This is a genomic window from Bradyrhizobium iriomotense (genome assembly GCF_018129405.1).
In the GTDB taxonomy this organism is placed as follows: domain Bacteria; phylum Pseudomonadota; class Alphaproteobacteria; order Rhizobiales; family Xanthobacteraceae; genus Bradyrhizobium; species Bradyrhizobium iriomotense_B.
This window is the reverse complement of record NZ_JAFCLP010000032.1, coordinates 1-57,671: the sequence shown is the minus strand read 5'-3', so window position 1 is coordinate 57,671 and position 57,671 is coordinate 1. Positions and strand designations below refer to the sequence as shown.

The following is a 57,671-nucleotide window of genomic DNA, read 5'->3' as shown; positions in this document are numbered from 1 at the left end:
CGACGCGCTCGATCTTCAAGCGATCCACGCTTGCTTCCTTTCGTAACGCGGTGCGGCCCGATTACAGCCCGACCTTCTTCCATCCCGCATCGACGGCGGCGAAGACCGCGGCGTCGCCGGGATACAGGGTGTGGGCACCCTGCCGGGTCCGCGCCGCGAACGCCTTCATCGTCATGTTCGGCGTCGGCCCGAAACCGGTGAGCGAATGGTACCACACCTGGCCGATCTTGGCCCAGCTGTATCCGCCGAGCGTGGTGCAGGCCGTGTAGAAGGCGAGGTTCGGCGGGCCGCTGGCGTAATGCGGGTCCATGCCCGGCGTGATTTGCGAATATTTGGTCGGTTGCGGCGCCAGGCAGTGCTTGGCTGCGGGATTGGCCATGTCGCGCAAGCAGGCGAACCCCTTCTTCTTGGCGCCCGGCCCCATGATGTCTTTGCCGATCAGCCAGTCGGCCTTCTTGACATCCTGCTTGGCCTCCCACTGCCGGAACATCGAGCCGAAACAGTCGGAGACGCTCTCGTTGAGGCCGCCGGCATCGCCGCTATAGGCGAGCTGGAGGCTGTGCTGGGTGACGCCATGGGTGAGCTCGTGGCCGATGACGTCGTTGCCTTTGGTGAAGTCGACGAAGATGCTGCCGTCGCCGTCGCCATAGATCATCTGCGAGCCGTTCCACATCGCGTTGTTGTACTTCTCGCCGAAATGGACCGACGACATCATGGTCATGCCGTGATCGTCGATCGAATTGCGGTTGAAGACCTGCTGGTAGAACTTTGCGACCTTGGTGGTCTGGTTGAAGGTGCGCTTGACGGAGCCGTCCGAGGACGTCTTCGGCTTCGGCACCGGCGTTCCCGGTAGCGTCTGCGTGTGCTTGCAGTCGTAGACGGTGACGGACGGCGCCGCGGCCAGCGTGACGAGTCCCGCGGCACGCGCTGCGGTTACGCTGGTCAATTTCGCGGCCTGGTTCCGCAATTCGCGCAGTTCATGGCTGATCTGGACCGTGTCGACCAATTGCTTGCGCAGCGGGGCGGACAGCTTCTTGTCCTGGGACAGCCTGGTGAGAACGTCGTTCGGGATGATGCAACACGTGCAGGGCATAAATGATCTCCATTGCACTTTTTCCGAAAATGGACAGATGAAATGATCTTAAAGATGATTGCTGCCGGCGAGCGGCAGGCGTCGGCGCCGGCCCGGCGTCACGCATGCGGGATTATCGCAGGCGCAGGCGCCGTTGCGTGTGAGCTTGCACACACTTCCGGGTTGCGTGATGTCGGATGGGGTCCGCCGATACAAAGTCGCCGGAGCGACTCGTTTACCGCTCCGGGCTGGCGCGCTCGAACTGGCGCAGCAGCTTGTTGCCGCGCTCGACGGCGGAATCGAGGGCCTTTTGCGCGCTCTTCTGGCCGGCAAAGGCCTGCTCCAGCTCGTCCTCGATCACACCGCGAATCAGGACGAAGGAGCCGAGCCGGATGCCCTTCGAATTCTCCGTCGGCGGATGCAGCGTGATCTCCTCGAACGAGATCGCCGAGCCAGGATTGCGCTCGTAGAAGCCTTGCGCCCGCGTCAGCTCGAAGGCGGCGCGGGTAACCGGCAGATATCCGGTGTTCTGGTGCCAGGCGGCCTGCACGCCGGGCTGCGACAGATAGGCGAAGAAGCGCGCCACGCCCTTGTATTCTTCGCGCGGCCGGTCGCGCAGCACCCACAGCGTGGCGCCGCCGATGATCGAGTTCTGCGGCGCATCCTTCACGTCCGGCCAGTACGGCATCATGCCGTAGCCGATCTCGAATTTCGAATTCGCCTTGATGTCGGCCCGCGTCGCCGAGGAGCCGATGAAGATGCCGCATTCGCCGTTCTGGAAACGCGGCTCGGCCGCTTGTCCGCGGCCGCCATAGTCGAACAGCTTGGTCTTCTGCCATTCGCTGAGCGCTGCGATGTGATGCACGAGCGGCGGATTGTTGATGGTCAATTCCGCATCCAGCCCGGCAAAGCCGTTCGCCCGCGTCGCCACGGGCAGATTGTGGAAGGCGGAAAAATTCTCGACGTGGATCCACGACGGCCAGGACGTGGTGAAGCCGCACGCCGCCCCGCGGTCGCGCAGGCGCTTCGCAGCGGCACCGAGCTCCGGCCAGGTCTTCGGCGGCGCCTCCGGATCGAGGCCGGCGTCGCGGAACATGGTCTTGTTGTAATAGAGGATCGGCGTCGAGGAATTGAACGGGAACGACAGCAGATTGCCGGCCGCATCGGTGTAATAGCCGGAGACCGCGGGAAGGTAGTCGTTGAGCGAGAACGGCTCGCCCTGGTCACGCATCAGGCTGAACACCGGGTAGATCGCGCCCTTGGCCGCGGTCATGGTCGCGGTGGCGACCTCGTTGACCTGGACGATCGCGGGCTGGCTGCGCGAGCGGAAGGCGAAGATCGCCGCCGTCACCGTCTCGGTGTAGCTGCCCTTGTAGGTCGGGACGATGCGGTAATCCGGTTGCGAGGCGTTGAAGTCGGCGGCGAGTTTGTCCAGTTGCCGGCCGAGTTCGCCGGACATGGCGTGCCACAGCGCGATGTCGGTGGCGGCGCGCGCCGGGGAGGCCAATGCGAGAGCCGCAAGGACGGAGACGATCTGCAGAAGGCGCGATGCTGACGTCACGATGGCTCTTCCCGTCTCAAAGGCGACTGTCCCTGCTTAAGGCGGGGCATTGGCGGTTTCAACCGGGAATAAGGTCCAGCCGCGCCGCACAATCAGCCCGCGGGCCGGGCGCGGGATGGCCTTCCCTTAACCATCTGCTAGAGCCCCGTTCCGGTCGGAACGGGGCTCTAGATTCTTAATTTGACGCGTTTTCTTTACGCGAACCGGTATCCACTTCGCTTGAAAACGCTTTAGATTGCGTTGAACCTTTTGCTCCCGCCATAGACTCCACCACTAAGGGGCTGAGTGTGCCAGTGTTGAGCCGTGCCGAACTCTCGCGGACCGGGGTGGTTTTCGTCGCGCTTTTGCTCGCGCTCTGCGCGACGGACGCCGTTGCGCGCGAATTCCGCGCCGCCGACACCCAGACCGAGGATTACCCGACCGTGCAGGCGCTGCGCTACATGGGCGCCCTGATCGCCGAGCGCACCGGCGGCCGGCACGAGGTCAAGGTGTTCCACTCCCGCCAGCTCGGCGAGGAGAAGGAGACCATCGAGCAAACCCGGGCCGGCGCAATCGACCTCAACCGGACCAATGTCGCCCTGATCGGCAATTTCGTTCCGGCGATGAACGTGCTCGCCATGCCGTTCCTGTTCCGGTCCATCGAGCACATGCAGAAGGTGCTGGACGGGCCGATCGGCGGCGAGATCCTGAACAGTTTCGAGCCCTACGGCTTCGTCGGGCTCTGCTTCTACGATTCCGGGGCGCGGTCGATCTACAACGGCGTCCGCCCTATCAGGAGCATCGAAGACCTCCGGGGCCTGCGGATCCGAGTGCAGCAGTCGGAGTTGATGAGCCAGATGATCCGCTCGCTGGGCGCAGAACCGGTCGAGATGCCCTATGGGCAGGTGCTCACCGGGCTTGCAAACCACCTGATCGACGGCGCCGAAAACAACTGGCCATCTTTCGTGACGACCGACCATTACAAGCATGCCGGGCACTACACGCTGACCGAGCACACGATGAGCCCCGAGGTGCTGGTGATCTCGCTGAAGGCCTGGCAGAGCCTTTCGGCGGAGGACCAGACCCTCTTCAGGGAGGCTGCGCAGCGCTCCAGCCGGTTCATGCGCGAGAAGTGGCGCGACCTCGAGGAGCAGTCGCAGCTTAAGGCGCGGGCGGCCGGCGTCAGCATCGTCAGGGATATCGACCGCAAGCCGTTCGAGGACGCCATGGCCGCGATCTACACCAAGGCCGCCCAGGACCCCGCCGCAGCGGCACTGATCGAACGCATTCGCAAGGTGGAGTGAGCCCAGTTGCCTGCGCTTGGACACAGCGAGCACGCAGACAGGCCGCCCGGCCCGATCGGGCGGGTGCGCGCGCGCCTCGTCGGCGCGCTCCGGGCCGTGCCGATCCGCTGGCGCATCCTGTCGATCGCGGCGCTGAACTCCGCGGTCGTGGTGGTGCTGGTGGCGCTGATCTGGAACGGCTCGCAGGTGCTGGGCTCGGCCTGGGACGACGTGCGCCAGGTGCGCGAATCGGACCGCATCCTGGCGCTGCTCGAGAGCGAGACCGGGCGGCTGCACAATCTGATCCACCGCTACATCAACCAGCCGAGCCCGGACCTGTTCGCCGAGATCCTCCTGCTGCGCGAGGCGGTGCTGGGCACGCTGAGCAACCGCGCCGCCAAGGACCCGATGCTGTCGGGCTCGGTCGAGGAGCTGGAGCGCACCACCGAGCGCTTCCTCAACGGCTTTGGCGAGCTGCGCAGCGTGCAGGCGACGATCGCGAAGACCTATGAGGAGCAGGTGCAGGGGCCGGCCAGGGACATGGCCGGCCTCTATTCCATCATCGAGGGCGCCACCGGCCATCGCGACGCGCTGATCTGGCCCTCGCTCGGAAAATCCCGCGAGGCCTTCACCGCGATGCTGGTCGCGGCCAATTCCTACTATCTGTCGCAGTCATCGGGCGCCGCCGACGATGCGCGCCGCCACACCGAGACGATCGAGAAGACCATTCCGGTCATGATCGATCTCGCCGACAACGACCTCCAGCGCATGGCGCTGCAACGGCTCGCGGCCCGCACCGCCGCGCTACGCGAGGGCTTCGCAAAACTCTCGGAGCAGCTGACGAGCCGCACCGAGCTGCTGCGCAACTCCATCGACGCCAGCCAGGCCGAGGCGATCGGCGCCATCGACGATCTCTCCACCAAGATGCGCCAGCGCGAGCAGAAGGCGCAGGAGACCTTCGACCGCACGCTGGCGGATATCTCGCGGCGGGTGCTGTCGATCGCGGTGATCTTCCTCGGCATCATCCTTACCGCCGGCGTGCTGATCGCGCTGTCGATCCGCCTGCCGCTGCAGCAGATCATGGCCGCGATGCGCGCGATCACGCTCGGCAACCTCGACCGCGAGGTGCAGGGCACCAAGGCACGCGACGAGGTCGGCGCCATGGCGCGCGCGGTGGAAGTGTTCCGCGAGAACGCCATCGCGAAGCGCGAGACCGAGGACGAGCTGCGCGCCTCGAAGGAGAAGGCCGAGAGCGCGCTGCTCGAGCTCAATACCGCACAGCAGAATCTGATCGATGCCGAGCGGCTCGCAGCGCTCGGCGGTCTCGTCGCCGGCGTTGCCCACGAGGTCAACAACCCCATCGGCATCAGCCTTACCGTGGCGTCGAGCTTTGCCCGGCGTACCGAGATCTTCGAGGCCCAGCTCAAGGGCGACGGCGGCCTGCGCCGCTCGCAGCTGGAGGAGTTCGTGCAGTCCTCGCGCGACGCCTCGCAGCAGCTCGTCGCCAACCTCACCCGCGCCGGCGAGCTGATCCAGTCGTTCAAGCAGGTCGCGGTCGACCGCTCCCATGCCGAGCGGCGGCAGTTCTCACTCAGCGAAGCCACCGACCAGATCATCGCGAGCCTCAGGCCCGTGCTGAAGCGCTCCCCGATCACGCTCGAGGTCGACGTGCCCGAGGGGCTGCTGCTGGACGGCTATCCCGGCTCCTACGGCCAGATCCTGACCAACCTCTTCCTCAACGCCGCCAACCACGCCTTCGCCGACGGGCGCGCCGGCACCATCACGATCTCGGCGCGGCCGCGCGGGGCCGACGACATCGAGATCATCTTCACCGACGACGGGGCCGGCATGACCCCGGACGTGCAGCGCCAGGCCTTTGACCCATTCTTTACCACAAGGCGCAATGAAGGTGGCACGGGACTCGGGCTGCATATCGTCTATAACCTTGTCACCCAGCAGCTCGGCGGTCGCATGATGCTGGAATCCAAGCTGGGACAAGGCACCACTTTTCGCATTATCATGCCCCGGGTCGCCAAGGGCGGCGCGCAAAGCACAGAGACTGACGGGACTTCTCAATGGCCGAACAGGACGATGTCCTCCACCTGATCGACGACACCGGTACCGCGTCGGAGGACCAGAACGCACGGAAATGGAAGATCGCCGTCATCGACGACGATCCGGCCGTGCATGACGGCACCCGCTTCGCGCTGTCCGACTACAGCCTCAACGGCCAGAGCCTGGAGATTCTCTCCGCCTATTCCGCGGCGGAAGGGCGCAAGCTGATGGCCGCGCACAGCGACATCGCCGCGGTGCTGCTCGACGTCATCATGGAGACGGATGTGGCCGGCCTCGAGCTGGTCGAGTTCATCCGCAACGAGATCAGGAACGAGACGGTGCGCATCATCCTGCGCACCGGCCAGCCCGGCCAGGCGCCCGAACGGCGCGTGATCGTGCAGTACGACATCAACGACTACAAGGCCAAGACCGAGCTCACGGCCGACAAGCTGTTCACCTCGCTGACCGCGGCGCTGCGCTCCTATCAGCAGCTCGAGCGCATGGTGCAGACACGGCGCGGGCTCGAGATCATCATCGACGCGGCCTCGACGCTGTACGACTTCAAGTCGATGCAGCGCCTTGCCGAGGGCGTGCTGACCCAGCTCGCCTCGCTCCTCAATGTCGACTGCGCCGGTATACTGGTCCTGCGCGACAACGGCGGCGGCGACCCCGAGCTTTCGGTGCTCGCTGGCAGCGGCTGCTACAGCCGCTTCATCGGCACCACATCGTCGAAGGCGCTCGACCCCGAACTGCGCGAGATGGTGGAAGCCGCGTTCCAGCGCCGCAAGAACGAATTCGCCGACCACCGCAGCGTGATCTACTTGCGCACCGGGTCCGGCCGCGAGGTGGTGGTGCTGCTGCAGGCCGAGCGCGAGCTGTCGGAGACCGACCGCTCGCTGGTCGAGATATTCTCCAGCCGGCTCTCGATCGCGTTCGACAACGTCATCCTCTACCAGCAGCTCCAGGACGCCAACACCCAGCTGGAAGACCGCGTCGCCCAGCGCACCCGCGCCCTGATGCAGGCCAACCGCCGCCTGTCAGCGCAATGGCTACGGCTGCAGCGCGCCAACGGCTTCAAGAACGAGATTTTGGGCACCGTCGCGCACGATCTGAAGAATCCGCTCGGCGTCATCCTCGGCCGCACGGAGATGTTGAAGGAGCTGATCTCGACCGGCGCGTCGGCAAGCGGCGTCGTCTCGCAGGTCGATCACATCCGTGATGCGACGAAGCGCCTGACCACGATGGTCGACCATCTGATCTCGGACGCGATGGCCGATGCCTTCGACATCACCATCCGCCGCGAGCCGGTCGACGTCGCCGCGCTGGTCAAGGAGGTCGCCGAGGCCAACCAGCCGCTCGCCGTCAACAAGCAGCAGGCGATCAGCGTCACCGCGCCGCCCAACATCGTCACCATGTGCGACACCGACCGCATCCGCGAGGCGATCGACAACCTCATCAGCAACGCCATCAAATACTCGCCGATCGGCGGCAAGATCGGCGTCGCCGTCATCCACGAGGGCAGCGAAACCATCGTCCGCGTCAGCGACGAGGGCGCCGGCCTGTCGCCGGAGGATCTCGGCCGCTTGTTCGGCCGGTTCCAGCGGCTGTCCGCCAAACCGACCGCCGGCGAGAGCTCGACGGGGCTTGGGTTATCCATTGTGAAGCGTATCATCGACATGCACGGCGGCGAGGTGACCGCCGACAGCGACGGCCCCGGCAAGGGCTCGACCTTCACCATCACCCTCCCAGCGACCGAGATGCCGATCTAGAGACCATGACCCAAAGCCAGCACATCATGATCGTCGACGACGAAGCTCCAGCCCGGGAGATGGTCGGCGATTACCTCAAGATGCACGGCTTCACCGTGACGCTGTGCGACGGCGGCAAGAGCTTGCGCGCCGCGATCGAGGGCGGCTTGCCCGATCTCGTCGTGCTCGACCTCAACATGCCCGAGGAAGACGGGCTCTCGATCATCCGCGACCTCAAGAGCCGCAACAACGTGCCCGTGATCATGCTGACGGCGACCGCGAGCCCGATCGACCGCGTCGTCGGCCTCGAGCTCGGCGCCGACGATTACGTGGCAAAACCCTGCGAGCTGCGCGAGCTGATGGCGCGCATCCGTTCGGTGCTGCGGCGGAGCACGCCGGCGAAGGCGGCGGACAGACCGGCTGCGAAATCGGACAAGGAGCAATTGGTGCGCTTCGGCACCAAATGGCTCGACCTCGAAGCGCAGGCGCTGCGCGATGACGAGGGCAACGAGCATCCGCTCACCGCATCCGAATTCGGTTTGCTGAAGGTGTTCGCGGCCAATCCGAAGCGCGTGCTGTCGCGCGAGCGCCTGCTCGAACTCGCCAATGCGCGCGACGCCGAAGCCTTTGACCGCGCGGTTGACCTCCGCATCATGCGCATCCGCCGCAAGATCGAGCCCGATCCGGCCAAGCCCGCCGTGATTCGCACCATCCGCGGCGGCGGCTATCTGTTCTCGCCCGGTGGCGATAAGGCGTAAGGGCCTCCATTGTCGTCCTGGCGAAAGCCAGGACCCATTACCCCGAGCGGTGGTTATGGCACGAGGCTGGTAACCCCGAGTCTTTGCCTCATATCTTCCTGGGGTAATGGGTCCTGGATCGGCGCTCGCTCTGCTCGCTTGTCCAGGACGACGGGGTTTGGGTTGAAGCAACACCGAACGCCAAACCCCGAAATACGTTCCCGGCGCCGCCATCCGCGTCAAAATCCCCACCCCCGTATTTTCCGTACATTGAATTTCCACGACTTTTTGCCCCGAATGTTTCGTCGCGCCCGGTTCGACGAAACAATTTGGCGGCGCACGAAACCATTTTCCGCTTTTCGCGCAGACGTCCCGAAACGGTGGCTGATTAACACTTTGGTCCAAGGAAACGCCGCTCGGTTGCGGCGCTACGGGGAGCCAAGTCCATGCCGAACGTCATCGCCATCAACGCCCAGGCCAGCCAGAGCATCATTGCCGCTCAGGCGACTTCGGACGACATGCTTCTCGAAAGCATTGCCGACGGCAACCGGACGGCCATGCACATCCTTTATTGCCGGCACAATGTGCGGGTCTACCGTTTCATCCTGCGCATCGTGCGTGACGCCACCACGGCGGAAGATCTGGTCAGCCAGGTGTTCCTCGACGTGTGGCGCACCGCCAGCCAATTCCAGGGCCGCTCGCAGGTCTCGACCTGGCTGCTCTCGATCGCTCGCTTCAAGGCGCTGACCGCGATGCGCCAGCGCCGCTTCGAGGACATCGACCAGGAAGACGTGCGCCAGATCCCCGATGATTGCGACACGCCGGAGACCTCGCTCGACCGCAGCGACACCAGCGCCATCCTGCGCGCCTGCGTGGCAAAACTGTCGCCCGCGCATCGCGAGATCATCAACCTCATCTACTACCACGAGAAGTCGGTGGAGGAGGTCGGGCAGATCATCGGCATCCCCCAGAGCACGGTGAAGACCCGGATGTTCTATGCCCGCAAGCAACTGGCCGATTTGCTTAAGGGCGCCGGCGTCGACCGTTTCGCCGCGTAAGGACAACGATTTCAATGGGATAGGACCGAAATTGCGGCCCTATCCCCGGACACGGAAGCGTTACCAGTGATGAAACAATTGAAACAAACGACAACATCAGGCGGAAAAACTTCCCCCCTATAAAGCTCCCATACGGTTTCGTTAAACCTCCCAAGACTTCCAACGACCCGGACGATGCCCCCGTCCGGGTCGTTTTGTATTTTGGGGGTGGTGAAGGTGCTCGGCCTTGTGTTCGAGACGCCCGCGGCCACGGCCCACGGCGACCCGCCCCGTCACGAAGCCGTGACGTCGCGTAACGCCTGACGCATCCAGTTCGAACTGCCCTCGTGACCGCCATCACGAGTGCGCCATGCTCGAACTTCTTTTCGCCGTCCTTGCCGGCATCCTCACGATCGCCGCGCCCTGCACGCTGCCGATGCTGCCGATCCTGCTTGGCGCCTCGATCGGGCGCGCGGGGCACTTGCGCCCCGCGATGATCGCGCTCGGCTTCGTCGTCTCCTTTTCCGCTGTTGCGCTGCTGCTCGGCGCGCTCACGCGGGCATTCGATTTCGATCCGAACGTGCTGCGCGAGGCCGCGTCCATCCTGCTGCTAGGCTTCGGCCTGTTGATGCTGTGGCCGGCGCCGTTCGAGTGGCTGTCGATCCGGCTCAATGGCTGGCTTGATCTCGGCAACGCCGGCACCACACAGCGCGAGGGCGCGCTTGGCGGGCTCGTGCTGGGCACCACGCTGGGCCTGGTCTGGACGCCCTGCGCAGGGCCGGTGCTCGGCTCGATCCTGACGCTGGTGGCAACCTCGAAGAACCTTGCCTGGGCCGGGACGCTGCTGGTCGCCTACGCCATCGGCGCGGCGATGCCCATGCTGGCGATCGCCTATGGCGGGCAGGCCGCGACCACGCGCGTGCGCAGCCTCGCGCGCATCTCGCCGCGGCTGCAGCAGGGCTTTGGCGTCGTCGTGATCGCCTTCGCCGTCGCCGCCTATTTCCAATACGACACGCTGATCGTGGCGTGGCTCACCGGATTCTATCCCACCGGCCAGATCGGCCTGTGATCATCCCCAAACTTCACCGGAGGACGCTTCCATGACTTTCAAACTGCTCGCCGTCTCCGCCGCACTGATCGGCATCACTGTCACCGGCGCCGTCATCCCCGGCATCTGCGACGAGGCCGCGCGCGCCACGCCCATCGTCACCGCTGCCGCTAATCAGCAGACCGCGCCCGACTTCACCGGCATCACCAACTGGTTCAACTCGAAACCGCTCAGCATCGCCGATCTCCGCGGCAAGGTCGTGCTGGTCGACTTCTGGACCTATGGCTGCGTCAACTGCGTCAACACGCTGCCGCACGTCACCGACCTCTACGCCAAGTACAAGGACCGGGGTCTCGTCGTGGTCGGCGTGCACACGCCGGAATTCCCGTTCGAGCGTTCGGCCTCGAACGTGCAGGCCGCGCTGAAGCGCCACGGCATCACCTATCCGGTGGCGCAGGACAATGATTCCAGGACCTGGAACGCCTACAGCAACCAATATTGGCCGGCGCAATACATCATCGACCAGACCGGCAAGATCGTGTTCCAGCACGCCGGCGAAGGCCGCTACGACGAGATCGACCGCACGGTGGCAAAGCTGCTGAACGTGAGCAGCTAGTATCTGGCGAGCACCACGCGGCTGGTTTCGCCTAACACCCTTGTTGCTTGACTCCACGGACCCGTCCGTGGAGTTTCGCGGGCGACGCAATCAGCCGCCCGCAATGGACGCGAACACCAGCACCGACATCCGCCTTCGTGAAGGTTCCTCGATCGCACAACGGCTGGTCGTGGCCGGCTCCGCGGCCGCCGTTGCGCTCTGCTTCACGCCGGGCCTGTTTACGCACGACACCCTGGAAATCATCATATCGGTGGTAGCGCTGCTGGTGGGAGCCGGGTTCGTCGTCGGGATCATGATGGCGCCGGCGGTGGTGTGGATCATCACGCCTGATGAGATCCTGATCGGGCACCAGCGGCCGTTCGGGAAACTGCAGACGCGGATCGTCACGAAGGACGAGATCAGCGGACTGCAAGTTCCCGGCAGCAAGAGGGTGAAGGCCCGCTTTCAACTCGTCTTCACACTCGTCTCGGGAGAGCGCCTGACGTCGCCACCGATCTCCGACGTCACCCATGTTCGTGACACCGTGGCGTGGATCGCCACGCATTTCGACGTTCCCAATGTCGAGACACCGACCAACCCGCTCGATGCCAGCAATCCCGAGATGCATCTCGGCGAGCCGCTCGAGGCGTTTTCCGCAAGGGACATCCGCATCGTTGCGCTGATCGCCGTGGCGCTGTCCGCCGTTCCCTACGCCTACAAGCTCTGGCGTGGCCTCTCCCCCAGCCATGTCGATATCCTGCTGCTGCCGCTAGGCGCGATCGCCGCCTTCGCCGTCTATCGCTACGCCAACCTCGCGACCGGCGCGTTCTGGATCATCAGGCAAGGAGATATTCGCGTGGAGCGCCTGTGGGGCGACGGCAGCCTGCGCGCCGACCATATCGAGGGGCGCGACGTGAAATCGATCACGGTCGAGCGCCGCGGCCGGTCCGAGGACGAGCACTGCATCGTCGTGATCCGGCTGCATTCGGGACGACGGTTTCGCAGTCCCCGAATCGGCTCGCGGCCCGAGGCCCGTGCCGTGGGCACCGAGATCGTGCGGCGGCTCGGGATCGCGCCGGAGAGCAACAAGATCTGAAACGGCGGGGAAGGGCGCGCACCACCACCGCGGTACCGGTCTAAGCTTTTCGCGCCATCCCCTGTTTGTGGCATTGCCCCCGCCCCGTCAAAAAACCAAAGCATTCTCGTGACATATCAGGGCAGCGCGCCATCAACTTGCCATGAACTTGCCCCTGAGATTTGATGGCTTTGAATGATTTGCGCTGTGGCAGCGGGGAGAGCTTGAAATGACGGATTATCGTCGCCTGACGGGGGCGTTCATCACGGCCCTGAGCCTGGTTCTGACCAGCTCATACGCCTCCGCCCAGCAGCCTGACCGCGGCGACGAGCCGGGCCTGATCGCCGACGACGCCTATCAACTCGATCCGGAATGGCAGAAGCAGGTCGTCTACTTCCGCACCACGGAAGCGCCGGGCACGATCATCGTCTCGACCGCCGAGCGGCACCTCTACCTGGTGCAGCCCGGCGGGCGCGCGATCCGCTACGGCATCGGTGTGGGGCGCGACGGATTTCAGTGGCAGGGGCTGGTGACCATCACCAATAAGAAGGAATGGCCGGACTGGACGCCGCCGCCGGAGATGATCCAGCGCCAGCCCTACCTGCCGCGCTTCATGGCCGGCGGCCCCGGCAATCCGCTGGGGGCCCGCGCGATGTATCTGGGCACCACCGTCTACCGCATCCACGGCACCAACAGGCCCGACACCATCGGCACCAAGGTGTCCTCGGGCTGCTTCCGTCTCGTCAACAACGACGTCGCCGATCTCTACGATCGCGTCCCTGTCGGGACCAAGGTGGTCATCCGGCAGAAGCCCGAACTCTAAGGGCTATGGTTCGAGCATGATCGCACCGATCATGCTCTGCCCCCTCCCCCCATTTCCTTTTCCCGATTTTTTCGAGAGAGAGACATCATGCGCAGTTTTCGAGGCGGCCTGCTGATCGGGCTCGCGGTCGCCGTGCTGGTCGGCGTTCTCGCCGTCATCTACGAGTTCTACGACACCCGCACCCTGAAGCGCACGGTTCGCCGCGGCGAGGTGCTGTGCGGCGTCAACAAGGGCCTGCCGGGCTTCTCGATCCCCGACGACAAGGGCAACTGGACCGGCTTCGACGTCGATTTCTGCCGTGCGGTGGCGGCGGCGATCTTCAACGACCCGGGCAAGGCGAAGTTCGTTCCGCTCGACGCCAGCGAGCGCTTCAGGGAATTGCAGAGCCGGAAGGTCGACATCCTCTCGCGCAACTCGACCTGGAGCATGGCGCGCGAGCTCGACTACGACCTCTATTTCCCCGCGGTCGCCTATTACGACGGCGCAGGCTTCATGCTGCCGCGTTCGCGCAACAAGGAGACCTCGCTGGACCTGACCGGCAGCAAGGTCTGCGTGCAGGCCGGCACCACCACGGCGCTCAACGTCTCCGACTACTTCCGTGCCAACAACATGAAGTATGAAGAGGTGAAGTTCGACAAGCTCGACGACGTGGTGAAGGCCTATGACACGGGCAAGTGCGACACGCTTTCCGCCGACGTCTCGCAGCTCTATGCGCTGAGGCTGAACCTGTCGAAGCCCGGCGACCACATGATCCTGCCGGACATGATCTCCAAGGAGCCGCTCGCCCCCGTGGTGCGCCAGCGCGACGACGACTGGATGATGATCGTGAAGTGGACGCTCTACGCCATGATCAACGCCGAAGAACTCGGCGTCTCCTCGGAGAATATCGACGAGGCCCTGAAGTCGAAGAAGCCGGAAGTGATGCGCCTCGTCGGCACCGAGGGCAATTACGGCGAGCAGCTCGGCCTCACCAAGGACTGGGTCGTCCGCATCATCCGCAGCGTCGGCAATTACGGCGAGATGTACGAGCGCAACATCGGCGAGAAGTCCAAGCTGAAGATCCCGCGCGGCATGAACCAGCTGTGGAATGCGGGCGGTGTGCAGTACGCGCCGCCGATGCGGTAGGACGGTCTGACCGCCGTCATTGCGAGCGAAGCGAAGCAATCCAGAATCTTTCCACGGCGACAGTCTGGATTGCTTCGTCGCAAGCGCTCCTCGCAATGACGAGCTTGGGGCTGGCGCTTTCCACACTCTCAACTGCCGTAGCCCGGATGGAGCGTAGCGCAATCCGGGGCGGTCTCATCACGCGGACAGAACCCGGATTTCGCTACGCTCCATCCGGGCTACAGGATCCATCAATACCCCCGCGCCCGCGCCAGCTGTTCGGTGTGGTAGTTCGCATCGCCGAACAATTCCTCGCACACCCGGGCGCGCTTCATGAAGAAGCCGATGTCGAACTGGTCGGTCATGCCCATGCCGCCGTGCATCTGCACGCCTTCCTGCACCGCGCGCGTGGCGGTGGTGCCGGCGCGCGCCTTGGCCACCGCGACGGCTGAGGCGGCCTTGGCGACGTCCGCATCCAGCGCCTGCAGCGCCTTCATGGTGGCGGCGCGGGTGATCTCGATGTCGACATAGAGCTGCGCGGCGCGGTGCTGCAGCGCCTGGAATTCACCGATCAGCTTGCCGAACTGTTTTCTGTTCTTGAGATACTCGACGGTGCGGCCAAACACCTCGTCGCTAAGGCCGACCATTTCGGCAGCGACCGCTCCGCGGCCGATATCGAGCACGCCGTCGAGCAGTGCGGCGCCCTGATCGACCTCGCCGAGCACGCTGTCGGCGGTGACCTCGACATTGGCGAAATCGATCCGCGCCGCGTTATGCGCATCGACCATGATGGTGCGCTCGATCGCAACGCCCTTGGCCGCAGGGTTCACCAGGAACAGCGTCAGCCCTTCGCGCTCACCGGCGGCGCCCGCCGTGCGCGCCGCGACGATGAAGAGATCGGCGACGTGACCATCGACGACGAGCGCCTTGGCGCCGGAAAGTTTAAAACCGTTGCCGGCGCGCACGGCCTGCAGACTGGTTTGCAGCGGGCGATGCTTGGCGCCCTCGTCGATGGCGAGCGTTGCGAGCAGCGAGCCACTCGCAATCTTTGGCAGATATTCCGACTTCTGCGCGGCATTGCCGCCGCGGTTGAGCGCGGAGGCCGCGATCACACTGGTGGCGAGGAAGGGCGACGGCATCAAGGTGCGGCCGATCTCCTCCATGACGACACCGGCCTCCATGAATCCGAGGCCGCTGCCGCCGAACTCTTCCGGCACCAAGAGGCCGGCAAAGCCCATCTCGGCGAAGGATTGCCACAGCTCCTTGGAGAAGCCGGTGGGATCCTTGGAGTCGCGCAAATGGCGCAGGTGCGACACCGGCGCCTTGTCGCTGATCAGCCCGCGCGCTGAGTCGCGGAGCATCGATTGTTCTTCGGTGAGGACGAGGGCCATGTGGTTAAGTCTCTAAGTCTTGCAAATCTGTTGGTGTCATTCCGGGGCGATACGCAGCATCGAACCCGGAATCTCGAGGTTCCGGGTTCGGTCCTGCGGACCGCCCCGGAACGACGCTTAAGCCCCCGGCAAATCCAGGATGCGCTTGGCGACGATGCCGAGCATCACTTCGCTGGTGCCGCCCTCGATCGAGTTGGCCTTGGTGCGCAGCCAGGCGCGCGGGCGGGCGCCCTGCTTGGAGCGTTCGCTCTCCCATTCCAGCGCATCGACGCCGCCGGCCGACATCAGGATCTCGTAGCGGCGCTTGTTGAGCTCGGTGCCGTAATATTTCATCGCCGAGGAGAACGCCGGATGCGCCTGCCCCGCCTTGGCGAGATCGACCGCGCGCTCGGCACAGGCCGCGAGCGCGGCTTCATCGACGTCGAAGCTCGCAATCTGGCCGCGCAGCATGGAATCATCGAGCCGCCCCAGCGCATCGGAGCCGACCGAGTCGGCCGCGATCTGGCCGAGCGGACGGCCGACGCCGCGCTCGCCCATCCCCGAGATCATCGCGCGCTCATGCTGGAGCAGATATTTTGCGACGTCCCAGCCGCGGTTGACGGTGCCGACCACATGCGATTTCGGCACGCGGACGCCGTCGAAAAACGTTTCGCAGAACGGCGAGTAGCCGGAGATCAACAGGATCGGCTTGGTCGAGACACCCTTCGAGGTCATGTCGAACAGGATGAAGCTGATGCCGTCATGCTTCTTCGCCGCGGGATCGGTGCGGACGAGGCAGAAGATCCAGTCGGCGTAATTGGCGTAACTCGTCCAGATCTTCGAACCCGTGATGACGAAATCGTCGCCGTCGCTCTCGGCGCGGGTCTGCAGCGAGGCGAGATCGGAGCCGGCGTTGGGCTCGGAATAGCCCTGGCACCAGCGGATCTCGCCCGCGGCGATCTTCGGCAGATGCTCCTTCTTCTGGGCGTCGTTGCCGTATTTCAGCAATGCCGGCCCGAGCATCCAGATGCCGAAGCTCGACAGCGGCGGACGCGCGCCGATTCTTCCCATCTCCGCGCGCAGCACCTTGTGCTCGGCGGCGCTAAGGCCCCCGCCACCGTATTCCTTCGGCCAATCAGGCACGGTCCAGCCCTTGTCGCGCATGCGCTCGAACCAGACGCGCTGCGGCTCGGACGAGAATTTTGCGTTGCGTCCGCCCCAGAACACGTCGGCATCCGACGTCGCGGGCTTGCGCATCTCCGGCGGGCAGTTGGCTTCCAGCCAGGCACGCGTCTCGTTGCGGAATGTTTCGAGATCGGCGGTCTCAGTGTCGCTGGTTTTAGAGTCAGTCATTGGTCGTTTCCATCACTCAAAATCGACTTGTTGGCGGCGACTCTGGGCCAAGCTCCTGCGGAATTCAACCACTTCCGCTGCCGCATTCGGCTATAGTCGCAGCTCACGACGGTGCTTGAAAACAAAGAGGAAACGACAATGCGCCTGAAACTTCTTTCGCCTGGCGAAATGAACGAGAGCCAGCGGCAGACCTATGACGAGTCGATTGCCGGCAAGCGGGGCAAGCCGCCGGCGCCGATGATGGCCTGGCTGAGCAGCCCGGAGATGGCGCGCCACGCCACGCGGCTCGGCGAGGTGATGCGCTTCGACACGATATTCCCCGCAAAGCTCTCCGAGATCGCGATCCTGGTGACGGCGCGGCACTGGACCGCGCATTACGAATGGTATGCGCATAAGCGCCTCGCGCTCGCCGGAGGTATGGACCCGAGAATCATCGAAGCGATCCGCGACCGCCGCACGCCCGAGTTCGACGATCCCAAGGGGAAGATGATCTACGACGTCGCGAAGTCGCTGCACGAAGGCCACGGCGTCGAGAAGGGTTTGTATGATGAGGCGGTGAAGCTGCTCAGCGAACGCGGCGTCGTCGAGGTGATCGGGCTGTGCGGCTATTACACGCTGGTGTCGATGACGCTGAACACGTTCGAGTTCGGCCTGCCCGAGGGCGAGGTGTCGGAGCTGTCATAGTTTCGTGTTCGGAAACAATGCGTTTCGGGATCGGCCAGTAGCACTGTCCCGGGGCCCGCCTTATGTGCACGTTTTCAACGGAGCATTTCCATGTCGCAAACCCCAGCCGTCGCCGCCGGCACCAGGATCGGCCACGTCCATCTCAAGGTCGCCGATCTCGATCGTGCGCTCGGCTTCTATTGCGGCGTGCTCGGCTTCGAGCTGATGCAGCGGATGGGCTCGGGCGCGGCCTTCATCTCGGCCGGCGGCTATCATCACCACATCGGGCTCAACACCTGGGAGAGCAAGGGCGGCTCGCCGCCGCCGCCGGGCACGACCGGCCTCTTCCACACCGCGATTCTCTATCCGACGCGCCCCGCGCTGGCGGATGCGCTGCACCGGGTGCTCTCGGCCGGCATTGCGCTGGACGGCGCGAGCGACCACGGCGTCAGCGAGGCGCTATATTTGCGTGACCCCGACGAGAATGGCGTGGAGCTGTATTGGGACAAGCCGCGGGAGCAATGGCCGTTCGGGCCGGACGGCAAGCTGGCGATGTTCACCAAGCGGCTGGATGTGGAGGCGTTGTTGCGGCAGCGGGAGGGGTGATGCCGTAGGGGCACGATCTCGTAGGGTGGGCAAAGGCGCACAGCGCCGTGCCCACCATCCTTCCGTGATGGATACAGATCGTGGGCACGCTTCGCTTTGCCCACCCTACGAGAGCTTCGCTTTTGGCTTCCCCCGCACCATGATCAGCGCAGCCGCCATCACCTCCAGCGCGATGCAGAGATAGAACGGCAGCACATAACCGCCGGAGAGATCGCGCAAGGCCCCGACGACGCCCGGGCCGAACGCATAGGTCACCTGGTTGACCGCGGTGTTGAGGCTGATCAGCACGCCGAACGAAGCAGAGTCAAACTCCTGCTGCACGATCAGCGAGGGCAGCGTGATGAGATTGCCGACCGAGAAGCCGAACACCGCGCAGGCTGCGATCAGCACGTAGTCGTTGTGCAGGTTGATGACGACGAGAAGCGCGGCGGCCTGGCTGAGGAACGAGATTGCGGAGGCGAGGCGCTGGTTGAGGCGGTCGATCACCAGCGAGAACAGCACGCGGCCGACCACCGCCATCGCGGTCAATACCGCGACGGCAACCGCGGCGCGCTCGCGGCCGATCACGGGATCGAGGAACGAGATCAGGTGCACGATGAAGCCGACCTGCGCGAACAGCACCAGCGAGAATGCGATCGTCACCGTGAGGAAGCCGACGTCGCGCAGCGCCCAGGCGCGGATCTCTGTCGACGATTGCGGCTTCGCCTTCGCCGCCGCCTGCCAGCCGTGAAGATCGGGCGGACGGCCGACGAGAAGCAGGATCACCGGCACGAGCAGCACCAGCATGGCGCCGGCGGCGGCGTACATCGCACTGGCAAAGCCGACTTGGCCGATCAGCGTCACCAGCAGCGGCACGCCGACGATGCCGCCAAAACTGGCGCCGTTGAGCGCGAGGCTGATCGCCATGCCGCGCCTGTGGTCGAACCACAGGCTGATGGTGTTGGTGACCATGGCAAGGCTGGTGCCGGCCCAGCCGAAGGCGAGCACGGCGTCGGCGAGATAGAGCTGCCAGGGCTCGCGCACTGCGCCGATCGCGACCGCGGCGGCCGCCATCGCCAGCGTTCCGGCGATCAGGCTGAGCCGCGGACCATATTTTCTCACGGCCTCGCCGACAAAGACGACCAGCAGCGCGCCGAACAGATAGAAGAACGTCGTGCCGGAGGAGATCAGCGAGGTGGGCCAGCCCCGCGCGCGCTGCAGTTCGGCGACATAGACGCTCTGGCCGTAGAAGCCGAGCCCCCAGCCGAAGGTCGCGAGCAGGAAGCAGACGGCGACGATGCGCCAGCCTTCGTAACGGAGGGAGGATTCGTCGATAGGAACCGAATGGCGGGGGCTGTCGAGCATTTGCGCTTGTCCTTGGTTCCCCCGCGAGCGCGGTACGTTACGCCCGTCTGTTGATGACGAGCATCATGTAACAACCGCACTCCCGAAAATCACTTCGAGCTGGATCGAAGTATCGACGCTGCTGACAGCCTCCCGCCAACTTGTTTGAGCATGATCTTTTCGGAGAACCGCTGCGCACTTCTCCGGATCATGCTTCAGATCCCGTCGGGGAACTCGCCGATGGCCGCCTCCAGGCGCGCCTTGCGGCGGCGGGCCCACGAGACCAGCGAGAGCACGGCAAGGCCGAGCACGACCGGCGGGAACACCACCATGTTCACCGCGGACCAGCCGTAATTGGCGAGCAATTGCCCGGAGGAGAACGAGCCGATCGCCATCATGCCGAACACCAGGAAATCGTTGAAGGCCTGCACCTTGTTGCGCTCCTGCGGGCGGTGCGTCTCCAGCACCAGTGCAGAGGCGCCGATGAAGGAGAAATTCCACCCCACACCCAGCACGATCAGCGTCGCCCAGAAGTGCATCGCCGTGAGGCCGGACAGACCGATGGTGGCGGCGCCGGCTTCCAGCAGCAATCCGGCGGCCACGATCTTCGGGGCGCCGAAGCGCGCGATCAGCGTGCCCGTGAAGAAGCTCGGCCCATACATGGCGACGATGTGCCATTGCAGGCCGAAATTGGAATCGGACACGGACAGGCCGCACAGCTTCATGGCGAGCGGCGCCGAGGTCATCACCAGGTTCATCATGGGATAGGCGATGACGCCGCACAGCGCCGCCGCGATGAAGCGCGGCTGGGTCACGATGGTCAGCAGCGGCCGGCCGCCGTGCAGATCGGCCGGAGCGGGCCTCGGCATATCGACGCCGGCGACGATGCCCATCGCGATCAGCGCGACGGCCGCCTGCACCAGGAAGCTGAAGGCGAACAGATAGGGCTGCCAGACATCCATGGTCCATTGCACGAGCTGCGGACCGAGCACGCCGGCGAACACGCCGCCGGCCATCACCCAGGACACCGCCTTCGGCCGGTAGGCCGTGCTGGCGCCATCGGCGGCCGCGAAGCGATAGGATTGCGCCACCGCGCCGTAAAGGCCGCCGAGAAAGGTCGCCAGACAAAACAGCGCGAACGAGCCGTGCAGGATTGCGAACGAGCCGAGCAAGCCGGTGAGCGCTCCGAGACCGGTGCCGGTGATGAAGGCGGCACGGCGGCCGAAGCGGCGCGAGATCGCGCCGGTCGGCAGCGTGCCGGCGGCGAGCCCCACCACATACATCGAGATCGGCACGGTCGCGAGCGACATGTCCGGCGCGAGCGTGGCGCCGACGATCGCACCGGTGGCGAAAATGACCGCCGAGTTGGCGCCGGTCAGCGCCTGGGCGGCGGCAAGGCGCACCACATTGGCGCGCACGCGAGCATCGGCGGCGATCTCATTGACAGCAGTTACGTCCAGCATCGGCACTTCCGCCCCAAGGGGCTTTTGAGGCGTTTGAGGCTTTCGAGGGCCTTGTTGATTCCCGGCACTATGAAGGGGCGCGGAAGGGCGGGCAACCGACGCAAACGGGCGCGGGCCATGCCTCTGACGCAATCGCTGGGATGATAGCGGAGCGCCCCCTTGACGGCTTGCGCTCGATCAAATCCTATCCGCCGCGATTTTTCCGGGAGTTTCGTTCATGACCGTCGACGACAGGCCCACGCTCAGCGCTCCCGACGACGATCCCTGGCTGTGGCTGGAGGAGATCGAGGGCAGGCAGGCGCTCGATTTCGTCGAGCGGCAGAACAGCCTGACGCTCCAGGCGTTCGGCGGAGCGGCGTTCGAACGCGACCGCGACATTCTCGCTGCAATCTACGACCGGCCCGACAACATTCCCTATGTCAGCCGCCGCGGCACCGACCTGCACAATCTCTGGAAGGACGCCGTCAACCCGCGCGGCCTGTGGCGGCGAACGACGCTTGCGGAATTTCGCAAAGCCGCACCAGTGTGGGAGACCATGCTGGATATCGACCAGCTCGCGGCAAAGGAAGGCGAAGACTGGCTGCTGAGCGGGATCGCCACGATGCCGGGAAGCTCGCGCGCCATTCTGAGCCTGTCGCGCGGCGGCAGTGACGCCGTCACGCTGCGCGAGTTCGATCTCGCTACCAAGAGCTTCGTTGCGGACGGCTTTACGCTGCCGGAGGCCAAGGGCGGCGTCGACTGGCTCGATGCCGACACGCTGCTGCTGTCGAGCGCCCATGGCGGCGAGGGCATGGCGACGAGCTCGGGCTATGCGCGAACGGTTCGCCTGTGGCGGCGCGGCCAAAAGGTCGAGCAGGCGCAAATGATCATCGAGACCGCCGCCGATCACATGTCGATCTACGGCATGGCCGACGACACCGCACCTGTTCCGCGAGTCTGGATCGTCGACCAGATCGACTTCTTCAATGGCGAGATCTGGCTGCGCGATGCGGCCGGCACGATAACGAAGCTCGATCTGCCGACCGGCGTCTGGATGCAGGCCCATGGCGACTGGTTCGCGATCAAGCTGCGCAAGGACTGGCAGGTCGAAGGCCGCACCTATGCCACCGACACCGTGCTCGGCATCTCGCTCTCCGCCTTCCTTGCCGGCAACCGCGATTTTGCGGTGCTGTTCGAGCCGGCACCGCGGCGCGCGCTGCAAGGTCTGTTCTGGGCGGCGGGCAAACTGGTGCTGTCGATCCTCGACGAGCTCAAGCCGCAATTCGAGATCTGTACGCCATCCGCCACCGGCTGGAGCCGCGAGACGCTGCCCGGCCTGCCTGAGATCGGCGTCGTCGACGTCTGGCCGCTCGATCGCCATCCGTCCGAAAGCAATGGCGATTTGCTCGCCAATGTGCAGGACCCGCTCACGCCGCCCTCGCTGCTGCTGATCGCGCGCGGCGTCGCAAGTCCGACCGTGCTGAAGCAGGCGCCGAAGACGTTCACTGCCGACGGGCTCGTGGTGACGCAGCATGAGGCGATCTCTGTTGACGGCGAGCGTATTCCCTATGTGCAGACCGGCCCCGCCGGGGAAACCGGCGATGCGCCGGTCTTCATGAGCGCCTATGGCGGCTTCGCAGTTTCGGTGAAGCCGTATTACAATCCCTCGCTCGGCAAGCTGTGGCTGGAGCGCGGCGGCACCACGGTGCAGGCGAATTTGCGCGGCGGCGGCGAGTTTGGCACGCGCTGGCACGATGCCGGCCGGCTTGCGGGCAAGAAGCTGTCGCATGACGATTTCGCGGCCGTCGCCGCCGACCTCGTCCGCCGCGGCGTGACGAGCGCGAAACGCATCGCGGCGCAGGGCGGATCGAACGGCGGCATCCTCATCACCAACATGCTGGTGCGCTATCCCGAGCGTTTCGGCGCGCTGTTCTGCACCATCCCGCTGATCGATATGCGCCGCTACACGAAGCTGCTCGCGGGCGCGAGCTGGATCGCGGAATATGGCGATCCCGACAAGGTGGAGGAGTGGGAATGGCTGAAGACCTACTCCGCCTATCACAATGTGAAGGCCGGCCAGTCCTATCCGCCGATCCTGATCGCCACCACGCGGCGCGACGACCGCGTCCACCCCGGCCATGCCCGCAAGATGGCGGCAAAGCTCCAGGCGATGGGCTATGAAGCCTGGTTCTACGAGCCGGCCGCAGGTGGCCACGGCTACGGCAAGGACAACAAGGAGCGCGCCGGCTTTGAGGTACTCGGCTTCCGCTTCTTGAAGGACAAGATCGGTTGGAGGGATGGCGAGACTTGACGCTACGGGACAGCCAAACGCGCGGCCATCCTTCGAGACGCCCGCCAATGGCGGGCTCCTCAGGATGAGGACGGAATGCGTGGCAGCAGTTTCAACGGGCGCGGTGCTGCTTAGCCTCATCCTGAGGGACCGCTGGAAGCGGGCGTCTCGAAGGACGAGGCGTGCGGTTAGACGTTGCCAAGAGTCATATGCGATTACCCTCCCCCGCAAGCGGGCGAGCGAGCGCACCGCCGTCACGGCTTAGCGCGAAAACACCAGCGTCAGATTGTTCGCGGGCATCTCGATCGTATCGACGAGGCCGAGACCTGCCGCCTTCGCCAGCTTCTCGACATCGACGACGTCGCGGACGCCCCAGTCGGGATTGCCTTCGCGTAAAGACGTGTCGAACACGGCATTGCTGAGTGCGGTGTGCTTGCCGTCGCGCTTGAACGGACCATAGAGGAACAGCTTGCCGTCAGCGCGCAAGTATCGTCCGGCGCCGGCGAACAGGCCTTCGGCCACGGTCCACGGCGCGATGTGGATGACATTGGCGCAGAACACGGCGGCAAGGCTGGTCGGCCCCTGCCCGCTTTTCATCTCCGGGCACCAATCGGGATCGGTGAGATCGATCCGTAAGGGCGAGCGGATGTTTGGCAGGCCCGAATGGATGCGCCAGGCCTCGATGCTTTTCACGTGCCTCTGGTTGAGGTCGCTCGGCCACCAGATCAAGCCGGGCGTATGCCGGGCGAAATAGACCACGTGCTGGCCGGTTCCGCTGCCGACCTCGACCACGTTGCCGGTCAGCCCAGTGAGATGCTTCTCCAGGGCCGCCCAGATCGGCTCGTGATTGCGATGGAAGGCGGGCGCATCGAGCCGGCCGTCAGGCTCGACCCGTCCGCCGTCCCTGCCAAATTCGACGACATATTCAGCCAAGTGAGGTCCCCTTGAAAAAACGAGAACGCGATGAAAACAGGGTGCACGTCCAAACGCCCCGGAAACAGCCGGCCCACCCATTGCCTTTAACTCTTGTAACTAACCCTTGTAACTAACCCTTGTAACTAACCCTTGGGCCAAATCGGCCGAACAGATAATCTCTTCAGTTGCAATGCGGAAGATATTAACTCCATTTTGCCGCGTGCATAGTCTTGATTGTCAGGGGCAGCCCTTTGTGCTTTTGAACGCTTCTATTTGCGCGATCGAGACCATCGCCATAACGCCTCGGAATGACGCCTTGACCGCCCTTTTCCGGACGCCCGTCCTGTTCCTCCTGCTGGCCATCGCCGCCGGCCTCGCCAGCCCGGCGCAGGCACAATCCACCGTGACTGACGGCCAGAAGCTCGCCTTCGACCGCGGCAAGGGCAATTGCCTGACCTGCCATGTCATCAAAGGCGGCGACCTGCCGGGAACGATCGGACCGGAACTGAAGGACATCAAGTCAAAATACCCTGATCGCAACGAGCTGGTGGCGATCATCTTCGACGAGACCAAGCGCAATCCCCAGACCATGATGCCGCCGTTCGGCCGGAACCGGATTTTGACCGAACAGGAGATCAGCGCGATCGTTGATTTCCTGCAGACCCTGTAACGGCGGGCCGCCCAGGAGACTAGAGATGACCACGACCACCGGCCCTCATCCGACGCGGCGCCTGATCCTTCAGGGCGCGGCCTCCGTCGCGTTGCTCGGCCTCGGCAATCTGCCGTTCGGGGCCATGTCTGCGCTCGCGGCAGCGAACGACAAATATCCGGACGAGGCGTTCAAGTTGAAGAACGAGGCCGACGCGATCAAGGCGCTCTACGGCAAGGCCGCCGAGCCGTCCGACAAGGTCAAGCTCGATGCGCCCGAGATTGCCGAGAACGGCGGCGTGGTGCCGATCTCGGTGACGACGACGCTCGACAAGGTGGCCTCGATCTCGTTCTTCGTCGCCGAGAACCCGTTCGCGCTGGCGGCCTCCTACAGGATTCCTGACGGCACGATCCCGAGCGTTGCCAACCGCCTGAAGATGGCGAAGACCACCAACGTGACCGCGATCGTGGAAGCCGACGGCAAGCTCTACAGCGCGACCAAGGAAGTGAAGGTCACCGTCGGCGGTTGCGGCGGCTAAGGAGAACGGAGATGGCATCGAGCATTCGCGTACGCGCCACCGCCAACGGCGACATCACCGAGGTGCAGGCTCTGATCCAGCACCCCATGGACACCGGTCTCGTCAAGGATTCCAAGGGTGAAGTGATCCCCGCGCATTTCATCCAGCAGCTGAAGTTCGAATGTAACGGCAAGGACGTGTTCGTCGCCGATTGGGGCACCGCGGTCTCCAAAGATCCCTACGTCAAGTTCAGCTTCAAGGGCGCCAAGAAGGGCGACGAGCTCAAGATCTCCTGGACCGACAACAAGGGTGGCTCGGACACGACCACCGCGAAGATCGCGTGATGAAGGCCCGCATCCACCTCCTGCTTGGCTCGCTCAGCGCCGCGCTCGTCGCGTTCGCCCTGACCTCTCCGCGCGTGGTCGCGGCCGACAAGGTCGATCCTGTCACTGACGCCAAGGCGTTCCAGAACTTTTTCTTCCAGAAGTTTCCGAACGTGAAGCACGAGGATTTCGTCAACGGTCCTTATTCGATGAACGAGGACATGAAGCGGCAGTGGCAGGAGAAGGAAGAATTCCCGCCTTACGAGTTCGCGCTCGATGCCGGCAAGGAGATGTTTGCGACCCCGTTCAAGAACGGCAAGACCTATGCCGACTGCTTCCCGAACGGCGGCATCGGCATCCGCCAGAACTATCCCTATTTCGACGAGAAGGAAGGCAAGGTCGTCACGCTGGAGCTCGCGCTCAACCGCTGCCGCGAGGCCAATGGCGAAGCACCCTACTCCTACGTCAAGGACGAGATGGCCTCGCTGACCGCCTACATGGCCTACACCTCGCGCGGCAAGCCGATGGACATCAAGATCCCCGATGATCCCCGCGCGCTCGCGGCATTCGAAAACGGCAAGCGCTATTTCTACACGCGGCGCGGCCAGATGAACTTCTCCTGCGCGAGCTGCCATGTGCAGAGCCCGGGCGAGCGCATCCGCGCCGAGATCCTGGCGCCGGCGCTCGGCATTCTGAACGCGATGCCGATCTACCGCTCCGAATGGAGCGGCATGGGCACGATCAGCCGCCGCTTCGTCACCTGCAACAGCCAGACCCGCGCGGTTCCGCTGGAGCCGCAGGCGGACGAGTATCGCGATGTCGAATATTTCCTCTCCTATGTCGCCAACGGCCTGCCGATCTCGGGCCCGGGAGCGCGGCCATGAAGCGGTCACTTGCTCTCGCCATACTGCTCGCCTCGAGCCTTGCGCCATCCGCGCGCGCGGCGAATGAGGCGGACTACAAGGCGGCCTATGCCGCCGCCGAGGCTGCCTCCAAGGAGGCAGCCGGCATGCGCAACCAGTGGACCGTGACCGTATCCGCGCTGGCGGCCGCCAAGAGGGCCGCAGATGGCGGCGATTTCGACCGCGCAACGGCTGCTGCGAAAGAGGCCGAAGCGCTGGCGAAGGCGTCGATCTTCCAGGCGACGTCCGAAAAAGAAGCCTGGAAGGCGATGGAAATCCGCTAGACTGGGCCTGTTGGAACTGTCGGACCGTCGTTGAAGGGGCGCGGAGAATTCGAGATTCGAGATGGCCATCCGCCGCCGCGATTTCCTGAAGGGTGCAGGCCTTGCCGCCGTATCGCTCAGCCTGCCCCGGCTTGCGCGCGGCACCGACACTGCGAGCATCTACGAGCTCGAGCGGTTCGGCAATGCGCGGATCCTGCACATCACCGACGCCCATGCGCAGCTCAACCCGGTCTATTTCCGCGAGCCCAGCGTCAATATCGGCATCGGCGAGATGGCCGGACGCCCGCCGCATCTGGTCGGCCGCGCCTTTCTGGAGCGGTTCGGCATCAGGCCTGACAGTGCCGATGCCTATGCCTTCACCTGCTTCGAGTTCGAGAAGTCCGCGGGACGCTTCGGCAAGCTCGGCGGCTTTGCCCATCTGAAGACCCTGGTCGATCGCCTGCGCGGCGATGTCGGCGAGAAAGATTCCGTGCTCGTCGACGGCGGCGATCTCTGGCAGGGCACCGGGCTTGCCAACGTCATGCAGGGCCGCGACATGGTCGAGGTCGCCAATCTGCTCGGCATCGAGGCGATGACCGGGCATTGGGAATTCACCTATGGCGAGCAGGCGCTGCGCGACAATCTCGAGCGCTTCAAGGGCGAGTTTCTGGCGCAGAACGTGTTCCTGACCGAGGAAGCCGCGTTCAACGACGCCCGCGCCTTCGATCCCGCAACCGGGCGCGTGTTCAAGCCCTCTTTCATCAAGGAGCTCGGCAGTCATCGCGTCGCGATCGTCGGCCAGGCCTTTCCTTACGTGCCGATCGCGCATCCAAAACGCTTCACGCCGGACTGGACCTTCGGCATCCGCGAGGAGGAGCTGCAGAAGCATGTCGATGCCTTGCGCGGCACCGACAAGGTCGATGCCGTGATCCTGCTGTCGCACAACGGCATGGACGTTGACCTCAAGCTCGCCAGCCGCGTCACCGGCATCGACGTCATCCTCGGCGGCCACACCCATGATGCCGTGCCGCAGCCGATCGCCGTGAAGAACGCGGGTGGGACGACGCTCGTCACCAATGCCGGCTCCAACGGAAAATTCCTGGGCGTGCTCGATCTCGCGCTCGAAAAGGGCAAGGTCAGCGACGTCCGCTATCATCTGCTGCCGGTCTATTCGGAGCTCCTGAAGCCCGATCCGGCGATGGCCGAGTTGATCGGGCGGGTCCGTGCGTCGCATGTCGCCGACTGGTCGGAGAAGATCGCGACACCCGACCGCCTGCTGTATCGCCGCGGCAATTTCTCCGGGCCCATGGACGAACTGATCTGCACCGCGCTGCGCACCGAGCTCGATGCCGAGATCGCGCTGTCGCCGGGCTTCCGCTGGGGCGTCACCGCGCTGTCGGGCCAGGCGCTGACCATGGAGGATCTGCTCGCGGAAACCGCGATCACCTATCCCGAGACCTATGTGCAGGAGATGACCGGCGCCGAGATCAAGACCGTGCTGGAAGACGTCTGCGACAATCTCTTCAACGCCGATCCCTACTACCAGCAGGGCGGCGACATGGTGCGCGCCGGCGGGCTCAGCTACACCTGCACGCCGACGGAGGCGATCGGCAGCCGCATCTCCGAGCTGACGCTCAATGGCGGCAAGGCGATCAACGCCAGCCATCGCTACAAGGTCGCAGGCTGGGCCTCGGTCAACGGCCGGCAGGGCGCACCGGTGTGGGAGGTCGTCGGCAAATATCTGCGCTCGGGCCGGATGCTTCAGGAGCGGCTCGGCACCGGCATCGCGCTGAAAGGCGTCGACGGCAACCCGGGCATTGCGGGATAGCGATGATGCCGTTGCAGCCGTTTCGCGCGATGCTGCTGGCGCTGCTCGCCTGGGCCGCGATGCCACAGGCGTTGGCGCAGCAGGTGCCGCTGCAGGACAAGCCGTTCGCCGAGCACAAGATCGTGCTGCAGCTCTCCGATGGCGATGCGAAGAAACAGGCGCTGGTGCTGAGCGTCGCCAACAATCTGCTGAAGGCCTACGATCCCGACAAGGTCGCGATCGAGGTGGTGGCGTTCGGCCCCGGCATCGACCTGTTGCTGTCAGGCAGCGAGCGCCGCAAGCAGGTCGAAAGCCTGATCGCCCAGGGCGTACGCTTCGACATCTGTCTCAACACGATCGACACGATGGAACGGGAGACGGGCAAGCGACCGGAGTTCATTCCGGGCGCGACGCCGGTGCAGGTCGGGGTCGGGCAGATCCTGTTTCTGGCGGAGAATGGGTACACGGTGGTGCGGCCGTAATCTGAGCCACACCCTCCCCTGTCGTCCCGGACAAGCGCGCCTCAAGCGCGCGCCGATCCGGGACCCATAGCCACAGGGAGGAGTTTGGCGCGAGCTGGCAACCACGAATCTTCGCCAAACTCCTCCCTGGGGGTATGGGTCCCGGCCTTCGCCGGGACGACACCGAGATTGAGGCACCAGTCCCCCGCCATCACCAACAATAAGAATCTTCCAAATATTACCATTCACACAGTGAATTGCTTCTCTTTCTGACCCGTACCGTAGTAGAATCTTGGAAGTCAGTTCCAAGCCGGGTCCTGCCATGATCTTCCGCCAGCTCTTCGACAGCGTTTCGGGCACCTATAGCTACGTCCTCGCCAGCCGCCCCGGCGGCGAGGCGCTGATCCTCGATCCTGTGCTGGAGAAGGTCGACCGCTATTGCCAGCTGCTGCGCGAGCTCGACCTCAAGCTGGTGAAGGCGGTCGATACGCATCTGCATGCCGACCACGTCACCGGGCTCGGCGAGCTGCGCGACCGCACCCATTGCATGACCGTGATGGGCGACCAGACCAAGGCCGACGTGGTGGCGATGCGGGTCGCGGACGGCGACAAGGTGACGATCGAGGGCCTGTCGCTCGACGTGATGTACACGCCGGGCCACACCGATGATTCCTATTCCTATTTGATGGGCGACCGCGTCTTCACCGGCGACACGCTGCTGATCCGCGGCACCGGCCGCACCGATTTCCAGAACGGTTCGGCGCGCGCGCAATACGATTCGATATTCAACCGCCTGCTCAAGCTGCCGGACGAGACGATGGTGTTTCCGGCCCACGACTACAAGGGCGACACCGTCTCCACCATCGGCGAGGAGAAGCGCTACAATCCGCGGCTTCAGGTGCGCTCGGTCGACGAATATATCGAGCTGATGGGCAATTTGAAGCTGCCCAATCCGAAGATGATGGACGTGGCGATCCCCGCCAACATGCATGTCGGCCTGCATCAGGAGGAGCTGGAGAAGGAGGGCCGCGTGCTCAGCGCGGTCGAGGCGATCCGCACGCTCGGCCGGCCCGACATCCTGCTGGTGGATCTGCGCGAGACCAATGAGCGGATGAAGCACGGCATGCTCGAGGGCGCGCTGCACACGCCCTATCCCTCGGTCGAGGAAAGCCTGAAGCCCGGCGGCATGCTGCGCGAGGTCGCGGCCGCAACGGGCCGCCGCGTGGTGTTCTTCTGCGCCTTCGGCGAGCGCTCGGCGATGGCGGTTGCGGCTGCGAAACAAGCGGGCCTTCTCAACACCGCCCATATCGCCGGCGGCATCGATGCCTGGAAAAAGGCGGGCGGGCCGGTCATGCACTGACGGTCGCTTTGCCCCCTTGAGATAAGTCAGGCGGCGGATAGATTCGGATGCAGCATCACCATCCGGGACCAGCCATGGCCAAAACCGGGACTACGACCACCAAGCCGAGCGGGCCGCCGAAGACGACCGACGACAAGGCAAAGAAGCCGCCACCGCGCGACATCGACGACGACGATTATGAGGACGGCGATATCGCAACGCCGAAGCGCGATCGGTATGGCCCGGATGACGAGCCGTTGTGAGGGGGGGCTCGGCTCTGGCCACGCTCTCAGCCGTCGTCCTGGCGAAAGCCAGGACCCATACCGCGTGATCTCTCGATTGTGACCGGTCGCAGTACCGGACGACGATCCCCCACCAAACTGCTCCCTGGGGTAATGGGTCCTGGCTTTCGCCAGGACGACGGGAATCACCGCCCGCACTACCTGCCATGCGCCTGCGTTCATGGACAAATAACCGCCCTCCCCGATAGTTTGCCCGTCTATCGGGAGTGAAACGGAACTGCAATGGTCGACGTTCTCGCCGCACCGCAGCAAGGCAAGGCGGACAGTGCGCTGCGCACGCTGACGGGGATCTCGATCGCGCATTGGGTCAGCCATTTCCATCTGCTGGTCCTGCCGATGCTGTTCCCGTTTCTGAAGGAGAAGCTCGGCGTCGGCTATGTCGAGCTCGGTCTCTCGCTGACCACGCTCGCCGTCGTCTCCGGCCTGACGCAGGCGCCGACCGGCTATCTCGTCGACCATTTTGGCGCGCGCAAAATCCTGCTGATCGGGCTGACGCTCGGCGGCTGCGCGCTGATCCTGCTCGGGCTGCATCTGAGCTACGCCGCGCTGATCGCCTGCGCCGTGCTGCTCGGGCTCGCCAACAGCGTCTATCACCCCGCCGATTACGCGATCCTGGCCGAGCACATGGACGAGGCGCGGATGGGCCGCGCCTTCTCGGTCCACACTTTTGCCGGCTATCTCGGCGGCGCGGTGACGCCGGCGATCGTCGCCGCACTGGTCACGATGTGGGGCGGCGTCGGCGCGCTGATCGCATCGGGCACGGTCGCCATTCTGGTGGCGCTGCTGCTGGTGGCCATGGGCATCCCTGAGGCCGGCGCACACAAGAAGAAGCCGGGCAGCGAGAGCGCGCCGAAGCAGGCCGTGATCACCCCGGCGCTGATCACGCTGACTGCGCTGTTCATGCTGCTCAGCCTGTCGGTCGCCGGCATCAACAATTTCGGCGTGGTGGCGCTGATGAGCGGCTACGGCGCCTCCTACTCGATCGCCAATGTCGCACTGACCGCGTTCCTCGGCGCCAGCGCTGCGGGCGTGCTCGCCGGCGGCTTCCTCGCCGACCACACCGCGCGCCACGGCTATGTCGCGGCGGCCTGCTTTGCCGCGAATGCGGCCATCGTGCTCCTGATCGCGCTGGTGACGCTGCCGGGCTGGGCCCTGACCGCCACGATGGCGACCGCGGGCTTCCTCTCCGGCGTGATCGCGCCGTCGCGCGACATGCTGGTGCGCAACGCCGCGCCTGCGGGCGCGGCGGGGCGCGCCTTCGGCATCGTCTCCACCGGCTTCAATCTCGGCGGCATCGTCTCACCGCTGCTGTTCGGCTGGATCATGGACCAGAGCGCGCCGCATTGGGTGTTCGGCGCGTCCGTGATCTTCATGCTGGCGACTGTGGTGCTGTCGCCGTTCACGGAACGGAAGCCGGCCAAGGCGTAGTAACCGTCGTCCCGGCGAACGCCGGGACCCATAACCCCAGGGAGTAGTTAGCGCGCGAAGCTGGTCACTCCGAGTCTTCGCCAAACTTCTCCCTGTGGTTATGGGTCCCGGATCTGCGCGCGCTTAGGGCGCGCTTGTCCGGGACGACGAAAAGCAACAAAACAAACCGGGAAGAAGCACCATGAGCAATCCTGATCTCGTGATCCGCGGCGGCACCGTTGCGGACGGAAATGGCGGCGAGCTGTTCGAGGCTGATGTCGCCATCACCGGCGGCAGGATCAGCGAGGTCGGGAAGGTGTCCGCGAAGGGACGCGAAGAGATCGACGCGCGCGGAAAACTGGTGACGCCGGGCTTCGTCGACGTGCACACCCATTACGACGGGCAGGTCACCTGGAGCCAGGACATCACGCCGTCCTCGCAGAACGGCGTCACCACCGCGATCATGGGCAATTGCGGCGTCGGCTTTGCGCCGTGCAAGCCTTCCGACCACACCCGCCTGATCCAGCTCATGGAAGGCGTCGAGGACATTCCCGAGCCGGTGCTGAGCGCCGGCATTCCCTGGGCCTGGGAGAGCTTTCCCGATTACATGGACTGGCTGTCGAAGCGCGATTTCGACATCGACGTCGGCGCGCAGCTGCCGCATGCGGCGCTGCGCGTCTATGTCATGGGCGAGCGCGGCGCGCGCCGCGATCCCTCGACGGCGGAAGACAATGCGGCGATGGCGAAGCTCGCGGGCGAGGCGGTGCGCTCGGGCGCACTCGGCTTCTCGACCTCGCGCACGCTCAACCACCGCACCTCGACCGGCGATTTCACGCCGACCCTGAAGGCCGGCGAGGACGAGCTCACCGCGATTGCCGGCGCGATGCATCGGCACGGGCGCAGCGTGCTGCAATTCGTGCTCGACCTCTCCACCATCCACGAAGACCTGCCGATGATGCTGCGGGTCGCCGACAGCACAAAGTGCCCGATCTCGTTCTCGATCACGCAGAACGACAAGTCGCCAAACCGCTGGCGCCAGACGCTGGACGAGATCAACGCGGCGGCCAAGCGCGGCCTCTCCATCACCGCGCAGATCGCGGCGCGGCCGGTCGGGCTCTTGCTCGGCCTCGAGCTGTCGCGAAACCCGTTCCAGACCCATCCGAGCTACAAGGCGATCGCACATCTGCCGCTTGGGGAGAGGCTGGCGCGGCTGCACCAGCTAGAGGTGCGCAAGGCGATCCTGAGCGAGACGGCAACCGCGACCGACGATCCGCTGTTCTTCCGGCCCAATTACGACAAGATGTTCCTGCTCGGCGATCCCCCCGATTACGAGCAGCCGCCGGAGAACGCGCTGGGTCCGCAGGCGCAAAGGCAAGGAAGGCAGCCGGAAGAGCTCGCTTACGATGCAATGCTGTCGGACGACGGGCGCGGCATGCTCTACGTGCCCTTCCTCAACTATGCCGACGGCAATCTCGATGCGACGCGCGAGATGCTGCTCGATCCGCAATCGGTGCCGGGCCTCTCCGACGGCGGCGCCCATTGCGGCATCATCTGCGATGCGAGCTTTCCGACCTATCTGCTGACGCACTGGACGCGCGATCGCACGCGCGGCGAGAAGCTCACCATCCCGTTCGTGGTCGCCGCGCAGTCGCGCAAGACCGCGCTCTCGGTCGGCCTCACCGATCGCGGGCTGATCGCGCCCGGCTACAAGGCCGACGTCAACGTGATCGACTACGACAAGCTGCATCTGCATCCGCCGAAGGTGCATTACGACCTGCCGGTCGGCGGGCGGCGGCTGTTGCAGGATGTCGACGGCTATGAGGCGACGATCGTCTCGGGCGTCGTGACGCGGCGGCAGGGCGAGGCCACGGGACGCCGGCCGGGGAAGTTGATTCGGGGTGCGCGGGGGGTGAACTAGAGCGTTAGCCGATCAGGTTGCAAATAGCCGGCCGCGGCGAAGTAATTTGTGGATTCTGCAGGCGTGTAGGTGTCGATGATGCGCCCGACAGCATCCCAGAGACCGCCGACAGTTCGCTCAGCGGCCTTTCGCAAGTTTGCCTTGAGCTTGGCGAAAGCGTTTTCGATCGGATTGAAGTCGGGGCTGTAGGGCGGCAGATAAAGCAGTGTGGCGCCGGCAGCCTCGATCATCTCGCGCACACGCGGCCCTTTGTGGCTGGAGAGGTTGTCCATGATCACGATGGCATCGGTTGGAAGCTCGGGGACGAGCACCTTTTCGACATAGGTCTCGAAGGCATCGCGGTTGATGGGACCATCGAGCACCCAGGGTGCGATGATGCCGCGCGTGGTGAGAGCAGCCACGCAGGTCGTTGTTTTCCAGTGGCCGTGAGGAACGCTGGCCCGCAGGCGTTCGCCGCGCTGGCAACGGCCATGTGTTCGCGCCATGTTGGTCGATGCCCAGGTCTCGTCAATGAAGACGAGCCGATCCGGATCGAGCTTGCCCTGGCTCTCACGCCAGGCCTGGCGCCGCGTCAAGACATCCGGACGATCTTGCTCTGTGGCATGGGCGGTCTTTTTTTGCGCGTGATCTTGTGGCGCTCGAAGAAGCGGCGGATCGTGCCGTAGCCGAAAGACAGACCTTGTTTGCTCAAGCTGTCGCGCAATTCCTCGATCGTGATATCGGGAGAGGCCTCGAGCAGAGCCATGATCGTCGCCTGATGAGCATCAATCCGGTGAGACCTGCGATCGCCACCTTGAGCTCTCGGCTGGGCATCCCCCTGTTCTCGCTCGCGTGTGCGCCAGCGGCTCACGCTCGCCGCGCTTACCCCAAAGCGCTCGCCAGCCTGCCGGCCGGAAATGCCTCCTGCAATACAGGCAAGCACACGTTCGCGAAGATCCATCGACAGCGGTTTTGCCATGCCCGCCGGCCTCCAATCCCGGCGACCAGCTTGAATCACCAAAGCGCTGATTTGGGAATCCCCAACGATTCAATTAGATGGGCCAACGCTCTAGCTAGGGAGGCGGGTGAGACGCGAAAGCCGCGCCTCATTCTCGCTGTCGTCCCGGCGAAAGCCGGGACCCATACGCCGCAGCAATCGTTTTGCGAAGTCTCGGAGTTACCAGCTTCGCCCCAAACCACTCCCTGGGGGTATGGGTCCCGGCCTTCGCCGGGACGACGATTGTGGTTGGAGCGGCCAGCGCGCGCCGCCTCCCTTACGTCGGCGACACCGCGCCCTTCAGTGGCGCGGGCTGCGCCGCCGCACCACGCGTCAACCTCGCCTTTTCCGTGTTCGGCCAGAGCAGCAGCAGGCCGATGACGCCGGAGCCGACCATGACCACCGCGTTGATGGTGAAGCCGGTCAAGTAGCCGTCGAGCATGCTGCCGGCGCGCTGGATCACGGTGCCCATCACGCTGGGCGCGATGATGCCCGAGAGCGTGTAGAGCGCGCCGTAGATCGCGATGACCGCGCCGCGCTGCGAGGCCGGGGTGAACTCGCCGAGCATCGGCGGGCAGACCACGTAGATCGCGCCGCACAGGCCGGAGCCGACGACGAGCGACGCGATCTGCAGGCCGGCGCCCTCGACATGCGCCATCGCGGCGAGGATCAGGCCGCCGATGATCAGCGGCACCGAGCCGAGCACGCCGCGCGAGATGCGCGTGGTGTAGCCGCGCGCCATCATCACCTGCGAGATCCACCCCGTGAGGATGACGATCGTGGCGCCGAACACCCAGGGCAGGATCGAGATGAAGCCGGCCTGGCTCTGCGAGAAGCCGAGCCCCTTGACGATGAAGGGCGTGAACCAGGTGAGGCCGAGCGACAGCGCCCAATAGGCGCCGAAGGTCGCGATCACGCAGCCGAGGAAGGTGCGCGAGGTCAGAAGCTGCACATAGGGAATCTTCGGCTCGGTGACGGCGAGGACCTGGGTGTCCTCCAGCGGGCCTTCCTTGCCGAGCGCGAGCCAGGCCGCGACCCAGATCAGGCCGACAACGCCGAGCGCGCCGAAGGCGTAGTGCCAGGAGTGGTTGACGATGACCCAGTTCAACGCCGGCACCGCCAGGATGACGCCGAAGGCCGAGCCCTGCGACAGGATCGCGGTCGGCAGCGTGCGCTTCTCGTCGGGGAACCATTTGTAGATGGCATGCGCGGCGACCGAGAAGGCCGGGCCTTCGCCGGCGCCCAGCACGATGCGGCAGATCAAAAGCGTGGTGAAAGAGACGGTGCCGACCATCGGGAACTGCGCCAGCGCCCAGATCACCGCCAGCGTCAGGAGCACCCAGCGCGTCGGCACCTTGTTGACGATGAAGCCGACCACGATGGCCGAGATCGAGAACAGGAAGAAGAACGAGGACCCGAGCAGGCCGAATTGCTCGGCACTGAGCTTCATGTCGGTCATGATCGGCACGCCGGCGAGACCGACGACGATCTTGTCCGCGAAGTTCACCACCATGAAGAGAAAGAGGAGAAATGTGACGGTCCAGGCGCCCTTCGGCGTTGGCTTTGCCAAACCCTTGGAGTCCCCTGCCGTCCTGCCCATTTCGGGCGTTCCCTGAGCGCTCATCATTCTCCCCATATGTCTTTATTGTCGGCACTTTTTGATTTGGCCGTCCTGGGAGCTAACAACGGCTTCGGGGCCAACGCAACCCCGGCATTTCCACGGCAGGTGTGCTACGCAACATTGAGTTAAATTCCGTCCGGCGCATTGATCTTGCTGAGCATCCGAAACCTCTCAAAGACCTTCTCCTCGGCCGGCGAGCCGGTCCATGTGCTGCGCGGCGTCGACCTTGACCTTAAGGCCGGCGAGCGCGTGGCGCTGACCGGGGAGTCCGGCAGCGGCAAGAGCACGCTGCTGCACCTGATCGCGGGCCTCGATGCCGCCGACAGCGGCACAATTCGCCTGGAGGATACCGAGGTCACCAAGCTGTCGGACGCGGGGCGTGCAGAGCTCCGGCGCGACCGGATCGGCCTGGTTTTCCAGCAGTTCAACCTGATCCCGAGCCTGTCGGTCGCGGACAATCTGGCCTTCCAGGCACGGATCGCCGGCCGGCATGATGCGGCCTGGAGCAAGGAGCTGATCGAACGGCTCGGGCTCGGCGACCTGCTGAAGCGTTATCCCGAGCAATTGTCAGGCGGCCAGCAGCAACGGGTCGCGATCGGCCGGGCGCTGGCGACGAAACCGTCGCTGCTGCTCGCGGACGAGCCGACCGGGAATCTCGATGAGGACACCGCCGAGGACGTGCTGGCGCTGACACGCGACCTCGTCGCGCGCACCGGCTGCGGCTTCCTGATGGTGACGCACAGCCTGCATCTGGCCGCCACGCTCGACCGGCATCTCACCTTGCACGCGGGACGAATCGCATGAAGCGCGCGCTGTGGGTGCTCGCGGTGCTCCTGAGCCACTGGCGGCGCCACGGGATGCAGTTCGCAACGCTCCTGATCGGGCTGATCGCGGCGACCGCGCTGTGGAGCGGCGTGCAGGCCATCAACCAGCAGGCCCGCAACGCCTATGACCGCGCCGCGGCGACCTTTGGCGGCGTGCGCACGGCGATGCTGGTCGCGCCGAATGCCGCGACGTTTCCGCAGGAGCTGTTCGTAAAACTCCGCCGCGCCGGCTGGCCGGTGTCGCCGGTGCTGGAGGGACGGGTCCAGATCAACGGACGCTCGCTGCGGCTGCTCGGCATCGAGCCGGTGACGCTGCCGGTCGATGTCGGCAATGCGCCGCGCCTCGGCGCCTCGGATCTGAGCAGCTTTGTCGCTCCGCCGGGCCAGACATTGGTGGCGAAGGAGACGCTGACCGACTTGCAGGAAACGGAAGGCGCTGCACCTCAGATCAGCAACGGCGCAAAGCTGCCGCCGCTACGCGTGCTGCCGCAACTGGTGCCTGATGTGCTGGTGGTCGATATCGGCGTGGCGCAGAAGCTCCTGAGCAAACCGGACCAGGTGTCTCGTCTCCTGATCGGCAAGCCGAAGGGCAAGCCGGCGCCGCTCGCGAGCGTCGTCGGCGAACAGCTGCAGCGGGTCGAGCCGACGGCAGAGACGGAGCTGGAGCGTCTCACCGACAGTTTCCATCTCAACCTCACCGCCTTCGGCCTCCTCTCGTTCTTCGTCGGCCTGTTCATCGTCAATTCGGCTGTGGGCCTTGCCTTCGAGCAGCGGCTGCCGATGCTGCGCACGTTGCGGGCCTGCGGCGCCTCGGCGCGGCTGGTCAACACGGTGCTGGTGATCGAGCTGGTGGCACTGGCGCTGGTCGCAGGCCTGATCGGGCTCGTCTGCGGCTATTTCATCGCAGCTGCGCTGTTGCCCGATGTCGCGGCCTCGCTGCGCGGGCTCTATGGCGCGCAGATCCCGGGACAGCTCAGCTTGCGGCCTGAATGGTGGCTCGCCGGCATCGGCATCAGCGTTGCGGGCGCCCTTGTTGCGGCGGCGACCAGCCTGATCAAGGCGATCCGGATGCCGGTGCTGGCGACGGCACAGCCGCGCGCGTGGCAGCAGCGGCAGCGGCGCTGGCTGATCCTGCAAAGCCTTGCCGCATGCGCTGTGTTCGCTGTCGCGGTGCTGCTGCTTTACTACGGACAATCGCTGATCGCGGGTTTCGGCGTGCTCGCGGCACTGATGCTCGGCGCGGCGCTGATCCTGCCAGCGTTCCTCGACATCATCCTGCTCGTCGGCCAGCGCACCGCGCGCGGGCCGATCGCGCTATGGTTCTGGGCCGACAGCCGGCAGCAGCTCTCCGGGCTGTCGCTCGCCCTGATGGCGCTGATGCTCGCGCTCGCCGTCAATGTCGGGGTGTCCACCATGGTGGAAACCTTCAGCCGCACCTTCATCGGCTGGCTCAACGGGCGGCTCGCGGCCGACGTCTACATCAGCGCCTCCGACAATGCGCAAGGCGTTGCGATCCGTAACTGGCTGAAGGAGCGCAGCGAGGTTCAGGCCATCCTGTCGGGTGGACGTGCGGAGGCGCAGATCCAGGGCCAGCCGGTGGAGTTGCTCGGCCTGCCCGATCACGCGCTCTATCGCGAGCGCTGGCCGTTGCTAGAAACCGCGCCGCGCGCCTGGACGCAGCTCGTGCCGGGCAATGCCGCTTTCATCAGCGAGCAGCTGAGCCGCCGCCTCAACGTTCGCGTCGGCGACGTGATCGAGGTGCCGGCGCCGGGCGGGGCCTGGGAACTCGACATCGTCGGCATCTATGCCGACTACGGCAATCCAAAGGGCCAGCTCGCGGTGAACGTCGCGGCGCTGATCCGGCATTTTCCGCAAACGCCGCAGACGCGGATCGGACTGATCGTCGCGCACGACAAGATCCCGGGTTTGATCGCAGCCTTGCAGAAGCAGTTTGCGCTCGACGACCGCAGCGTCGCGGACCAGGCGACGGTGAAGGCGGAATCGATCCGCATCTTCAACCGCACCTTTGCGGTCACCTCGGCCCTGAACGCGTTCACGCTCGGCGTCGCCGGCATCGCGCTGCTCACCAGCCTGCTGACGCTGGCGAATTCCCGACTGCCGCAGCTCGCGCCGCTGTGGGCGGTCGGCCTGACGCGGCCGCGCCTCGCCGCGATCGAATTGACCAAGACGCTGTCGGTCGCGCTGTTCACGGCGCTGCTGGCCGTGCCGCTTGGACTTCTGGTGGCGTGGTGCCTGATTGCGATCGTCAACGTGAAAGCGTTCGGCTGGCGGCTGCCGTTCCATGTGTTTCCGCTGCAGCTGATCGAGCTGGTCGCGGTCGCGCTGCTCGCCTCGCTGCTTGCCGCACTGCTGCCGATGCTGCGGCTGGCGCGGATGCAGCCGGCGAACCTCGTCAAGGTGTTTGCCAATGAGCGCTGACAGGATTTCACGGCGCACCTTTGCCTGCGGCTTCGCCGCACTCGCGCTCGCGCGTCGTGCGAGTGCGCAGGGCTATGCCGGACTCGGCGAGACCGCCGACGGGTTTGCGAAGGTGACGCCAGGAAAGACATTCACCTTCCCTGCCGATCACGGCCCGCATCCGGAGTTTCGTATCGAGTGGTGGTATCTCACGGCGAACCTCGTCGACAGCAGCGGAGCTCCTTGCGGCCTGCAATGGACGCTGTTCCGCCAGGCGGCGCAGCCGGGGCCCCAAGGCGAGGGCTGGGCCAATCAGCAGATCTGGATGGCGCATGCGGCGGTGACGCGCGCCGGCACGCATCGCTTCAACGAGCTGTTCTCGCGCGGCGGCATCGGACAGGCCGGCGTCACGGCAAAGCCATTCGCGGCCTGGATCGACGATTGGGAGATGAAAGGGTCTGAGCGCACGGTTGATCGCACGCTGGCGCCGCTGACGCTGAAGGCCTCCGGTACAGACTTCAGCTACGCGCTGACGCTGGAGGCCGATCGTCCGGTAGTGCTGCAGGGCGATCGCGGCTTCAGCCGCAAATCGGAGCGCGGGCAGGCGTCGTACTACTACAGCCAACCGTTCTACCGTGCGCGCGGCACGCTCAGCATCGACGACAAGCCGGTCGATGTCACAGGCCAGGGCTGGATGGACCGCGAATGGAGCAGCCAGCCACTCGACACTGATCAGACCGGCTGGGACTGGCTGTCGCTGCATCTTGCATCCGGCGACAAGCTGATGCTGTACCGGCTGCGGCAGAAGGATGACCAGAATTATCCGTTCGGCAACTGGATCAGCGCCGCCGGCGAGACGCAGATGATTGCGGGCAGCGATATCCAGATGATGCCGAAGGCGACGGCCGAGGTTGCGGGACGCAAGCTGCCGGTGGAATGGCAGATCGCGATCCCCTCGCGCTCGTTCTCGATTCTGTGCAAGCCGCTCAATCCAAACGCCTGGATGGGAACCGGCTTCTCCTATTGGGAAGGGCCGATCAGCTTTGCCGGCACACATGACGGCGTTGGCTATCTCGAGCTGACCGGGTATTGAAGCGCGGTCTGCCTGGATTCTAGTTTTGACGCGTTTCCTTTACGCGAACCGGTATCCACTTCGCTGGAAAACGCTCTGGGGAAATTCGCGATGTATCATCTCACCGCCCTCGTCACGCTGCTGGCGATCGCATTTTATTTCTTCACCAGCATCAACGTCTCGCGCTCGCGCACCAGGACCGGTGTCAAGGTGCCGGCGATGTCGGGCCATCCGGATTTCGAGCGCGCCTTCCGCATCCAGATGAACACGCTGGAGTGGATGCCGATTGTCTTGCCGGCGCTCTGGCTGTTCGCGGCCTATATCAGCGACGCGATTGCAGCGGGACTCGGGGCGGTCTGGATCATCGGCCGCGTCGTCTATTTCATCGGCTATTCGCAGGCCGCGGCAAAACGCGGCCCGGGATTTGCGATCCAGGCGCTCGCCGCCATGGCGCTGTGGGCGGGGGCACTGGGCGCGGTGGTGTTGCGGTTGGTGTGAGGCGGGCTGCGCCGCCACACATTCAGTGTCGTCCTGGCGAAGGCCAGGACCCATAACCACAGGACGTGGTTATGGGCACAATGGTGGCCTCAGCTTGTTTCGATAACATCCAGTCGGGGTAATGGGTCCTGGCTTTCGCCAGGACGACGATACCTCACTTCGTCAGCGGGCAGCCGCTTTCCTTGGCGGTGAAGAAGGCCTTGTCGCCGGGGACGGTGGCGAGGAGCTTGTAATAGTCCCAGGGCTTCTTCGACTCCGAGGGCTTCTTGACCTCGAACAGGTACATGTCGTGAACCATGCGGCCGTTCTCGAGCACCTTGCCGCCCTGCGCGAAGTCGTCGTCGACCGGCAACTCCTTCAGTTTCTTGGCGACCGCATCCGGGTCCTTGGTGCCGGCGGCCTTGACGGCCTTCAGGTAGCTCAGCGTCGCCGAATAGGTGCCGGCATGGATCATGCTCGGCATCCGGCCGGTGCGCTTGAGGAAGCGTTCGCCGAGATTGCGGGTCTTGTCGTTGAGATCCCAGTAATAGCCCTCGGTGAGCACCAGGCCTTGCGCGGCCTGGAGGCCGAGGCCGTTCACCTCGGCGAGCGTCATCAACAGGCCGGCGAGCTTCTGGCCGCTGGCGACAATGCCGAATTCGGACGCCTGCTTGATCGAGTTGGTGGTGTCGAGGCCGGCATTGGCGAGGCCGACGATCTTCGCCTTCGAGCTCTGCGCCTGCAGCAGGAAGGAGGAGAAATCCGAGGAGTTGAGCGGCACGCGCACCGAGCCGAGCACCTTGCCGCCATTGGCGGTGACGATCTCGGCGGTGTCCTTCTCCAGCGCGTAGCCGAAGGCGTAGTCGGCGGTGAGGAAGAACCAGGTGTCGCCGCCGGCTTTTGTCAGCGCACCGCCGGTGCCGACGCCGAGCGCGCGGGTGTCATAGGCCCAGTGGAAACCGTAGGGCTGGCAGGCATCGCCGGTGAGGCGCGAAGTCGCGGCACCGACGACGATGTCGATCTTCTTCTTTTCCTTGGAGAGCTCGTGGATCGCGAGTGCGACTGAGGAGGTCGTCAGCTCCGTGATCATGTCGACGTTCTCGACGTCGTACCAGCGCCGCGCGATCGAGCTCGCGAGGTCAGGCTTGTTCTGGTGGTCGGCGGTGACGAGCTCGATCTTCTGGCCGAGCACCTCGCCGCCAAAGTCCTCGATCGCCATCCTGGCCGCTTCGACCGACCATTTGCCGCCGTAATCGGCGTAGACGCCGGATTGGTCGTTGAGGATGCCGATCTTGACCCCCTGCGCGGACGCCGGCGCTGCCAGCAGCAGGGCCGAGGTTGCGACAGCGGTCAAAAGGACTGATTTCATCTGTTGGCTCCCAGCAGTTTTCTGTTTTGAAATCGCGCGGATATTAGGGAAGAACCCCGCGTGTGCCCATCCGTTTCATGTTGGTCGTTAGTATGGAGGGCGCGCCACGCGATCGGTGTCGTCCCGGACAAGCGCAGCTCTTGGCAACGCGTAGCGTTGTCCAGGGCGGAGCGCTGATCCGGGACCCATAGCCACAGGATTGAGTTTGGGGTTAGCTGGCAGTTGCCAGTCGTCGCCAAACCACTCCCTGGGGGTATGGGTCCCGGATCTGCGCTTGCGCTTGTCCGGGACGACATAGGGGATGTGGATACGCCAGCGGCAACAATGATCAGGCCGCCACCTCCGGCTTCTTGTCCCGCCGTCCCTCCGCCAGGTTCCGCACCACCACATAGAAGATCGGCGTGAACAGAAGCCCAAACAGGGTGACGCCGATCATGCCGAAGAAGACGGCGACGCCGACGGCCTGGCGCATCTCCGAGCCGGAGCCGGTCGAGATCACCAGCGGCAAGACGCCGAGGATGAAGGCGAAGGAGGTCATCAGGATCGGCCGCAGGCGCAGGCGGCAGGCGTCGATCACGGCCTCCAGCCGCGGCTTGCCTTCGTTCTCGATGTCGCGCGCGAACTCGACGATCAGGATCGCGTTCTTCGCCGCCAGTCCCACCAGCACGACGAAGCCGATCTGGGTGAGGATGTTGACGTCCTGCCCCATGAGGCGGACGCCAATGGTGGCAGCGAGCAGGCACATCGGCACGATCAGGATCACCGCAAACGGCAACGTCCAGCTGCCATATTGCGCGGCGAGCACGAGATAGACGAACAGCACGCAGATCGGGAATACGAGCAGGCCCGCATTGCCGCCGGTGACCTGCTGATACGACAGATCGGTCCATTCGAAGGTGAAGCCGCTCGGCAGGGTGTCGTCGGCGAGCTTCTTGATGGTGTTGAGGGCGGTGGTCGAGCTGGTGCCCGGCGCCGGCTCGCCCTGCAGCTCGGACGCCGCATAGAGGTTGTAGCGCGCGACGCGGTCCGGGCCCGAGACGTCCTTGAACTCGACCACGCTGCCGAGCATCACCATGTCGCCGGAGGCGTTGCGGGTGCGCAGGCGTGAGAGATCGCTAGATTCTTTGCGGAACGGGAAGTCCGCCTGCGCAGTGACGTGGTAGGTGCGGCCGAACAGGTTGAAGTCGTTGACATAGGTCGATCCGAAATAGGTCTGGATCGTGTCGTTGATGTTGGCGATGGGCACGCCGAGCTTCTGCGCCTTGGTGCGGTCGATGTCGACGAAGAGCTGCGGCGTGTTGGCCGAGAACGGGGAGAACACCGTGGGGCCGAGCAGCGACGGCGATTTGCGCGCCGCGGCGACAAGCTCGTCGGTGGCCGCGGCGAGCAGCTCAGGCCCTCGGCCCTGACGGTCCTGGATGCGGATGGTGAAGCCGCCGCCGGTGCCGATGCCAGGCACGGCCGGCGGCGGAATCACGATGATGAAGGCGCCCTGGATCGCGGACAGGCGCTTGCGCAGCTCGACCGTGATGGCGTTCGCAGACAATCCCTTCTTCATCCGCACCTCGGGCTCGTCGAAAACCGGGAACAGCGCCGCGGCATTGCCGGCCTGCGTGCGTGTGGCGCCGGAGAAGCCGGCGAAGGCCGCGACGCGGACGATACCGGGCGTATCCAGCGAGATCCGTTCGATCTCGCGCACGACCTCGGTGGTGCGCGCCAGCGAAGCCGCGCCCGGCAATTGCACTGATATGATGACGTAGCCGCGATCCTGCGCCGGAATGAAGCCCTGCGGCGTGGTCACGATCAGCCAGCCGGCGCTGCCGATCAGCACGACGTAGATCAGGAGCATCACCACAGAGTGCCGGATCACGAAATTGGCAAGGCCGGCATAGCCGTGCGAGAGCCGGTCGAACACGCGGTTGAACACGCCGGTGAAGGCATTCCAGCCGCGCGCGATGACATTCCAGCTCGCCGGCGGCCGCTTCTCCTCATGCGGCGTGAGGATCTGCGAGGCCAGCGCCGGCGACAGCGTCAGCGAGCAGAAGCAGGAGATCGCGGTTGCGACCGCAATGGTGACGGCGAATTGCTGGAAGAACTGGCCGGAGATGCCGCCGAGGAATGCGGTCGGCACGAACACCGCGCACAGCACCAGCGCGATCGAGACCAGCGCGCCGCCGACCTCTTCCATGGTCTTCAGCGCGGCATCGCGCCGGCTGAGGCCATGCTCCAGATGGCGTTCGACGTTCTCGACCACCACGATGGCGTCGTCGACGACGATACCGACCGCGAGCACGAGCCCGAACAAAGTGAGATTATTGATGGAGAAGCCCAGCGCCGCCATCACCGCGAAGGTGCCGACCAGCGAGACCGGGATCGCGATGATCGGGATGATCGCGGGCCGCCATCCCTGCAGGAACACCAGCACCACGATGACCACGAGCAGCATCGCCTCGTAGATCGTCTTGATCAGCTCGTGAACCGACTGGGCGATGAACTCGGTCGGGTTGTAGCCGATGTTGTAGTCGAGGCCTTTCGGGAACGTCTCCTTCAGCTTCGTCATGGTGTCGGAGATGTGCTTCGCGGTCGCGAGCGCGTTCGACCCCGGGCGCTGCGTCACCAGCATCGCGACCGCTGATTTGCGCAGCAGGAAGCTGTTGGTGGAATAGGCGAGCGCGCCGAGCTCGATGCGGGCGACGTCGCGCAGGCGCACCGTGCGGCCGTCGGAGCCGGCCTTGATCAGGATGTCCTCGAACTGCTTCTGGTCCTTGAGCCGTCCTGTGAACGTCAGGTTCGGCTGGAAGGCGCGGTCGGCGATCGGCGGCTCGGCAATCTGTCCGCCCGCGATCTGCACGTTCTGGGCGCGGATGGCGGCCAGCACCTCGGTCGAGGTCAGGCCAAGATTGGCGATGCGGTCAGGATCCAGCCACAGCCGCATCGAATAGTCGCGCGCGCCAAAAATCTGGATGTCGCCGACGCCGTCGATGCGCAAGAGCTGGTCGCGGACCTGGAGCAGCGCGTAGTTGGAGATGTAGAGCTGGTCGAACGTGTCGTCCGGCGACAGCATGAACACGACCATCAGGATGTCGGGCGAGTTCTTGCGGGTCGTGACGCCGTTGCGCTGCACTTCTTCAGGCAGCCGCGGCTGCGCGATCGCGACGCGGTTCTGCACCAGCACCTGGGCCTTGTCGAGATCGGTGCCGAGCTTGAAGGTGACGGTGATGGTGAGCTGGCCGTTCGAGGTCGCCTGGCTGTAGAGATACAGCATGTCCTCGACGCCGTTGATCTCCTGCTCGATGGGAGCTGCGACCGTGTCGGACACGGTCTGCGCGGAGGCGCCGGGATATTGCGTGGTGACGACGACAGTGGGCGGCACCACCTGCGGATATTCGGAGACCGGCAGCGTGGTGTAGGCGAGCGCGCCGACGATCAAGAGCACGATCGACAGCACCATCGCCAGGATGGGCTGGTTGATGGAGAGACGGCCGAGATTCATGACTTGCCACCAGCCGGGGCTTGCGCGGTCTGGGGGGCGACCTTGGCGCCGACGCGGGCGCGCTGGATGCCGTTGACGATGACACGATCGTCAGCCTTCAGGCCTTCGCGGATCACGCGCAGGCCTTCGTCGAGCGGCCCGAGCACGACGGGGCGCGCTTCGACGGTGTCATCAGGCTTGACCACGAACACGATCTTGCGGGACTGGTCGGTGGCAATAGCGACATCCGGGATCAGCAGGGCTTCGTAGGGCGCGCTGCCGATCAGGCGGACGCGGCCGAACTGGCCGGGCAGGATCGACAGATCGGTGTTCTTGATGACGGCGCGGCTGCGCAACGTGCCGGTGGAGACGTCGAGGCGGTTGTCGAGGAAGTTGATGGTGCCTTCATGCGACGGCTTGGTCTCGCCGGCGAGCGACACCTGCACCGGGTTCGCCGTGTCGCGCGAACTCGGGCGCTTACCTTCGAACCAAAGCTTGCTGTATTTGATGAAGGTCGCCTCATCCATGTCGAAATAGACGTAGATCGGATCGAGCGCGACGATCGAGGTGAGCAGCGTCGAGGTGCCGGTATCGCTGCCCTGCACGAGATTGCCGGGGCTGACGAGATGCCGGCTGACGCGACCGGTGAGCGGCGCGGTGACATGCGTGAACTCGATGTTGAGCCGCGCGGCCTTCAGCACGCCCTCGGCCTGCGTCACCGCCGCGTGCGCAGCCTGCAGGGCCTGGCGCCGCTGGTCGACGACCTGCTCGGACACGGCGCTGGTCTGCACCAGGTTCAGGCCGCGGTCGAGCTCGCGCTTGGCAAGCTCGACCCTGGCGCGCGCATCGGAGAGCTGGCCGTCGGCCTGCTCGGCCACCGCCTCGAACGGGCGCGGGTCGATGACGTAGAGCAGATCGCCCTGACGCACGATGGCGCCGTCCTGGAATTCCACCGAGTTGACGAAGCCGCCGACGCGCGGGCGCACCTGCACCTCCTCGACCGCCTCGAAGCGGCCGGTGAATTCATCCCAATCGGTGACAGTGCGCTTGACCGGCTGGGCGACGGTCACCGGCGCGGGCGGCGGAGCAGATGCTTGCGAAGTCGGCTGCCCGCAGCCGGCGAGCACGAATGCTGCAGTGAGCAGGCCCGCTATTGCATAATGCCGCATCTGAACGAAATCGTGCTTTTTGACAAATGGCTCGCTTCCGTCCGGTCCAGTCATCCCAGGTCCTCGCATCAAAAGCCGCGGAAAATGCAGGGTACGCGCCTGCTCGCGGGGGACACAACATGGGCGGCAATGATGAACTCTTCAAGACCAATACGCGCGCAATGCCCCGCCGCATGCCCTGACCGGTTGACGGGTTGACAGGCAGGGAGGTGGCTGCGCACGCGGCGCCTTCTTCGCCTCTCTCCGCGTGCGGGAGAGGCCGGAGCGCATCGCAAGATGCGATCCGGGTGAGGGGGAGTCTCCGCGGGCCGAGCTCTCACCTCCCTCGCGGAGAGCCCCTCAGCGCAACCCTCTCCTCGCAGGCGGAGAGGGAGAAGAAGCGGCCAGCGTCTTCGCGCATGACGGGCGCGGCGGGCTCGGCTAGACTTCTTCTTACAAAACAAGACGAATTGTCCGGGGAGGACAGGCGTGCACCAGGGACGTGTCGTTTACGGCGCGATCGAGGAGGTCGTGTTCGGCCATCCGGCGGCTGGCGCGATCGCCGCGCAGATGGACCGGCTGGGAACCCGCCGCGCCTTCCTGATGGTATCAGGCACGCTGAACCGGCAGACCGACGAGATCGAGAAGATCAGGCAAGCTTTGGGTTCCCGCTGCGCCGGCCTGTTCGACGCCATGCCGGCGCACACGCCGCGCGAGGCGGTGATCGCGGCCACCAACGCGGCGCGCGAGGCGGGCGCGGACCTGATCGTCACCGTCGGCGGCGGCTCGATCACCGACGGCGCCAAGGCGGTGCAGCTCTGCCTTGCCAACGGCATCGACACGATCGACGGCATCGAGCGCGTCCGCGTGCACAAAGGCGTCGCGCCCGAGATGAACGCGCCGACCGTGCGCCAGGTCAGCGTGCCGACCACGATCGCCGGCGGCGAGTTCAGTTCGATCGCCGGCGTCACCGACCGCAGCACCAACGTGAAGCAGATGCTGCGGCATCCGCTCACCGTGCCGCGCGCGACCATCCTCGACCCCGGCATCACCGTGCACACGCCGGAATGGCTGTTCCTGTCGACCGGCATCCGCGCCGTCGACCATTGCGTCGAGGCGATCTGCTCGCGCGAGACGCATCCCTATGCCGATGCGCAATCGGTCAAGGGCCTTGCCATGCTAGCCGATGCGCTGCCGCGGGTGAAGGCCGACCCATCGGACCTCGACGCACGCATGGATGCGCAGATCGGGACCTGGCTGTCGATGGGCGCGCTCGCCGCCGGCGTGCCGATGGGCGCGAGCCACGGCATCGGCTACGTGCTGGGCGCCGCCTGCGGCGTGCCGCACGGCTACACCTCCTGCGTCATGCTGCCGGCGGTGATGCGCTGGAACGCGCGCGACAACGCCGAGCGGCAGGTGATCGTCGCCGCCGCAATGGGCTTTCCCGGCCACGACGCCGCCGACGTGCTCGATGCCTTCATCCGCTCGCTCGGCATGCCGCGCAGCCTTGCGGACGTGCACGTGTTGCCGGAGCATTTCGATGCCATCGCCGAGCAGGCGATGCGCACGAACTGGATCCCGCGCAACCCGCGCAAGATCGCCGGTCCCACCGACATCAGAGAAATCCTGCTTCTCGCCGCATGATCCAAACCGGAGGATAGATGTACACTGGTCACCATGCCCGCCTGCGCCCGCTGCAGCCCGCGTTCATCATGGCGGCGAGCGGCGAGGCCGTCACCTATCGCGAGCTGGAAGCGCGCAGCAATCGCCTCGCGCATCTATTCCGCAAGCACGGCTTGAGACGGCTCGACCACTACTCGATCTTCATGGAGAACAATTCGCGCTATCTGGAAGCCTGCGGCGCGGGCGAGCGGTCTGGTCTCTACTACACCTGCATCAACTCCTTCCTGACGCCGGGCGAGCTCGCCTATCTCCTCGTCAACAGCCAGTCGAAGATCCTGATCACGTCAGTCGCAAAGCTCGAGATCGCGCGCGAGGCGATCAACGCCTGCCCCGATATCAAGCTCTGCATCGTCGCCGATGGTCCGGGCGAGAGCGAGCGCATCGTCGGCCTTGCCGAAGTGACCGCCGAGTTGCCGAAGACGCCGATCGCCGACGAGTGGCTCGGCACCGCGATGCTGTATTCATCGGGCACCACAGGACGGCCGAAGGGCATTTTGCGGCCGCTGCCGGAGGAGCCGCCCAGGCACAATCTGCCGCTGTTCGATTTCCTCACCAAGCTGTGGCACTACCGCGAGGGCATGGTCTACCTATCGCCGGCCCCGCTCTATCACTCGGCGCCGCAGGCCGCCGTGAACCTCACGATCCGCATGGGCGGCACCGTGATCATCATGGAGAGCTTCGATCCGGAACGCTACCTCCAGCTCGTCCAGCAATGGGGCATCACCCACACCCAGCTGGTGCCGACGATGTTCTCGCGCATGCTGAAGCTGCCGGAGGAGGTGCGCAAGCGCTACGATCTGTCCTCGCTGGAGATCGCAATCCATGCGGCGGCACCCTGCCCGGCCCTGGTCAAGGACGACATCATCAAATGGTGGGGGCCGATCATCCACGAATATTACGGCGCCACCGAAGGCCTCGGCTTCACCGCCTGCAACAGCGAGGAGTGGCTTAGCCATCGCGGCACCGTCGGCAAGGTGCTGCTCGGCGACCTCCATATTCTCGACGAGAACATGCAGGAGTGCCCGACCGGCACGCCGGGTCAGGTCTGGTTCAAGACGGGGTCGCCATTCGAATATTTCAACGATCCGGAGAAGACGAAGGAGGCGCGCTCGGCCGACGGCAGCATGAGCACGGTCGGTGACGTCGGCTATGTCGACGCGGACCGCTTCCTGTATCTGACCGATCGCGCCACCTTCATGATCATCTCGGGCGGGGTGAACATCTATCCGCAGGAATGCGAGAATCTGCTGATCACCCATCCGAAGGTCGCCGATGCCGCGGTGTTCGGCGTGCCCAATCCCGATCTCGGCGAGGAGGTGAAGGCGGTGGTGCAGCCGATGCCGGGCGTGGTGCCGGGCCCCGCGCTCGCCGAAGAGCTGATCGCGTTCTGCGGCCAATCGCTGTCGCGGCAGAAGGTGCCGCGCTCGGTGGATTTCGAGAAGGAACTGCCGCGCCTGCCGACGGGCAAGCTGTACAAGCGGCTGCTGCGGGACCGGTACTGGGGGAACAAGACGTCGCGGATTGTGTGAGACGTTGTAGCGTGCGGCTCTTTGGCACGCAGGTCGCCACAAATTCGATGTCGTCCCGGCGAAGGCCGGGACCCATACCGCGTGATCTATCGATCGTGGGCGCTGCCAATCCCGAGCGACCAATCCTCGCCAAACTTCTCCCTGGGGTTATGGGTCCCGGCCTTCGCCGGGACGACAGCGGAGTTGGTTAGTGCAGCTGCGCACAACATCCGCCCAGGAACCGTCTGTTCGCACCTGCACTCTCACATTATGAAAGTGTGAAACGGCCTGCGGCCTTACGTCATCCGAATTGCCAAGAGAGTGAGCAGCCTTGCCGGTTGCCTCCCTCCACGCGCGTCGGCTATCGTCCTGACAAACAGGCCGGAAAAGGCCGTTGGTCCAGGGAGGACGAGGATGCGGAGCGTGCGGGCGCTCGCCGCGACGGCGGCGCTATCTTTGCTGGCGTTTTCGACCATTGCATTCGCCGGCGCCCCCAAACAGGGCGGCATCCTGCGGATGTACCACCGCGACAGCCCCGGCAATGCCTCGATCCATGAAGGCGCGACCTACTCGCTCAATGTTCCCTTCATGCCCGTGTTCAACAACCTCGTCATCTACAAGCAGGACGAGGCGCAGAACAGGATGGACAACATCATCCCGGATCTCGCCGAGAGCTGGGCCTGGGTGAACGACAACAAGACCCTGACCTTCAAGCTGCGCCAGGGCGTCAAATGGCACGACGGCAAGCCGTTCACCTCCGCCGACGTCAAATGCACCTTCGAGATGCTGATGGGCAAGTCGCAGCAGAAATTCCGGCAGAACCCGCGCAAGACCTGGTACGAGCAGGTCAACGACATCTCGACCAATGGCGATTTCGAGGTCTCGTTCAACCTGAAGCGGCCGCAGCCGTCACTGCTGGCACTGCTCGCCTCCGGCTATACGCCGGTCTATCCCTGCCATGTCTCGCCCGGCGACATGCGCACGCACCCGATCGGCACCGGCCCGTTCAAATTCGTCGAGTTCAAGGCCAATGAATCGATCAAGCTGACGCGCAACACGGATTACTGGCGCAAGGGCCGGCCCTATCTCGACGGCATCGAGTTCACCATCATTCCGAACCGCTCGACCGCGATCCTCGCCTTCGTCGCCGGCAAATTCGACATGACGTTCCCGACCGAGGTGAGCATTCCGCTGCTGAAGGACGTGAAATCGCAGGCGCCGAACGCGGTCTGCGTGGTCGAGCCCAACAACGTCGCCACCAACATCATCGTCAATTCGAGCGCGCCGCCGTTCGACAACATCGACATCCGCCGCGCCATGGCGCTGGCGCTCGACCGCAAGGCCTTCATTTCGATCATGTTCGAGGGCCAGGGCGATGTCGGCGGCACCCTGCTGCCGCCGCCGAACGGGCTGTGGGGCATGCCGAAGGAGATGCTGGAGACAATCCCCGGCTACGGACCCGACGTGAAGGCCAATCGCGAGGAGGCGAAGAAGCTTATGCAGAAGGCCGGCTATGGCCCAGACAAACATCTCGCCGTGAAGGTCTCCACGCGCAACATCCCGATCTATCGCGATCCCGCGGTGATCCTGATCGACCAGCTCAAGAGCATCTATATCGACGGCGAGCTGGACGTGGTGGAAACCGCCAACTGGTTCCCGAAGGTCGCGCGCAAGGATTACATGATCGGACTCAATCTCACCGGCAATGCGGTGGACGACCCCGACCAGTCCTTCTACGAGAACTATTCCTGCGGCTCCGAGCGCAACTACACCAACTATTGCAACAAGGAGATCGAGAAGCTGTTCGACGTGCAGTCGCAGGAGACCGATATCGCCAAACGCAAGAAACTGGTGTGGGACATCGACAAGAAGTTGCAGGAGGACGTGGCCCGCCCGATCATCTTCCACGCGCGCACCGGCACCTGCTGGCAGCCCTACGTCAAGGGCGTGACTGTGATGTCGAACAGCTCATATAATGGATACCGGTACGAAGACGTTTGGATGGACAAGTAGCGCGCTAACGACTCGACGGGAGGGCGCGAAATGTTTGCCTATCTTGTGCGGCGCCTGTTCCTGATGCTCGTGACCCTGTTCGGGATCTCGGTCGTCATCTTCTTCCTGCTGCGCATCGTGCCCGGCAACATCGTCGATATCCTGTTTGCTGCGGCCGGCTATGTCGACCCCGCCGACAAGGCCAATCTGGAGAAGGAGCTCGGCATCGACCGGCCGCTGATCGTGCAATATTGGCACTGGATCAGCGGTTTTCTGCGCGGCGACTTTGGTTACTCCTACGTCTCCGAGAAGCCCGCGCTGCAGGAGATCCTGCCGCGGATTCCGATCACGGCGCGGCTCGCCGGCCTCGCGCTGCTGTTCTCGGCATCGATCGGCATACCGCTCGGCGTCATCAGCGCGGTCAAGCAGGGCACGAGGCTGGATTACGCGCTGCGCGTCGTCAGTCTCAGCGGCTTGTCGCTGCCCTCGTTCTGGCTCGGCCTGCTCATCCTCACCGCGTCGGTGGCGATGTTCGGCCAGATGCCGATCTTCAATCCCAATCCGGCCACGTGGCTCGAGGCCTTTGCGACCTACGCCGTGCCGGCCGCCGCCGTCGGCTTCCGCAGCGCGGCGCTGACCATGCGCATCACGCGATCCTCGATGCTCGAAGTGCTGCGGCAGGATTATATCCGCACCGCGCGCGCCAAGGGCGCCTCCGAGGTTGCGGTGAACTATCACCACGCGCTGAAGAACGCGATCCTGCCCGTCATCACCGTAATCGGCATCGAAGCGGCGTTCCTGATCGGCGGCCTGATCGTCACCGAGACCGTGTTCAACATCCCCGGCGTCGCACGCTTCCTGGTCGAGGCGATCCGCTGGCGCGACTATCCGATCGTGCAGAACCTCGTGATGTTCATTGCCGTCGTGGTGGTATTCGCGAATTTCACCGTCGACATGCTCTACGCGGTGTTCGATCCGCGGATCAGGTACACGGATTAGGAGATCAGCTTGGCCGCGATCGACTTCGACGTTGAACTGAGGCGCGCCGGGGCGCATGCGACCGGGGGCTGGCGGCGTGTGCTGTTCATGGCGCAGCGGCATGTGCTGGGCGCGGCGGGACTCGTCATCATGACGGTGTTCGTGCTCACGGCGATCTTTGCCGACTTCATCGCGCGCTATGATCCCCTCACGGTCGATTCCGCCCGCGCGCTGGCGCGCCCGAGTCTGGCGCACTGGATGGGGACAGACTCATTCGGCCGCGACGTGTTCAGCCGCATCATCCACGGCGCGCGCATTTCGCTGGCGGTCGGCATCGGCTCGACCGCGCTCGGCGGCACGATCGGCGTGATCGTCGGGCTCACCTCCGGTTATCTCTCCGGCTGGGTCGATCTGGTGTTCCAGCGCGTCTCCGACGTGCTCCAGGCGCTGCCGCTGCTGGTCCTGGCGCTGATCATGACGGCGGCGCTCGGCCCGTCCTTGCCGAACGTGATCATCGCCATCGCCATTCCGCTGATCCCGACCGTGTCACGCGTCATCCGGGCCAACACGCTGGCGCTGCGCGAGCAGCCCTTCGTCGAAGCGGCCAAGTCGATCGGCATGAGCGAGATGCGGATCGCGCTCCGCCATGTGCTGCCGAACACGCTGGCGCCGCTGATCGTGCTCGCCACCGCCCAGCTCGGCTCGACCATCCTGACCGAAGCCTCGCTCTCCTTCCTCGGCCTCGGCATTCCCGAGCCTTATCCGTCATGGGGCCGCATGCTCTCCGAATCCGCCGCCGAATATGTCCGCACCGCGCCGTGGCTGGTGATCTTCCCTGGCATCGCGATCAGCCTCGCCGTATTCGGCGCCAATTTGTTCGGCGACGCCCTGCGCGACATCCTCGATCCCCGGCAGCGCGGCTGATGGCACAAAAATCCGATATCGTGCTCGAGGTGAAGAACCTGAAGACGGTGTTCTTCACCAACTCCGGCCTGTTCAAGGCCGTCGACGACGTCTCCTTCACCGTGAAGCGCGGCGAGACGCTGGCGATCGTCGGCGAGTCCGGCTGCGGCAAGAGCGTGACCGCGCTCTCCCTGATGCGGCTCGTACCGGATCCGCCCGGCCGGATCGTCGGCGGCTCCGTGACGCTCGAAGGCACCGAGCTGCTGGCGCTGGATGAAGCGCAGATGCGCGCCGTCAGGGGCAACCGCATCTCGATGATCTTCCAGGAGCCGATGACCTCGCTCAATCCGGTGATGCGGATCGGCGATCAGATCGTCGAGGCCGTGCGGCTGCACCGGAACATCTCGTCCAAGGAAGCGCAAGCTATCGCCGTCGAGATGCTGCGGCTGGTGCGCATCCCCGAACCGGCGCGGCGCGCGCGCGAATATCCGCACCAGCTCTCCGGCGGCATGCGCCAGCGCGCGATGATCGCGATGGCGCTGGCGTGCCGGCCGGCGCTGCTGATCGCGGACGAGCCGACCACGGCGCTGGACGTCACCATCCAGGCGCAGATTCTGGCGCTGATCCTCGATCTGCAGAAGGAGCTCGGCACCGGGCTTGTGCTGATCACGCACGATCTTGGCGTGGTCGCGCAGACCGCGCAGCGCGTGATCGTGATGTATGCGGGCCGGAAGGTCGAGGAAGCATCCGTCGAGGCGCTGTTCGCAGCGCCGAAGCACCCCTATACGCGCGGACTGATGGCCTCGATCCCGGCCGTACCGGCTTCCGGCGTCCCCGCACAGGCGCGCCTAAACGAAATTCCCGGCACCGTGCCCTCGCTGGTGCGGCTGCCGCAAGGCTGCGCCTTCGCGCCGCGCTGCAAGCTCGCGATCAAGCGCTGCGAGGCCGAATATCCGCCGCTGGCCGATTGGGGCGGCGGCCATCTCGCGGCGTGCTGGCGCGCGGAAGAAGTGGCGGAGGTGGCATGACCGGGGCGCTGCTCGAAGTCACCGACCTCAAAAAGCACTACCCGGTGCGTGCCGGCGTGCTGCGCCGGCAGGTCGGCACCGTGCATGCGGTGGATGGCGTCTCGTTCTCGCTTGGCACCGGCGAGACGCTCGGCCTCGTCGGTGAATCCGGCTGCGGCAAGTCGACGGTGGCGCGCAGCGTGCTGCGGCTGGTCGAGCCGACTTCGGGACAGATCCGTCTCGACGGCGAGGACATTACGCATCTGTCCAAGACGGCGCTGCGGCCGCATCGCCGATCGATGCAGATCGTGTTCCAGGACCCGTTCGCCTCGCTCAACCCGCGCATGACCGCGGGCGACATCGTCGGCGAGCCGCTGGCCGTGCATGGGCTTGCGGCCGGCAAGGAACTGGAGGCTCGGGTCGCAAAGCTGTTCGAGCAGGTGGGCCTGCGGCCCGACCAGATGGGCAACTTCCCGCATCAGTTTTCAGGCGGCCAGCGCCAGCGCATCTGCATCGCACGCGCGCTCGCGCTGGATCCCCGCCTGATCGTCTGCGACGAGCCGGTGTCCGCGCTCGACGTCTCGATCCAGGCGCAGGTCATCAACCTGTTGATCGACCTGCAGCGCCGGCACGGCTTTTCCTATCTCTTCATCGCGCACGACCTCGCGGTGGTCGCCCATATCAGCCACCGCGTCGCCGTGATGTATCTCGGCCGCATCGTCGAGATCGCCGACAAGGACGAGCTGTTCCGCAATCCCAGGCATCCCTATACGCAGGCCCTGCTCGCCTCGGTGCCGATCGCCAATCCGCTCGCGAAGAAGCTCGCGCCGCTGGTCGACGGCGATGTGCCGAGTCCCGTCAATCCGCCCTCAGGCTGCGCGTTTCACACTCGCTGCCGGTTTGCGATGGAGCGGTGCAAGACGGAACGGCCGGCGCTGCTGGATGCCGGTGATGGACACCGGGTGGCGTGCTTGCTCAATGAGGGGACGGGGCGGAGCAACGCGACTTCGTAGAGTGGGGTTAGCCCTGCGGGCTGCGCGAAGCGTAGTCCGCAGGGCGTAACCCACCTCTTTGGTCTCCGCGGTGACAGAAGTGGTGGGTTACGCCAAGGGACTGCGCTTCGCGCAGCCCAGGGCTAACCCACCCTATGATCGCGGAGCTTGCTGATCACCGGCCAGGCCGCCAGCGCGGCGGCGAGATGCTTGAGCGTATGGCCAGAGACAAGATGCCCCGTCGCTTCGAACACGGTGACGTCGCCGAGTTCGAAAAGCTTGGCCAGCACATAGAAGACAATCACACCGCCGAGCGGCACACCAATCGCTCCAGGCCGGGGCCGCGTCAACACCAGTCCCACGGCGAGCGCCATGCCGCCGAACTGCACGACGACCCATGGCGTGAGATTCTCGCGTGCCACCCAGGCCGCGAGCGGGCCCGCAATTATCATCAGCATCACCACCGCCTGACCGGCGCGCATGCTCACGCGCTCGCAGGCTGCGATGCCCAGAAAGCCCGCGAACGCCACCGCCATGCCGAGTCGATCGGCCACCAGCCGCTGCGGCGCGTCGGGGTCGAGATGATAGAAAATCGAGCCGACGCAGGTGAGGATCAGACCCACGAAGAGGCAGCCCACACCCACGGGGGCATCGTTACGGGCACGCAGCAACACCAGACCCCAGACCCCCATCGCCAGGAAGGCGAGATTGCTCAGCACGTCGCCGGCGTTGGGCAGTCCCAGCCAATCGCGGGTGTCGACGTAATGCGGGATAGGCCAAGCGGAGGCGGGCAGCGCGGGCGCGAAGAGCGCCGCCAGCGTCAGAGCGAGGAGCGCGGCGATGAGATATTTTTCGCGAGATTGTAGGGCGGCAAACGGGGGCCGATCGGCAACTGAAGGGAGGGCGGCGGCGATCTCTCGGGCCCGCGTTACCTGCGCGTAGCATGCGGGGCTCCACACGAACTGAACGTTGTTCAATATTGGTAACCCGGAAATGAACAAAGTTCAATTGAAATCCGGCGCTGGAAGGGACGCGGCCAAACCAGCTTGAAATCATTTGGATTTTTGCCAGATGGCAGGTGCCGTAGGGTGGGCCAAGCGACTTGTCCGCCGTAGCTCGAAGAGCGAAGGCGGAAGCGTGCCCACCACCTCTATGCCAATGGAAACGAATGGTGGGCACGGCGCATGGCGCCTTTGCCCACCCTTGTATTAGCGCACCGGATTAGAATGGTCTCGTTCCGTGAGGAATGGCCCAGCCCGGGTGG

The 57,671-nt window shown here is 64.9% G+C and carries 49 protein-coding genes (1 of these 49 running past the window's edge); 35 read left to right on the top strand and 14 right to left on the bottom strand.

The annotated features are described in order from the left end of the window. The 3 genes from JQ592_RS36395 to ugpB all read right to left on the bottom strand — a co-directional run. Positions 1–19: the start of a protealysin inhibitor emfourin gene (locus JQ592_RS36395; RefSeq protein WP_211407521.1), read on the bottom strand. Its footprint begins 248 nt before the window's first position; 19 of the gene's 267 nt are visible here — the first part of the coding sequence; it begins with the start codon at positions 17–19; its stop codon lies off the left edge, out of view. A 42-nt stretch (positions 20–61) separates the two neighbouring features. Further along, positions 62–1,093 (bottom strand): M4 family metallopeptidase, encoded by a 1,032-nt coding sequence (locus tag JQ592_RS36390; protein ID WP_211407520.1) that lies wholly within the window; start codon positions 1,091–1,093, stop codon positions 62–64. A 214-nt stretch (positions 1,094–1,307) separates the two neighbouring features. Further along, positions 1,308–2,633: a sn-glycerol-3-phosphate ABC transporter substrate-binding protein UgpB gene (gene ugpB, locus JQ592_RS36385; protein WP_349630522.1), complete on the bottom strand. Its 1,326-nt coding sequence runs from the start codon at positions 2,631–2,633 to the stop codon at positions 1,308–1,310. 287 nt (positions 2,634–2,920) lie between these two features. Between ugpB and JQ592_RS36380 the strand changes: the two genes are divergently transcribed. The 10 genes from JQ592_RS36380 to JQ592_RS36335 all read left to right on the top strand — a co-directional run bounded on the left by JQ592_RS36380 (position 2,921) and on the right by JQ592_RS36335 (position 14,138). Continuing rightward, positions 2,921–3,916: a TRAP transporter substrate-binding protein gene (locus JQ592_RS36380; RefSeq protein ID WP_211407519.1), complete on the top strand. Its 996-nt coding sequence runs from the start codon at positions 2,921–2,923 to the stop codon at positions 3,914–3,916. A gap of 54 nt (positions 3,917–3,970) precedes the next feature. Beyond that, positions 3,971–6,001, top strand: a complete 2,031-nt coding sequence (locus tag JQ592_RS36375; protein WP_211407526.1) for a sensor histidine kinase — start codon at positions 3,971–3,973, stop codon at positions 5,999–6,001. Further along, entirely contained in the window at positions 5,971–7,719 is a 1,749-nt protein-coding gene (locus JQ592_RS36370; RefSeq protein ID WP_211407518.1) for an ATP-binding response regulator, read from the top strand. The genes JQ592_RS36375 and JQ592_RS36370 overlap by 31 nt, the downstream gene beginning before the upstream one ends. Before the next feature lie 5 nt (positions 7,720–7,724). Beyond that, positions 7,725–8,456 (top strand): response regulator, encoded by a 732-nt coding sequence (locus JQ592_RS36365; protein WP_211407517.1) that lies wholly within the window; start codon positions 7,725–7,727, stop codon positions 8,454–8,456. A 425-nt stretch (positions 8,457–8,881) separates the two neighbouring features. Next, positions 8,882–9,493, top strand: coding sequence for a sigma-70 family RNA polymerase sigma factor (locus JQ592_RS36360; protein ID WP_211407516.1), 612 nt, complete (start codon positions 8,882–8,884; stop codon positions 9,491–9,493). A gap of 349 nt (positions 9,494–9,842) precedes the next feature. Continuing rightward, positions 9,843–10,541 (top strand): cytochrome c biogenesis CcdA family protein, encoded by a 699-nt coding sequence (locus JQ592_RS36355; RefSeq protein ID WP_211407515.1) that lies wholly within the window; start codon positions 9,843–9,845, stop codon positions 10,539–10,541. A 31-nt stretch (positions 10,542–10,572) separates the two neighbouring features. Then, positions 10,573–11,136, top strand: coding sequence for a thioredoxin family protein (locus JQ592_RS36350; RefSeq protein ID WP_211407514.1), 564 nt, complete (start codon positions 10,573–10,575; stop codon positions 11,134–11,136). Positions 11,137–11,239: 103 nt separating this feature from the next. Then, positions 11,240–12,211: a hypothetical protein gene (locus tag JQ592_RS36345; RefSeq protein WP_211407513.1), complete on the top strand. Its 972-nt coding sequence runs from the start codon at positions 11,240–11,242 to the stop codon at positions 12,209–12,211. 208 nt (positions 12,212–12,419) lie between these two features. Further along, complete coding sequence (locus JQ592_RS36340) at positions 12,420–13,013, top strand: L,D-transpeptidase (RefSeq protein WP_211407512.1); 594 nt, start codon at positions 12,420–12,422, stop codon at positions 13,011–13,013. Positions 13,014–13,100: 87 nt separating this feature from the next. Further along, on the top strand, positions 13,101–14,138 hold the full coding sequence (locus tag JQ592_RS36335; protein ID WP_211407511.1) for an amino acid ABC transporter substrate-binding protein: 1,038 nt from the start codon (positions 13,101–13,103) through the stop codon (positions 14,136–14,138). 230 nt (positions 14,139–14,368) lie between these two features. Here the strand turns inward: JQ592_RS36335 and JQ592_RS36330 are convergent, their stop codons facing one another. Further along, positions 14,369–15,508 carry an acyl-CoA dehydrogenase family protein gene (locus JQ592_RS36330; protein WP_211407510.1) on the bottom strand — a complete coding sequence of 380 codons (1,140 nt, stop codon included), beginning with the start codon at positions 15,506–15,508 and terminating at the stop codon, positions 14,369–14,371. A gap of 117 nt (positions 15,509–15,625) precedes the next feature. After that, positions 15,626–16,840: an acyl-CoA dehydrogenase family protein gene (locus tag JQ592_RS36325; protein ID WP_211407509.1), complete on the bottom strand. Its 1,215-nt coding sequence runs from the start codon at positions 16,838–16,840 to the stop codon at positions 15,626–15,628. Positions 16,841–16,978: 138 nt separating this feature from the next. Between JQ592_RS36325 and JQ592_RS36320 the strand changes: the two genes are divergently transcribed. Both JQ592_RS36320 and JQ592_RS36315 read left to right on the top strand, forming a co-directional pair. Next, complete coding sequence (locus JQ592_RS36320) at positions 16,979–17,524, top strand: carboxymuconolactone decarboxylase family protein (RefSeq protein WP_211407508.1); 546 nt, start codon at positions 16,979–16,981, stop codon at positions 17,522–17,524. Positions 17,525–17,614: 90 nt separating this feature from the next. Further along, positions 17,615–18,109, top strand: a complete 495-nt coding sequence (locus JQ592_RS36315; RefSeq protein ID WP_211407507.1) for a VOC family protein — start codon at positions 17,615–17,617, stop codon at positions 18,107–18,109. A gap of 105 nt (positions 18,110–18,214) precedes the next feature. Here JQ592_RS36315 and JQ592_RS36310 read toward each other — a convergent pair whose 3' ends face one another. Both JQ592_RS36310 and JQ592_RS36305 read right to left on the bottom strand, forming a co-directional pair. Then, positions 18,215–19,453: an MFS transporter gene (locus tag JQ592_RS36310; RefSeq protein ID WP_211407506.1), complete on the bottom strand. Its 1,239-nt coding sequence runs from the start codon at positions 19,451–19,453 to the stop codon at positions 18,215–18,217. Positions 19,454–19,647: 194 nt separating this feature from the next. Next, positions 19,648–20,895, bottom strand: a complete 1,248-nt coding sequence (locus JQ592_RS36305) for an MFS transporter (RefSeq protein ID WP_211407505.1) — start codon at positions 20,893–20,895, stop codon at positions 19,648–19,650. 217 nt (positions 20,896–21,112) lie between these two features. Here JQ592_RS36305 and JQ592_RS36300 point away from each other — a divergent pair, with 217 nt between their 5' ends. Next, entirely contained in the window at positions 21,113–23,185 is a 2,073-nt protein-coding gene (locus tag JQ592_RS36300; RefSeq protein ID WP_211407504.1) for a prolyl oligopeptidase family serine peptidase, read from the top strand. Between the two features lie 240 nt (positions 23,186–23,425). Here JQ592_RS36300 and JQ592_RS36295 read toward each other — a convergent pair whose 3' ends face one another. Beyond that, on the bottom strand, positions 23,426–24,097 hold the full coding sequence (locus JQ592_RS36295; protein WP_211407503.1) for a DUF938 domain-containing protein: 672 nt from the start codon (positions 24,095–24,097) through the stop codon (positions 23,426–23,428). A gap of 298 nt (positions 24,098–24,395) precedes the next feature. Between JQ592_RS36295 and soxX the strand changes: the two genes are divergently transcribed. The 11 genes from soxX (at position 24,396) to JQ592_RS36240 (ending at position 33,967) form a co-directional block, all read left to right on the top strand. Continuing rightward, positions 24,396–24,749 carry a sulfur oxidation c-type cytochrome SoxX gene (gene soxX / locus JQ592_RS36290; RefSeq protein WP_211407502.1) on the top strand — a complete coding sequence of 118 codons (354 nt, stop codon included), beginning with the start codon at positions 24,396–24,398 and terminating at the stop codon, positions 24,747–24,749. Positions 24,750–24,774: 25 nt separating this feature from the next. Next, positions 24,775–25,266, top strand: a complete 492-nt coding sequence (soxY, locus tag JQ592_RS36285) for a thiosulfate oxidation carrier protein SoxY (protein WP_211407501.1) — start codon at positions 24,775–24,777, stop codon at positions 25,264–25,266. A gap of 11 nt (positions 25,267–25,277) precedes the next feature. Then, positions 25,278–25,589 carry a thiosulfate oxidation carrier complex protein SoxZ gene (soxZ, locus tag JQ592_RS36280; RefSeq protein ID WP_211407500.1) on the top strand — a complete coding sequence of 104 codons (312 nt, stop codon included), beginning with the start codon at positions 25,278–25,280 and terminating at the stop codon, positions 25,587–25,589. After that, positions 25,589–26,452, top strand: a complete 864-nt coding sequence (soxA, locus tag JQ592_RS36275; protein WP_211407499.1) for a sulfur oxidation c-type cytochrome SoxA — start codon at positions 25,589–25,591, stop codon at positions 26,450–26,452. Before soxZ ends, soxA begins: the two co-directional genes overlap by 1 nt. Then, complete coding sequence (locus JQ592_RS36270) at positions 26,449–26,754, top strand: hypothetical protein (protein WP_211407498.1); 306 nt, start codon at positions 26,449–26,451, stop codon at positions 26,752–26,754. The genes soxA and JQ592_RS36270 overlap by 4 nt, the downstream gene beginning before the upstream one ends. Before the next feature lie 61 nt (positions 26,755–26,815). Next, entirely contained in the window at positions 26,816–28,561 is a 1,746-nt protein-coding gene (soxB, locus tag JQ592_RS36265) for a thiosulfohydrolase SoxB (protein WP_211407497.1), read from the top strand. Positions 28,562–28,563: 2 nt separating this feature from the next. Continuing rightward, on the top strand, positions 28,564–29,022 hold the full coding sequence (locus JQ592_RS36260) for a hypothetical protein (protein WP_211407496.1): 459 nt from the start codon (positions 28,564–28,566) through the stop codon (positions 29,020–29,022). 301 nt (positions 29,023–29,323) lie between these two features. Then, positions 29,324–30,361, top strand: coding sequence for an MBL fold metallo-hydrolase (locus JQ592_RS36255; protein ID WP_211407525.1), 1,038 nt, complete (start codon positions 29,324–29,326; stop codon positions 30,359–30,361). A gap of 74 nt (positions 30,362–30,435) precedes the next feature. Beyond that, entirely contained in the window at positions 30,436–30,603 is a 168-nt protein-coding gene (locus tag JQ592_RS36250) for a hypothetical protein (protein ID WP_211407495.1), read from the top strand. A gap of 261 nt (positions 30,604–30,864) precedes the next feature. Further along, entirely contained in the window at positions 30,865–32,070 is a 1,206-nt protein-coding gene (locus JQ592_RS36245; RefSeq protein WP_211407494.1) for an MFS transporter, read from the top strand. 181 nt (positions 32,071–32,251) lie between these two features. Continuing rightward, positions 32,252–33,967 (top strand): N-acyl-D-amino-acid deacylase family protein, encoded by a 1,716-nt coding sequence (locus JQ592_RS36240; RefSeq protein WP_211407493.1) that lies wholly within the window; start codon positions 32,252–32,254, stop codon positions 33,965–33,967. Here JQ592_RS36240 and JQ592_RS36235 read toward each other — a convergent pair. Together JQ592_RS36235 and JQ592_RS36230 are read right to left on the bottom strand one after the other, a co-directional pair. Then, positions 33,964–34,925, bottom strand: a protein-coding gene (locus JQ592_RS36235; protein ID WP_211407492.1) for an IS630 family transposase whose coding sequence is annotated in 2 segments (ribosomal slippage) — positions 33,964–34,589 and positions 34,589–34,925 — 963 coding nt in all. Because the reading frame shifts where the segments join, the coding sequence is not laid out codon by codon here. The genes JQ592_RS36240 and JQ592_RS36235 overlap by 4 nt on opposite strands. Before the next feature lie 295 nt (positions 34,926–35,220). Beyond that, the gene (locus tag JQ592_RS36230) at positions 35,221–36,567 is read right to left on the bottom strand and encodes an MFS transporter (protein ID WP_211407491.1); all 1,347 of its coding nucleotides are present in this window, start codon (positions 36,565–36,567) and stop codon (positions 35,221–35,223) included. A 147-nt stretch (positions 36,568–36,714) separates the two neighbouring features. Here JQ592_RS36230 and JQ592_RS36225 point away from each other — a divergent pair, with 147 nt between their 5' ends. From JQ592_RS36225 to JQ592_RS36210, 4 genes are all read left to right on the top strand, one after another. Next, a complete protein-coding gene (locus JQ592_RS36225) occupies positions 36,715–37,368 on the top strand; it encodes an ABC transporter ATP-binding protein (RefSeq protein WP_211407490.1) in 654 nt (217 codons plus the stop codon). Further along, entirely contained in the window at positions 37,365–39,827 is a 2,463-nt protein-coding gene (locus tag JQ592_RS36220) for an ABC transporter permease (RefSeq protein WP_211407489.1), read from the top strand. Before JQ592_RS36225 ends, JQ592_RS36220 begins: the two co-directional genes overlap by 4 nt. Continuing rightward, a complete protein-coding gene (locus JQ592_RS36215) occupies positions 39,817–40,899 on the top strand; it encodes a lipocalin-like domain-containing protein (protein ID WP_211407488.1) in 1,083 nt (360 codons plus the stop codon). The genes JQ592_RS36220 and JQ592_RS36215 overlap by 11 nt, the downstream gene beginning before the upstream one ends. A gap of 90 nt (positions 40,900–40,989) precedes the next feature. Then, positions 40,990–41,376, top strand: a complete 387-nt coding sequence (locus JQ592_RS36210; RefSeq protein ID WP_211407487.1) for an MAPEG family protein — start codon at positions 40,990–40,992, stop codon at positions 41,374–41,376. A 154-nt stretch (positions 41,377–41,530) separates the two neighbouring features. Here JQ592_RS36210 and JQ592_RS36205 read toward each other — a convergent pair whose 3' ends face one another. The 3 genes from JQ592_RS36205 to JQ592_RS36195 all read right to left on the bottom strand — a co-directional run bounded on the left by JQ592_RS36205 (position 41,531) and on the right by JQ592_RS36195 (position 47,419). After that, positions 41,531–42,724, bottom strand: coding sequence for an ABC transporter substrate-binding protein (locus JQ592_RS36205; RefSeq protein WP_211407486.1), 1,194 nt, complete (start codon positions 42,722–42,724; stop codon positions 41,531–41,533). Between the two features lie 328 nt (positions 42,725–43,052). After that, positions 43,053–46,217, bottom strand: a complete 3,165-nt coding sequence (locus JQ592_RS36200; protein WP_211407485.1) for an efflux RND transporter permease subunit — start codon at positions 46,215–46,217, stop codon at positions 43,053–43,055. Continuing rightward, positions 46,214–47,419, bottom strand: coding sequence for an efflux RND transporter periplasmic adaptor subunit (locus tag JQ592_RS36195; RefSeq protein WP_211407484.1), 1,206 nt, complete (start codon positions 47,417–47,419; stop codon positions 46,214–46,216). The genes JQ592_RS36200 and JQ592_RS36195 overlap by 4 nt, the downstream gene beginning before the upstream one ends. A 414-nt stretch (positions 47,420–47,833) precedes the next feature. Here JQ592_RS36195 and JQ592_RS36190 point away from each other — a divergent pair, with 414 nt between their 5' ends. From JQ592_RS36190 to JQ592_RS36160, 7 genes are all read left to right on the top strand, one after another. After that, positions 47,834–48,988 carry an iron-containing alcohol dehydrogenase gene (locus JQ592_RS36190; protein ID WP_211407483.1) on the top strand — a complete coding sequence of 385 codons (1,155 nt, stop codon included), beginning with the start codon at positions 47,834–47,836 and terminating at the stop codon, positions 48,986–48,988. A gap of 17 nt (positions 48,989–49,005) precedes the next feature. Continuing rightward, entirely contained in the window at positions 49,006–50,556 is a 1,551-nt protein-coding gene (locus JQ592_RS36185) for an AMP-binding protein (RefSeq protein ID WP_211407482.1), read from the top strand. A 393-nt stretch (positions 50,557–50,949) separates the two neighbouring features. Beyond that, positions 50,950–52,548, top strand: a complete 1,599-nt coding sequence (locus JQ592_RS36180) for an ABC transporter substrate-binding protein (protein ID WP_211407481.1) — start codon at positions 50,950–50,952, stop codon at positions 52,546–52,548. Between the two features lie 30 nt (positions 52,549–52,578). After that, positions 52,579–53,526: an ABC transporter permease gene (locus tag JQ592_RS36175; RefSeq protein ID WP_211407480.1), complete on the top strand. Its 948-nt coding sequence runs from the start codon at positions 52,579–52,581 to the stop codon at positions 53,524–53,526. Positions 53,527–53,535: 9 nt separating this feature from the next. Further along, positions 53,536–54,429: an ABC transporter permease gene (locus JQ592_RS36170; protein ID WP_211407479.1), complete on the top strand. Its 894-nt coding sequence runs from the start codon at positions 53,536–53,538 to the stop codon at positions 54,427–54,429. After that, positions 54,429–55,436 (top strand): ABC transporter ATP-binding protein, encoded by a 1,008-nt coding sequence (locus tag JQ592_RS36165; RefSeq protein ID WP_211407478.1) that lies wholly within the window; start codon positions 54,429–54,431, stop codon positions 55,434–55,436. The genes JQ592_RS36170 and JQ592_RS36165 overlap by 1 nt, the downstream gene beginning before the upstream one ends. Then, positions 55,433–56,428 (top strand): ABC transporter ATP-binding protein, encoded by a 996-nt coding sequence (locus JQ592_RS36160; protein WP_211407477.1) that lies wholly within the window; start codon positions 55,433–55,435, stop codon positions 56,426–56,428. Before JQ592_RS36165 ends, JQ592_RS36160 begins: the two co-directional genes overlap by 4 nt. A 122-nt stretch (positions 56,429–56,550) precedes the next feature. Here JQ592_RS36160 and JQ592_RS36155 read toward each other — a convergent pair whose 3' ends face one another. After that, the gene (locus tag JQ592_RS36155) at positions 56,551–57,384 is read right to left on the bottom strand and encodes a hypothetical protein (RefSeq protein ID WP_246820982.1); all 834 of its coding nucleotides are present in this window, start codon (positions 57,382–57,384) and stop codon (positions 56,551–56,553) included. Positions 57,385–57,671: the final 287 nt, after the last annotated feature.

What these genes read in the sequence shown, in the direction of transcription:
- JQ592_RS36270 (WP_211407498.1), top strand. Translation starts at nt 26,449, where the DNA reads ATGAAGCGGTCACTTGCTCTCGCCATACTGCTCGCCTCGAGCCTTGCG.
- JQ592_RS36180 (WP_211407481.1), top strand. Translation starts at nt 50,950, where the DNA reads ATGCGGAGCGTGCGGGCGCTCGCCGCGACGGCGGCGCTATCTTTGCTG.
- JQ592_RS36370 (WP_211407518.1), top strand. Translation starts at nt 5,971, where the DNA reads ATGGCCGAACAGGACGATGTCCTCCACCTGATCGACGACACCGGTACC.
- JQ592_RS36165 (WP_211407478.1), top strand. Translation starts at nt 54,429, where the DNA reads ATGGCACAAAAATCCGATATCGTGCTCGAGGTGAAGAACCTGAAGACG.
- JQ592_RS36245 (WP_211407494.1), top strand. Translation starts at nt 30,865, where the DNA reads ATGGTCGACGTTCTCGCCGCACCGCAGCAAGGCAAGGCGGACAGTGCG.
- JQ592_RS36195 (WP_211407484.1), bottom strand. Translation starts at nt 47,419, where the DNA reads ATGACTGGACCGGACGGAAGCGAGCCATTTGTCAAAAAGCACGATTTC.
- JQ592_RS36325 (WP_211407509.1), bottom strand. Translation starts at nt 16,840, where the DNA reads ATGACTGACTCTAAAACCAGCGACACTGAGACCGCCGATCTCGAAACA.
- JQ592_RS36230 (WP_211407491.1), bottom strand. Translation starts at nt 36,567, where the DNA reads ATGAGCGCTCAGGGAACGCCCGAAATGGGCAGGACGGCAGGGGACTCC.
- JQ592_RS36315 (WP_211407507.1), top strand. Translation starts at nt 17,615, where the DNA reads ATGTCGCAAACCCCAGCCGTCGCCGCCGGCACCAGGATCGGCCACGTC.
- JQ592_RS36365 (WP_211407517.1), top strand. Translation starts at nt 7,725, where the DNA reads ATGACCCAAAGCCAGCACATCATGATCGTCGACGACGAAGCTCCAGCC.
- JQ592_RS36160 (WP_211407477.1), top strand. Translation starts at nt 55,433, where the DNA reads ATGACCGGGGCGCTGCTCGAAGTCACCGACCTCAAAAAGCACTACCCG.
- soxY (WP_211407501.1), top strand. Translation starts at nt 24,775, where the DNA reads ATGACCACGACCACCGGCCCTCATCCGACGCGGCGCCTGATCCTTCAG.
- JQ592_RS36340 (WP_211407512.1), top strand. Translation starts at nt 12,420, where the DNA reads ATGACGGATTATCGTCGCCTGACGGGGGCGTTCATCACGGCCCTGAGC.
- JQ592_RS36250 (WP_211407495.1), top strand. Translation starts at nt 30,436, where the DNA reads ATGGCCAAAACCGGGACTACGACCACCAAGCCGAGCGGGCCGCCGAAG.
- JQ592_RS36200 (WP_211407485.1), bottom strand. Translation starts at nt 46,217, where the DNA reads ATGAATCTCGGCCGTCTCTCCATCAACCAGCCCATCCTGGCGATGGTG.
- JQ592_RS36220 (WP_211407489.1), top strand. Translation starts at nt 37,365, where the DNA reads ATGAAGCGCGCGCTGTGGGTGCTCGCGGTGCTCCTGAGCCACTGGCGG.
- JQ592_RS36320 (WP_211407508.1), top strand. Translation starts at nt 16,979, where the DNA reads ATGCGCCTGAAACTTCTTTCGCCTGGCGAAATGAACGAGAGCCAGCGG.
- soxB (WP_211407497.1), top strand. Translation starts at nt 26,816, where the DNA reads ATGGCCATCCGCCGCCGCGATTTCCTGAAGGGTGCAGGCCTTGCCGCC.
- JQ592_RS36300 (WP_211407504.1), top strand. Translation starts at nt 21,113, where the DNA reads ATGACCGTCGACGACAGGCCCACGCTCAGCGCTCCCGACGACGATCCC.
- JQ592_RS36210 (WP_211407487.1), top strand. Translation starts at nt 40,990, where the DNA reads ATGTATCATCTCACCGCCCTCGTCACGCTGCTGGCGATCGCATTTTAT.
- JQ592_RS36240 (WP_211407493.1), top strand. Translation starts at nt 32,252, where the DNA reads ATGAGCAATCCTGATCTCGTGATCCGCGGCGGCACCGTTGCGGACGGA.
- JQ592_RS36345 (WP_211407513.1), top strand. Translation starts at nt 11,240, where the DNA reads ATGGACGCGAACACCAGCACCGACATCCGCCTTCGTGAAGGTTCCTCG.
- JQ592_RS36185 (WP_211407482.1), top strand. Translation starts at nt 49,006, where the DNA reads ATGTACACTGGTCACCATGCCCGCCTGCGCCCGCTGCAGCCCGCGTTC.
- JQ592_RS36305 (WP_211407505.1), bottom strand. Translation starts at nt 20,895, where the DNA reads ATGCTGGACGTAACTGCTGTCAATGAGATCGCCGCCGATGCTCGCGTG.
- soxZ (WP_211407500.1), top strand. Translation starts at nt 25,278, where the DNA reads ATGGCATCGAGCATTCGCGTACGCGCCACCGCCAACGGCGACATCACC.
- JQ592_RS36260 (WP_211407496.1), top strand. Translation starts at nt 28,564, where the DNA reads ATGATGCCGTTGCAGCCGTTTCGCGCGATGCTGCTGGCGCTGCTCGCC.
- JQ592_RS36175 (WP_211407480.1), top strand. Translation starts at nt 52,579, where the DNA reads ATGTTTGCCTATCTTGTGCGGCGCCTGTTCCTGATGCTCGTGACCCTG.
- JQ592_RS36255 (WP_211407525.1), top strand. Translation starts at nt 29,324, where the DNA reads ATGATCTTCCGCCAGCTCTTCGACAGCGTTTCGGGCACCTATAGCTAC.
- JQ592_RS36360 (WP_211407516.1), top strand. Translation starts at nt 8,882, where the DNA reads ATGCCGAACGTCATCGCCATCAACGCCCAGGCCAGCCAGAGCATCATT.
- JQ592_RS36335 (WP_211407511.1), top strand. Translation starts at nt 13,101, where the DNA reads ATGCGCAGTTTTCGAGGCGGCCTGCTGATCGGGCTCGCGGTCGCCGTG.
- JQ592_RS36215 (WP_211407488.1), top strand. Translation starts at nt 39,817, where the DNA reads ATGAGCGCTGACAGGATTTCACGGCGCACCTTTGCCTGCGGCTTCGCC.
- soxA (WP_211407499.1), top strand. Translation starts at nt 25,589, where the DNA reads ATGAAGGCCCGCATCCACCTCCTGCTTGGCTCGCTCAGCGCCGCGCTC.
- JQ592_RS36310 (WP_211407506.1), bottom strand. Translation starts at nt 19,453, where the DNA reads ATGCTCGACAGCCCCCGCCATTCGGTTCCTATCGACGAATCCTCCCTC.
- JQ592_RS36205 (WP_211407486.1), bottom strand. Translation starts at nt 42,724, where the DNA reads ATGAAATCAGTCCTTTTGACCGCTGTCGCAACCTCGGCCCTGCTGCTG.
- JQ592_RS36355 (WP_211407515.1), top strand. Translation starts at nt 9,843, where the DNA reads ATGCTCGAACTTCTTTTCGCCGTCCTTGCCGGCATCCTCACGATCGCC.
- JQ592_RS36390 (WP_211407520.1), bottom strand. Translation starts at nt 1,093, where the DNA reads ATGCCCTGCACGTGTTGCATCATCCCGAACGACGTTCTCACCAGGCTG.
- JQ592_RS36330 (WP_211407510.1), bottom strand. Translation starts at nt 15,508, where the DNA reads ATGGCCCTCGTCCTCACCGAAGAACAATCGATGCTCCGCGACTCAGCG.
- JQ592_RS36350 (WP_211407514.1), top strand. Translation starts at nt 10,573, where the DNA reads ATGACTTTCAAACTGCTCGCCGTCTCCGCCGCACTGATCGGCATCACT.